Genomic DNA, 48,787 nt, shown 5'->3' with positions numbered 1-48,787 from the left:
CAGTATATCCTTCTTCAAAAAAAAAATAAAGTTAAAAGGGTTAGTTTTTTAATAAAATTATCATTTTATAAATCCTTGAAAACAAACTATTTAATAAATAAAAATTTTAAAAATATTTAATTAAAATTAAATTTTATTTTATATTAATGTAATAACACATTTATATGATTTAAATTTTTGTTATAATAAATAATAGGTGCATTTTAAATGTTAGCTGTAGTTATCAAATGAAAATAAAAATAATTATAATAAAAAAACTTGAATATTAGAAAAATTTAAATTATAAAATACCAATTCAGTACGCGGAGCTATTAAAATGCAAAAAACAAAAATATTGCTTATTGAAGATGAAGAGGATATAGCCTCTTTGATTAAACTCCAGGCAGAATTGGCTGGATATAAAGTCCATCTGGAAATGGATGGATTAAATGGTTTTTTGGCTATAGAAAGAGAAAAACCAGATGTTATTATCCTTGATATTATGCTACCTGGATTAAACGGACTAGATGTATGCCGTAAAATCAAAAGTAATCCTGATTTAGAAAATATTCCTATTATTATAATTTCAGCAAAAAGCGAAGAGCTCGATGTTGTTTTAGGACTTGAGCTAGGTGCGGATGATTATGTTGCTAAACCATTTTCTCTAAAGGTTTTATTTTCACGTATTAAAGCTGTTATGAGACGTGGAAAAGAAGGAGAAAAGGAAGCAAAAACATTAGTTTTTGGCGAATACACTATGGAAGTCGATCGGTATTTGTTGAGAAAGAAAGATAAATCTATTGCTTTAACTCTTTCTGAATTTGGAATTTTAAGACGCTTACTTCTTAATCGTGGAAAGGTATTGACTAGAAATCAATTATTAGATGATGTACAAAATGACGAAGCCTTTATCATCGATCGTAACATTGATGTGCATATTGCCTCTTTGAGAAAGAAATTAGGTCCTAATTTTGATGGTATTGAAACTGTTAGAGGGGTAGGTTATCGTTTTAAAGACGATGAATAAGATAAATTAAAACTGAATTAATCTTGCAGGATTAATTCAGTTTTCTCGGGTATGAGAATGTGTATTCTAAAACTCATTATTTTTAGCTTCTTTTTTTTATCCTTTACAACTTCCTCACAAATAACTTTTGAAGAATTACAAAGCGAAAATTATTTTTTCATACCTGAACAATCCGTTCAAATCAAAGGCTTTATTTATCAATCTCCTTGGAATACCTTTATACTGGCTTCTCAACCTAATTTAAAAAGTTGTTGTATTGACAATTCTCATCAAGCAGCACAACAAATTTTTTTGAAAGGAATTGATAAAATTTCTACTAATCAAATGGTGACAGTTCAGGGGATATTAAAGTTACAAGTGCAAGAGGAAGGGAAAAAATTAAGGCAATTTTATATTTTAGAAAATGCAGAAATCATTTCTCAGAAAGTCCTTCCTTTTTGGACGTTAATTTTTTGTTTCATTTTCATCATTTTTACTTTTTTCGTTTTTAAGAAGAAACAAAAAACATAACTTTTTCAGTCTAAATACCTTTGCCTCTTAGAAAAAATCTTGTTAAACTCACAATTTGGGTTAAAAAAGCCGCAACGAAAATTATTCAATTTAAAACGCTTCTTAGTTATCAAGGAGTATTTTGAACATTAAATAAATGATACTCGATTTTTAAAGGTGAATGAATTTACCTTTATCTTTAATGGTTGTGTGACTTAGGAATGAATTCATCACTAGCAGCACTGATATATTGCTTTTTCCGCATCAAGTATTCTGTTTGCTGAATATCCTTCAGGATTTCCCTTTTTTTAAAACTCTTAAAATAGTTTTCTCATCTTTTAGGTGAGCGTTAATTTGATTGACAAAACCTAAGCTGTTTACCATAGCTCATCGTTGCCACAAGGTTAAACTACAATTTTATATAATTAACTACTTGTAAACTATCTATTTAAAGCAACCAGTGAAATAACAAATGTTATTATTTTTGCAGGGAATATCCAATTAAATTTTCTAATAAAATGCGAGAAATTGATTTTTAATTGGCTGAACTCAAATGGATTACGAATGAATTAATTTGTGCAATTCTACTAAAGAAAGAGGAGATTGAAACAAATATTCACCAAGTTGGCGAAATTTCTCTGGATCATCTGTGACGAAATATTGGTGAATTGCGGGTGGATTCAAATTGACAAGTTGATGACTTTCTAAAAGTTTTTTGACGGTTTGGGCACAGGTCAAGGCTGAATCTATAATTGTAACAGATGAGCCCATTATTTCTTCAATGAGGGGTTTAAGTAAAGGATAATGGGTGCAACCAAGCAAAATAGTATCGACATCCGCCTTCTCTAAATTTTTTAAATATTCTTGAATAATGAGTTTTGAAGCAGAATGATAGAGAAAACCTTCTTCAACGAGAGAAACCAATAGAGGACATGCAATTGGAAAGATAATCGCATCAGGAATTAGTTGATGAATTGCAGACTGGTAAGCACCAGATTCAATGGTTCTTTTGGTTCCTAAAACGGCTATACGTTTGTTACGCGTTGTTGCAGCTGCTAATTTAGCCCCAGGTTCAATGACGCCTATGATTGGGAGGTGAAAGAGTTGTTTTAATTTTGGAAGCGCTAAAGCTGAGGCTGTATTACAAGCAACCACCAATACTTTAATTTGCTTTTCAAGTAGAAAAATAGCATTTTCAATGCTATAGCGAATAATTGTTTCTGCGCTCTTATTTCCATAGGGTACTCTTGCTGTATCCCCAAGATACAAGAGGTTTTCCTGGGGCAGTAAACGAATCATTTCTCGCATGACTGTTAACCCCCCTACTCCTGAGTCAAATAAACCAATAGCATGAGAAGAAGTAAGGTGATTGAATGCCATAGGTTAAGGAAGTTTAAGTACTTGTCCGACCACAATAAGATCAGAAGTTAACTGATTACAGTCTCTCAAAATTTTGACAGTCGTTTTATTAACCTTTGCAATTTTTTCTAAACTATCGCCGGGTTGGACCTTGTATGTTTTAGATGAATTTATCGCTTGTTTGTTTGCAATTTCTTGTGTTGCTGTTTCTCTTGCCTGCCAGACATCTATGAGAGAATGCAAAGCTGCCTCCAGGCTGCTAATATGCTGATCCTGTACTTCAAGGATTTTCTCAACCTCAACCAATTTCTGTTTATATTGAGCTAAAACATTTACCGAATCATTGGCATGATTTTTTAATTGTCTAAGGTCATTCATCAAACCGTTGACAGCTTTATCAAGAGTATCAATTTTCCCTTCTAAATTAATACTCATCGCTCGTGTATATTCTTTTTGTCTCTCTAAATCATCTACAATTTGTTGACGAATTTGATCGAGTGAACTTTCTTGATTATGCAACTTGTTTTCAAAAATGCGTATCTCTGCTTCATGATTACTTAATTCGTGTTTAAGATCGGCTAAACTATTCTTAAATCGGATTGTATTATTATCAATAACTGGACGGGTAGATTGTTGATTAGGCAGGTTAGAATTCGCCGAGTAATTTGGATAAGTTGCACTCATACAATTTAAAAGTGGGAACATGATTAGTGTTCCCATAAGAAAAAAAATTTTAACGTTCATAAATCTTGAACTCTACACGACGGTTTCTAGACCAGCCTTCTTCATGTTTTTCTAAGACGACGGGTCGTTCTTTCCCATAAGAAATGGTAAAGAGATTATCTGGATTAACATCTTCACTAATCAAAAGATTACGAACGGCATTGCTACGACGGGAACCTAGAGCCAAGTTATAAGCTTGAGGTCCTCTTTCATCGGTGTGTCCTTCAATAAAAATATAAACATTTGGATGGCGACGCATGAAATCAGCAATTTGATGAATTGTTTGTAAATTTGCCTGACCTTTAATCATACTGCTATCATAATCGAAATAAATTGTTTTAAAAATGGCTGCGAGTTGGGGAATCATGCAAGGATCTTGAAAAGATTCAATACTCGGAATGGAACTACCTATTTCACCAGGCGTTTCTTTAGGTTGGCGAGCAAGGATATCTACCATTGCAAACTCATTGTTGGCTTGATCTTGTAAGGGAATGAAGTCTGCGCGAGAATAATCACAGTCTTGAAAACCTCCTTCTTGATGACTATACTCATCATCTACGCATTCAAAATCGTTTTTTGAATGAATTTGGCGAGAGTCGCCATGTTTGCCGCCAAGAGCCCTTACACCACGGTTCATGTGCCGGCCAGCTGATTTTGTATCTTCCCAAACGTCGCTACCATTTCTTGCGCAACTTTGAAGTAGACAGGCAGACCCTAATAAGGCTACTAAATAAAAAGAATATATTCTCATAAGATTTTCTCCGGAAATTAGAGAGAGCTCATTGAAGATTTGTAAGTGAAAAAACAGTTTCTTTTTGAAATTTACTCTATTTGCAAAAAAAAATTTTGAATGAATTTGTAATTAAATTTTTGAGAAAAAATAAAATATAACGTTAAAAAAAATTGATCATAAAAGCTTCAAAAAAAACATTTTAGCAAAATTAATGAAATCTCGAAAAAAGTTGAACGTAGTTTAACAAAAATCATGTCAAATTAGCAAAAAAAAACACTAGCATTTACAATCTCTTATCTAATTAGATGATAAACAAGCGATTAGCGATCAAAACGTAACTCCCAATTGGGATAACGTTTTTCACCTTTTCCTGAAGTTATGCGAGTTGCCTCCGTTTGATTCAAATTAATCAAATAGAGCTGGCTATCATTGGTATCAGCTGAATTATAAACAAGATGAAGGCTATTGGGAGCCCACGAAGGATTTTCTTTGTTAACAGGTCCTTGCGTTAATTGTTTTTCCTGGTTGGTTGTAAAATCGTAAATCCAAATTTGCCTAATCCCATCAGTTCGGGAGCAATAAGCAATTTTTGTTCCGTCTGGTGACCATGCAGGAGCAGAACTTTCTCGATTGCGCTTAGTAATTAGAGTTGCCTTTATATTTTTTAAACTTGTTCCAGGCTCTGGAATGGCAATGACGTAAATTTTTGGAGAACCATCTTTATCAGATACAAAAGCTACTTTGGTTCCATCAGGATTAAATGAAGGAGTACTTTGGGTAGCTAATTTAGCAGAGAAAATTTGCTGCGGTTTTCCAACAACACCTGTTTCAGGATTGAAAAGTTGCAAAAATAAATCGGGATTGCCAGTTACGTCGCTAATAAAGGCAATTTTATCTCGTTGTTGAGAAAGTGTAGGCATCAGTTGATTACCTTTAAGCTTCAATAAACGCTGTCCTTTGCCATCTTTTAAATTCGCAATATAAATTTTTGATTGTCCGACTTGATAAGAAACATAAAGAAAATTGCCTGATAAAAAACCTTTTTTGGGTGGAATGTAAGTAGGATTCACACAAAAAGATTTTTCTTGAGTAATTTGTCGTGCATTTTCTCCATCGTAATCAGCTTCCCAAACTTCGGAAGAAAGTTTTTGTTTATTATCGACAAGGGGAGTTTTAACTGTATACAAAATTTTAGTGGAGGCAATTCCCTCCACTCCAAATAAGGCTTTATGAATAGTGTCTGCAATACGATGAATTAATCGGCGATCTTGGGATAAATCACCGGTTAGCATAACTGGATCACATTTTTTAAGATTTTGTGTATTCGTACTTAATATAAATACCTGAAGAAAGTTTTCTTTGATAATACCTTTGATCACATAAAAAATATTTTGTGCTTGCCAAGCTTGAGCAATACCTAAATCTTCTAGCTCACCTGCATTGGCTAACTGGTCATTGGAGGTATTTCTTTTTGATAAATAAGTAGATCCATTGTGATTAAGATCAAAGGTTAAGATATTTTCCAATTGTTTAAGATAGGATGGAGAAAAATTTGTCTGTTCTATAGTGAAAGGAGCTAAATAAAGAGGAACAAGAGAAGAATCTGTCGAGAGGCGAACAACAATAGGGTCTTCGTCTATCGAATGAGCAAAAAAGGGAGCTAAAGATAAACAAAAGCAGATAAGAAACTGTATCCAATGGTTAGATGTTTTAAAAAAAAATGCATACATAAAATTTCTTGGGTTTTTAATAATCTAATAGATTTTTTAGTGAATAAACTTGTAATCTAGGTTAATAATCGTTATTTAACGTAACTAAAAAAGTGTATTGGGAAAGCCCTTCAAATCGAGTTCCGAAAGCTGGAAAATAAATCGTGGGAAGGTTTTTTTCTATGTACTGCTGATTTTTTGAACTTTCACTTTTTACAATGCTAATTTGAGCAATCTTGCCTGTTCGGTCGATCGTCAATTTAACTTGTACAGATCCGTAATCGGGTAATTTTAGAAAAAGTTTTAATCGTTGAGCAATTTCGTCTCGATAACTGCTATCCCTTCCATTTAACTCTCCTTGAACACTATTTCCTTGAGGTAAAGTGTCAATTTGTAGATTTTGAATCTGTTTTAGAATAGAGGATTCTCCAATTTTAGTTGGCGTGGTAGAATTGGATTTTTGTTTTGCCTCTCCTATTTTGGCTAGATTTTCTTTAGCTTTAGCTAAGAGCTGTTGCTCTTTTTTTAGAGCAGCCTCCTGTGAGGCTGCTAATTCTTGCTGAAGTTGCTTGTCAACATCTTTGGCAAGAGTTTCCTTAGCAATATTTTCTTTTTTAACAGCCTCTTTTTTTTGTTTTTCTTTCTCAAATGTTATTGCTGGAGTCGCTTTTACTTTTTTCTTCTCTGCTTGTTTTTGTTCCGTAATTTTTTTTTGTGGGGGTTCAGTTTTTTTTATTTTTGATGAAGAGACTGTACTTTTTTTTGGTTCAGTTTTTGGAGAGAGTTTAGATTCTAACTTAAGTTCAGATTTTTTTTCAGTCACTTTATGTGGTTTAGAAGAGTTTTGTGGTTTTGGCTTAGCAGGTAAGGGATTTTCTGGTGTTAAAGGTAACGAAGTGGATGAGATTAAACTCTTATCAATCTCTTGTGTAAGCAAAGTTTTTATAGAAGAGGGAGGAGCGGAAGGTTGTAGGATAAGTGTCGAGACTACTAATTTCGTCGTTTGTTGTTTTTCTGATGAAATTGACCATGTAGAATTAACTAATAAAATCAGTAAATGAAAAAATATGACAGCAATAGCAATCAACCACCAAGCTTTTTGCTGGGTATAAGATTGAAAAAAGAGAGAAGTTGGATCATTGTGCATAAGCAATGGGTTGCTTTAAGCAGGTTTTAAAATAATGTCTACTTTTGAAAATCCTGCTTCTTCTGCAGCATTCTTGACTAGTTGGTATGTCCCGAAACAGGCTTTTTTATCATGAAAAATTTGAGGAGTAATTTTGGGATGTTTCAATTTAATTTGTTTAAGCTTTTCGGCTAACAGATGAGGAAGTATAAGTTCTTGATTTAACCAAATCGTGTTATCAGATCTTACATGAATAGTAATCGGACTACTTTCCTGAACAGACTGATGATTATTTAAATTGAATTTTGGCGCATCAGCAAGTTCGACATGATCTTGTTCTAATAAGGGGGCAATTACAATAAACATAATCAAAATAACAAACACAACGTCAATTAAAGGTGTCAAATTTACGGCAGGTTCATCGGGAATTGAAGAGTGAGAAAAAGAAAAACGGTTTCTAATCATTGCGCTCACCTTTTCTAAGCTTCTACTTTGCGATATTGTAATTCAACAGCAGCTAAAATGTCGTTTGAAAAACCTTCCATATCCATCGAAAAATCACGAATTTCATTTTTTAAATAATTATATCCAATTAAAGCGGGAATTGCATCAAGAAGTCCCAGTACTGTGGTAGCCAAGGCAAGGGATAGTCCACTGAGTACCATTTGATGAGTACTTCCGCCTGATTGATGAGATTGTAATTCCGCAAATGTTGTCAAAATCCCCCAAACAGTTCCCAATAACCCTAGAAATGGTGCCAAACTGACAGTTGTGGAAAGAATGTAAAGATTTTTTTCTAAATATTTTATTTGAGAAGCAACTTGAGTGGATAAATGAGAGGCAACGTAGTCTATATCACTCAACGAAAGAAATGTGGGTGATTGCGGAGTGTTAGATAGTTGAGTATGAAAATGGCGATTTTTAGCCAATACATCTAAAGTTTGTCGTTTTAAAACTTTATAGAGGTCTAAAAAAGGATTAAGGTGTGTTTTGTTATTTATTGTATCATAGTCGAGGCTAAGAGGATTCGCTTTTTGTAATTGAAAAGCTTCATGAAATCGGAAGGCATGTTTTTTGGCTTGAAAAGTCAACCATAATTTATGAATTAAAACAATCCAGCTACAAATAGAAAGAATATATAAAGCTAAAAAAATTAGTTTACCTAATACATCGGATTGAGAATAAGCTTCAAAAAAAGGATTGTTAGCTAATATATTAACATTTACATACATTTACAATACCTTTATTATTTATAATAATTTACTTGAATATAAATTTTCAAATTTATTATACTAATTATCTAATGTGATTAATATCAAATAACTGATTATACCCTATTTGTCAAGTTTTGTAAAAATAAAAACTAGATTTAAATAGGAAATTTTTGATGACTTCACCTCAGATTCGAACTTTGAATTATTCTCGCGAAGATTCAGTTTTTTGTTTTTGTTTTAAAAAGATCAACTTGTGAAAATAGGCTTGCCAATTTTCCTTCAGAAGATTTTTTGATACTGATCAAAGTTTTGACTTTCAAAGAATAAATAAAACTCACGCAAAGTGAAATTTCATCCCCCTTCATTTGAAAGGCTTCAATAAGCCGTATAAAGCCAGGAGATGTTTGAATGAACAATTATATTCGTTTCTTTTTATTATTAATTGGGTTTGTTTCCCCCCTACCGTCTTTTGCCACATTCGAAGGTCCTGCCCATGTACAAGTTCAGTTAATTCAAGAAGAAGAGACAATTCAGCCAGGCCATCCTTTTTGGGTTGCCCTTCATCTTAAAATCGAAGACGATTGGCACGTGTACTGGAAAAATCCGGGGGATGCGGGAATACCATTAAAAGTTGAGTGGACATTACCTCTCGGATTTGAAGTGGGGCCTTTACAATGGCCTTTTCCTGGAAAATTTAAGGTGGCTGACATGGTGGGATTTGGATATGAAGGAGAAGTTGTCCTACTAAGTTTGATTACCCCTCCTGCTAATCTCTCTATTGGACAAACTTTTCAATTGAATGCTAAACTCAAATGGCTTGTTTGTTCAGATCTTACGTGTCAGCCAGGATCAACAGCCACAGCTCTTCAAGTTGTCACCCAAAATGATGCGCCAAAATTAAAAACTGAAACAGCTACTCTTTTTTCCCAAGCACGTTTGAAAATTCCCAGTTTTCATGCAGAAGTGAAAACTGTGCGTAAATCAGGAATTGTCCAAATTGAAATGCCTCACGCGAATCAAATACCAAATGTTGACCCCGTTATTGGAGTTTATTTTTTTCCTGAAGAAAAGGATGTTATTGATTACAAAGTTGATCCTGTTCTTGCTGCTGCTTCTAAGCAAGATCAGCGATTTTTAGTCAATTTAAAAGGAAGTGATGAGATTGGGGCTAAAAGTCAGACTTTAAAAGGTGTTTTGGTTGTGCATACTCAGCAAGGGAATGAAGAAAGTGTCCAAGCTTTTGATATAGATACACCAATCCACGAAGTTGGCGAAAAAGAGTTAATCAGTCATTTGGACACTCAATCGATAAGACCTTCCACGCTGGAAATGAAAACTCAAAAAACCCAAGCATCATCTTTTGAGTTTGAAGGGGGAATTGCTCTTGCTCTTTTATTTGCTTTTTTAGGGGGGATGATTCTAAATTTAATGCCTTGCGTTTTACCTGTTATGTCATTCAAAGTGATGAGCTTTGTTAAAATGGCCGGTCAAAGTCGTTCTTTAACGATCAAACATGGTTTAATGTTTTCTTTAGGAGTCATTCTCTCATTTTGGCTATTAGCTTCCGCAATGCTAGCTCTACGTGCCTATGGTCAAGCTGTGGGTTGGGGATTTCAATTGCAAGAGCCTATTTTTGTGGTTATTTTAGCATCTGTTTTATTTATATTTGCGTTGAGTTTATTTGGACTTTTTGAGTGGGGAATGTTTTTTGCTTCTTGGGCGGGGCAGACGCAAGCTGAAAAAGCAACTCAATGGTCTGGTTACATGGGTTCTTTCTTAAGTGGAGTTTTAGCAACAGCTGTTGCTACACCTTGCACAGGGCCTTTTTTAGGCTCTGCTGTGGGATTTGCTGTCACATTACCTGTTTTTCAATCATTATTAATTTTTACATTGCTTGGATTAGGAATGTGCTTTCCTTATTTATTACTTGCTAGTTTTCCAGCTTTTTTGCGGTTTATGCCCAAACCTGGTCCATGGATGGAAACTTTTAAAGAACTTATGGGATTTGTTTTACTAATCACTGTCTTATGGTTAATGTGGGTATTTAGTGCACAGACAAATACTTTTTCTCTTATTTGCTTAATAGCTGGTTTCTTGAGCTTTGCTATAGGAGCTTGGATTTATGGAAAAGGGAGTCATCCTCTTATAAGTTCAAAAAAGCGAATAATCGCTTATGTCACTGCCTTATTCTTCATCTTAATGGGTATAGAAGCTATTATTTTACCAAAAGATTCGTGGAATGATAGTTCAACTTTTTCTCAGATTGGAAATGCAGAGTGGGCTGGATGGGAGGTATTTTCCCCGGAACGAGTTGTCGAATTAAGAAAACAAGGAAGACCTGTTCTGATTGATTTTACCGCTAAATGGTGTTTGATTTGTCAGGCCAATCATATCGTTTTAGGTTCTAAAGAAGTTGATAAAAAACTTTCGGAAGAAGGTGTTGTTAGAATGATAGCCGATTGGACCAAGAATGATCCAGTGATTACTGAGGCTTTGAGCCAATTTGGACGCAATAGTGTGCCCCTCTATGTTTTTTATGGGAGTGATCAGAAGCAAGAGCCTACTATTTTACCTCAAATACTGACCTCTGATATTGTCAAAGAACACATTAATTCAGTTTTGAATTCTAAAGAGGTAGCATGGATAGAATGAGCTATTCTCTTTCATTTATTGACTCTCACGCCCATTTAACAAATTCTCCTGTTTACGAACAAATTGATGTTCTTTTAGAAAGAGCGCAAAAAGAGCACGTTCATCAAATAGTCAATATTTGTACTGATCCCGAGTCGTTAAAAAAAGGGATAGAGCTTTCCAAAAAATATCCTTGGATTTACCAAACGGCTGCAACCCCTCCCAATGATGTACAAAAAGAAGGTGAAGCAGCATTTGAAACGATTGCAGATTATGCTCGTAAAGGTTACTTAAAAGCGATTGGAGAAACAGGATTAGATTATTATTATGATTATTCTTCAAAAGAGATTCAAAAAGACTTTTTCCATCGTTATTTGCATTTAGCTCTTGAATGTCGATTACCTGTAGTCATTCATTGTCGAGAAGCTTTTGCAGATTTTTTTGAAATTATTGACGCAGAATATCGAATTGGCTGTCGTCATGCTCCAGGTGTTTTACATTGTTTCACAGGAACAATTGCAGAAGCTGAAGAGGTCATTAAAAGAGGGTGGATGCTCTCTCTAAGTGGGATTGTCACTTTTAAAAAAAGTTTCGAGTTGCAGCAAGTTGCAAAAGAAGTTCCTCTGTCCCAACTATTGATCGAAACAGATACGCCATATCTAGCCCCTCAAAAATATCGAGGCCGCCCCAATGAGCCTTCTTATATTATAGAGACAGCTCGTTTGATTGCTACTTTAAAAGGTATTTCTCTAGAGGAAGTGGCACATACGACTTCTGAAAATGCACGTTATTTATTTCGAATTTAGTGATATAAATTTATTTATTGAAAGTGTTAAATATTTTTTTACGATCCATTTTTGAAATTATATTTAAATTTTTTGACATTTAATGATTGTAAAAATTAATTATTTCCTATTTTTATGAATAAATTTATTTTGATTTTATAATAAATGAAAATATCATTATATATGATCAATTTTAAATTGAATTGGATCCACTAGCTAGGTATATATAGACTCAAAACATTGGAAATCGTTTTTGAGTATCCCATGACTTATACTTATCAAGCTCCTCCTATTCCTAAAGCTTTTATTTGGCGAAGAGCTCATTCTTTAACAGGGCTTTGGTTAGTTTTATTTTTGATCGAACATTTACTAACTAATTCTCAAGCGGCGCTTTTTGTTGGAGATGATGGAAGTGGCTTTGTAGCGGCAGTCAACTGGATAAAAGGGTTACCTTATTTACCTTTGATTGAAATCATTTTATTAGGATTACCACTTTTAATTCATGGATTTTGGGGTATTCATTATTTATTACAGGCAAAATACAATACTCAGCCTTCTGATGGATCACAACCTTCTCTTCCAGGGCATTTTCGCAATCATGCCTATACATGGCAAAGAATTACTTCGTGGATTTTATTATTTGGAATTGTGGCTCATGTCATTCATATGCGTTTTTTAGAATATCCAGCAACTGCTCAATTGGACACTCAACATTATTATCTCGTTCGCTTGGAAAAAGATAATGGTTTGTACACCCTTTCTAAAAGGCTAGGATTTGATCTTTACTCTCAATCGCAAATTCAAGAGATAAAACAGACTATTTTCTCCCAGTTAGGTCCTTTAGTTGCTTTGGAAGAAACTCCTGAGCAATTAATTGCAGCTCAGAAAAATCGCGAAGAAAAAGCTTGGGTAGAGGCTTTTGAGAGTTTACATATAAACGCAAATCAGTTAGTGGCAGCATCAAAAACTTTTGGTATCGCTGAATTATTAATTGTAAGAGATACTTTTAAAAAACCAATCATGATTTTTTTGTATACTGGCCTTGTGATTGCTGCTTGTTTTCACGCTTTTAATGGACTTTGGACATTTATGATCACCTGGGGCATTTCTTTGACTGCTAGATCTCAAAAATTTATGAGGAAAATGGCTACTTTACTGATGATCATGATTGCTTTTTTGGGGTTTGCGGCGATTTGGGGCACATATTGGTTTAATCTCTCACATTAATAGGAATTGGTAAGATGTCTAAAGCTAAAGAAGTAATCGTGGTTGGAGGGGGATTATCAGGGCTTTCTACGGCTATGAAACTCGCAGAAAATGGTTGCAATGTCAAAATCGTCTCAGTCACAAAAGTGAAACGCTCTCATTCTGTATGTGCTCAAGGAGGAATTAACGCAGCGATGAATTTAAAAGGAGAAGATGATTCTCCTTTGATTCATGCATATGACACGATTAAAGGAGGTGACTTTTTAGCTAATCAACCTCCTGTTTTAGAAATGTGTTTAGCAGCTCCAGCAATTATTCAGATGATGGCACGGTTTGGGTGTCCTTTCAATCGAACTTCGGAAGGAAATTTAGATTTTAGACGCTTTGGAGGCACGCTTTATAATCGAACCGCTTTTTGTGGTGCTTCTACTGGACAGCAGCTGCTTTATGCTCTAGATGAGCAAGTTAGAAAATACGAAGTGATGGGGAGAGTTGAAAAATTTGAATCTCATGAATTTATGCGTCTGATCATAGATGAACAAGGACTCGCTAGAGGTATTGTCATGATGGATCTTTTTAACATGAAGTTAGATGTGCTAAAAGCCGATGCTGTTGTGATAGCAACGGGAGGAATTGGAATGATTTTTAAAAAATCGACAAATTCCACGTTTTGTACTGGAGCTGCTAATGGTCGTTTATTTAAACAAGGCATGATTTATGCGAATGGAGAGTTTATCCAAATTCATCCAACAGCTATTCCGGGGCATGATAAACTCCGATTAATGTCAGAATCTGCCCGTGGGGAAGGAGGACGCATTTGGGTTTATGGAGATTCTTCTAAACAGATAAAAAAAGCGGATGGAACTGAAATTCCATGTGGAAAAACAGGAGAGCCTTGGTATTTTCTTGAAGAGTTATATCCAGCATTTGGAAATTTGGTTCCCCGCGATATTGGTGCAAGAGAAGTTTTACGTATTTGCGAAATGGGGTTAGGAATCAATGGGGAAATGCAGGTTTATCTCGACGTATCCCATCTATCGGATGAGAAAAAGCAAAAGCTTAAAGCAATTTTGGAAATTTATCAAAAATTTACTGGTGATGATCCAAAAAAGGTTCCTATGCGAATTTTCCCTGCTATGCATTATACAATGGGGGGGGCGTGGGTTGATTGGCCTGCTGCGGATGATCACGATCGGTTTGATCGTTTTAGACAAATGACTAACTTACATGGATGTTTTAATGTTGGCGAATCAGATTACCAATATCATGGAGCTAATCGATTAGGAGCCAACGCGCTACTCTCTTGTATTTTCAGTGGGCTTGTTGCCGGGCAAGAAGTACCTAGATATTTAGATCAATTAACCTATTCTTATCGAGAAACTCCAACTTCAGTTTTTGAATCAGCTTTAAATGCCGAACAAGACATAAAAAAAGATTTATTATCGAGGAAAGGGATTGAAAATATTCATCGTTTACATGACGAATTATCTGATTGGATGCTTACAAATGTAACAGTTAAACGAAATAATGCCGACCTACTAAAAACTCTTAATAAATTGAAGGAACTGAGAGAGCGATATCAACACATTTCGCTAGATGATCGAACGCAATTTGCTAATCAAACATATGCTGTCGCCAATCAGTTTGGGCCTATGCTCGAGATTGCTATGGTAATTACTAAAGGTGCTCTTTTACGGAATGAATTTAGAGGAGCTCATTATAAACCAGAGTTTCCAGAGCGAAATGATAAAGAGTGGTTAAAAACAACTCTAGCCATTTATCAGGTAGATGAACCGCGCATTGAATATGCAGAAGTAGATTTACGCCATCTCAAACCTATACAAAGAGATTATACACACGCTAAAAAAATTAAACCCAAATTAGAAAATATCCCTGCCAATCTTATTTTACCTATTTAATACCTAGGAGATTTTTGATGGTTCGAACATACATTTTAAAAATATATCGGGGAGAACCGGGATCTCAATATTGGGAAGAATTTGAGCTTGCTTTAATTCCTTATGCGAATGTGATTTCTTCATTAATGGAAATCCAACGCAACCCTATCAATATTAAAGGGGAAAAAGTCAAACCTGTCGTATGGGAGTCAGGTTGTTTAGAAGAAGTTTGTGGGTCTTGTTCAATGCTTATCAATGCTTATCCTCGGCAAGCTTGCACAGCTCTTATTGAACCAATTTTGAATGAAACAAAAAATTTGATTATTACTTTAGCGCCTCTGACCAAATTTCCTTTAGTGAGAGATTTGATTGTAGATCGTAGTCGCATGTTTGAAAATTTAAAAAAAGTGCATGCATGGATTGATGTCGACGGAACTTACCAGCAAGGTCCAGGACCAAATATTGGTCCAGAAAAACAAAAAGTGATGTATTCTTTAGCGACCTGCATGACTTGCGGCTGTTGTTCTGAAGCCTGTCCTCAAGTTAACATGCATTCTCCGTTTATAGGCCCTGCGGCAATTTCACAAGTCCGCTTATTTAATGCAAACCCGATTGGAAAAACGCAAAAAGAAAAGCGTTTAAGGCCTTTGATGCAGGAAGGGGGAGTTAATGATTGTGGAAATAATCAAAACTGCGTGAGGGTTTGTCCAAAAGGCATTCCCTTAACAGATTCTATTGCAACAATTAGTCGCGATGTTACAAAACAAGCAATTGAAGATCTTTTTAGTTTTCCTGATAGACAAGACTAACCATTCATTTAATAATTATTAATTAAAGTTAAAATACTAATGACTGTCAATTAATAATTTGTTATTATATTAAATTTAATTTTTTTAATTCTATAGGATATAATGTCCCTTCATACCTATTATTTTAAACGCTTAATCTGGGTTTTAATTGCAAAAACCTGCTTCATCGTCGGATTTATTATTTGGGGTGGGGTGGGATTGGGACCTGACGAAGCTCAATATTGGACTTGGAGCCAAAAGCTTGATTGGGGATACTACAGTAAACCCCCTGGCGTTGCTTGGCAAATTTGGTTAGGAACACAGTTGTGGGGGCAAACAGAATTAGGAATTCGTTTTTTTTCTTTAATATGGTCATTTTTACAGTCTTATTTAGTATTTGTTTTAGCGTTAGAAGCTGGATTAAAGCCTAGAACAGCCTTTTGGAGTGGAATTGTCATGGCTTTTTCTCCTATCGGTTTGATAGGATCTTTTCTTGCCATTACGGATGGAGGGTGCTTAATTTTTTGGACATTAGCATGCATAATTGTTGTGAGAGCTTTGCGGAAAAATCTTAGCCCTTCTCCTTTTTTGGTTGGTTTATGTTTAATGGCTGGAGCTTTATTTAAATGGCCCATTTATTTTTTTTGGGTATTTTTTCTCATCAGTCAATATCTTTGGTTTCCTCAACTTTCTTTGGCAAGGCTTGTAAGTGGGATTTGTGTTTCTCTAATGGGTCTTTTACCAAGTTTTTGGTGGAATATTTCTCATGATTGGGCAACTTTCCGTCATGTTTTCTCTACCCTTCAAGGTGGGCATGGGGCAACAGGCGGGAATTTTTTTGAATTCTTAGGGATTCAAGCTCTATTAATCTCACCAATTTTGTTTGGATTGTTACTTTATAGTTGGTTTTATCAAGCAAAAAAAATGAAGCCTATGCCTCCTATCCACACAAGTTTTAAAAAAACTCTGTTATTTTGTGGAGGACTTTCTTTAATATGCTTAGCGTGTGCTTTAAGCCTGTCACTTTTTCAAAAAATTCAGGGAAATTGGATTGTTTTTGCGTATCCGACAGCAATTGTTTGGTTAGCAGGTTTTGCATGCGAAGGAAGTCGCCACGAGAAATGGTTGAAATTAGGAGTGGCTACTGCAGGATGCTTAATTTTGTCTCTTTTTTCTTTTCCACTGTTTTACCAATCTCAATGGCGGCCTGTTTTTATGACGTATAAGTGGAATCCTTTCAAACACAATATGGGTTGGGACCAGTTAGAACAATCATTATTAGAAGCCAAATATAACCCTTTAACCGACTTTTTAGTTAGCGATAAATATCAAACAACCAGCATCTTAAGTTTTTATGGCCCTCTGCAACAAAGAGCCTATTTTCTTAACCTTCATCATGCTCGTCAAAATCAGTTTTCGTATTGGCCAAGCATGGTGGATGACTATGCAGGAAAAACTGGTTACTTTATCTGGATGGAGAATCAACCTTATTTAGAGCGTGATTGGAAAAAAAAGTTAGACTTTTATCAAAATGAATTAAAAAACTATTTCAAGCATGTAGAACTTATGGGTCTTTTTCCCCTTCTTTACGAGCATCAAAAAGTTGTGAAAGGTGTTTTTATTTTTAGATGCACTGACTGTAAATCAAACCCTCTCCCCTCAACACAAATTTTTTAAACTGATAAGTTTATAGTCGAAAAAAGCAAAAATAAGTTATTATGAATTTATAAGTGATTTAGCTCAAAGTTTGAGATTTCAGCCATTTTTTTCACCGCTGATTGGGATATTTGAATATTAAGCCAATCAACGATATTTATTTTTTTTAAGGGACCATGACGCTAATGGTGCCGCTTGAATTGTACGCAATTTAAAGCAAAACCATTAGGAAACGGACCCACGTTAACACAACGTGTTGATCGAGCCAATTCAAGTCCCTCTCAGCGGTGTTTTCTTTTTTGACAATTCATTATGTTCCAGAATAACCTTAAATTACGTTTTTGAGCACTTTATATAAATTTGTTTCTATATGCTAAGTTTGAGAGAGAATGGTTTTAGAGGGTCATTATTAACTGCGGTCGTCGAAAAGGGGATGGTAGAGAAGATGCTTAATCTAGTGCGTTTCAATTAGACTTTTGTTTCAAATTCTTAATCTTTACATTTTATCCTCTTTTTTCTAAACTAGTTCCATGTTTACAAAGTTAAGCAAATGACAATCTCAGTTTTGAGTTTATTTAATTGGGAAACACTTTGATTGTTAATTAATTAAATAAACTCAGGACTTAGGGCTAATATGAATAAGCATTGGAGAAGATATGTCTTCTGTTAAAAAGAAGCGCAAATACAAAATTGCGAAACACAAGCGCAAGAAGCGTAGCCGGCGTGATCGGCACAAAGGAAGATAGATTTTTTTCTAATAGACTTCAGAGAAAAATTTAATCACCACTTGCAAGCTTAAATTTATCTTAAGCTTGCAAGTTCTACTAACTCCCTCCTAAGTTCTATAACTTCTTTTTATCTTATCTATAAGTCCAACTAATACAAATTTATTAAATTGATTAATTTATTTTGTAAAACTTGAGTTTTTATTTTAAAATTTCGGATTTAAATATTAATTAAATGAGTGTTTTGAATGATGCTTTGGAAATTTCCTGTTCGTTATGATGTAATTGTTATTGGTGGAGGGCATGCAGGCTGCGAAGCAGCATTGGCATCTGCACGAATGGGGTTGAGAACTTTATTACTCACAATGAATTTGGATACAATAGCCAAAATGAGTTGTAATCCTGCTGTAGGAGGAATCGCTAAAGGGCATATCGTTAGAGAAATCGATGCATTGGGTGGGGAAATGGGTAAAGTGATTGATGTCACTGGGATCCAATATCGCATGTTAAATGCGACTAAAGGCCCTGCCGTTTGGGCACCTCGCGCGCAAGCCGACAAACTTGCTTATCAAAGTGAGATGAAACACCGTATGGAGCGAGTCTCTAACTTGGATATCAAGCAAGGCACTATTGAAGATTTATTAATTGAAAACGATCATATTTGTGGCGTGATGACGAAAGAAGGAATTAGTTATGATTGCCAAGCGATTGTTCTTTCTTCTGGGACATTTTTAAGAGGCCTTTTACATATTGGTGAAACAAATTATTCAGGGGGTAGAGCTGGAGACCAGCCTTCAGTGGGTATGTCAGCTAGCTTAGAAAAATATGGTTTAAAATTAGGTCGATTAAAGACGGGAACTCCTCCTAGAATCAATAAACGATCCATTGACTTTAGTTGCACAGAAGAACAGCCGGGTGATCCGGGAGTCAAATTTTCTTACGATAATGAGGGAATCCCTCGTTTGCCGCAAGTGTCCTGCTACATTACTTATACGACAGAAGAAACAAAACAAATTATTTTATCCAACATTCATCGCTCTCCTATGTATTCAGGCAAAATCAAAGGAGTGGGGCCTCGTTATTGCCCCTCCATTGAAGATAAGGTTGTTCGTTTTTCGGATAAAGAACGCCATCAAATTTTTTTAGAGCCTGAAGGACTCCAAACCCAAGAAGTTTACGTCAATGGAGTCTCTTCTTCATTACCCTTTGATGTACAATTGGCATTTATCAAAAGTATCCCTGCACTTCGTCATGCTGAAATTATGAGACCCGCTTACGCAATTGAGTATGATTATGTTATAAGTGGTCAAATTGACTTTTCTCTCGAATGTAAAAAAATTGGAGGCCTTTTCTTAGCTGGCCAAATTAATGGAACGTCTGGTTACGAAGAAGCTGCTGGCCAGGGGTTAATGGCAGGAATTAACGCTGCGAATAAAGTGATGGGTAAAGCCCCCCTAATTTTAAAACGTTCGGAAGCATATATAGGAGTAATGATCGATGATCTAGTCACAAAAGGTTTGGATGAACCTTACCGGATGTTTACAAGTCGTGCAGAGCATCGTTTATTACTTCGGCAAGACAATGCTGATCTTCGTTTAAGACGCTATGGCTATGAAGTGGGATTAGTTGATCAAACGCGTTACGATCGTGTAAAAGAAAAGCAAAGAATTATGGAGGAAGAAAGTGAACGTTTAGCAAAAACATTTAAGCAAGTGTCTAATAAGGGATATACATTAACTCAATTATTATGCCGGCCCGAAAATACATATGCTTCCTTGCTAAAAGAATATCCAGATGTGATGCAAAATTTTGGAGAAGAAATTAATTTTCAAATTGAATTAAATTTAAAATATGCGGGTTATATCGATCGTCAAACAAGTGAAGTGGCTAAATTGGCGCATGTGGAGAAAATTCAAATTCCGATAGGGTTTGATTTTTTAACTGTAAACGGTTTGCGTAACGAAGCAAAGCAAAAATTGAACCAGGTCGCTCCACGCCATTTAGGCCAAGCTTTACGCATTTCAGGAGTTTCTCCTGCAGATATTTCGATTTTAATGATTGCTCTTACGCGGTATCAAGAGCCAATAAAAAAAGAACGGCTAACATCTGATTGTTCTGAGGCATAAGAGGTCATGCTTGAATGTAATGTTGTGCAGTTAAAAAGCGTTCCTATTTTAACTCAGTTAAAATGGGAAGAAGCTTTACTACGTACAAAACACGACAACTGGTGTTTAATTAATCACGGCTCACCGCCAGCCGTTGTTTTAGGGATTTCTGGGCGTGTTGATGAGTTGATTAATTTAGATTATTTCTATCAAAACCCAATTCCTTTGATTCGTCGCTTTAGTGGAGGAGGAACAGTGGTTGTGGATGAAAATACCATTTTTGTCACCTTTATTTGTCATGCTTCACAATTATCTATTTCTCCTTTCCCTCAACATATTATGCAATGGACAGAAGAATTTTACCGTCCTATTTTCCCAACTCACCCATTTCAGTTAAAAGAAAACGATTATGTTATGGGACTAAGGAAATTTGGAGGTAATGCGCAATCGATTACTAAAAATCGGTGGTTACATCATAGTTCGTTGCTTTGGGATTTTTGCTATGATAAAATGCAATATTTATCTCTTCCTAAAAAAAGACCTCATTATCGAAAAGATCGATCCCATTTAGATTTTCTTTGTTCGTTAAAAGATTTTTGTTCCGATCAATCAAAGTTTCAAGATCAACTCTTGAATAGACTCGAACAGAAGTTTTCTTTAAATCATTGCTCCATTAATGATTTAAAAGAAATATCTCAAATTCCTCATCGTCACATAACTCAAGAAATTTTTTTAGATTTTTTATAAATTTTTTTTCATAAAAAATGTTTCCCTTTTTACTATTAATCCTAAATAGTTTTCATTAAGGATTAAAAGTCTATTGACCTGCTTTTGCAATTAGATTAAATAAGAATTAAAGAAGCCGTCGCTTCTAAAGATTAATAACCTAAACTTTATAAATAATTAAAAAAATCTAATCAGGAGAAAAATATGTTTTTAGAAAATATTTCTATAAATTATACCACTATTTTTTTTGCGGCAATGGCCTATTTTATATTAGGAACTATTTGGTATTCTCCAGCTATGTTTGGGCACCGTTCTAAACGGTACGAAGGAGTTATTAATCCACCAATTAAACAAACATCGCTTGCATTAGCTTATATCGGAGAATTATTAATTTCTTTTTTTATAGCTTACACTTTGGCTGTCTTTATACAAATCACGCAAGCGAAAAATTTTTTAGAAAAGATTGTCGTTGTTATCTGGATTTGGTTTGGTTTTGTGGCAACAACGCATTTTTCACCGGTACTTTGGGATAGAAAAACCTTAAAAAGTTTTTTTGTTCATGCAGGTTTTATGTTATTTGGATTTTTATTAATAGGGTCGCTCATTTCAATTGTACATTGATTTAAAAATTGTTTGTTTAAAATGATTTTGGTTAGCTTATAATTGGGGCGTATTTTATCACCTTAAATAATGTAGATAGGTTGCTTAATACCTTCCAAAACTCAAGTAACAATTAGCCAAAATTCTAAACTTTGTATTTCTTTATATAAATGGGATTTAAAGTTCATCGAAAAATTAATTTAAAATGTTTTTTGCGAGAATCAATTTGCATGAATTTCTAAAAAATATTTTAATGACAATAGAATAACAAAACAAAGGAGTGATGTTATGGTTCAAGGTGATAAATCGAGTTATACGAATAAACAAAAAAGACAAGCAGAACATATTGAAGAAAGCTATGAAAAGCGTGGTGTGAGTAACAAAGAGGCGGAAAAACGTGCTTGGGCTACAGTTAACAAGTTAACTGGTGGCGGCTTAAAAGGTGGGGCGAAAAAATCAAGTTCATCAAAAGCAGCAACGGCTAAAAAAAGTGCCACAGCTAAAACAGCTACCAAAAAGGCAACAGCGACAACAGCAAAAGGAGCCACAGCAGCTAAAAAACCAGCTGTAAAGAAAGCAACAACTTCTGCAGCTAAAAAGCCTGCTCTTACAAAAAAAAGTCCGGCAGTTAAGAAAGCAGTACCCGCTAAAAAAAGTGCCCCTGTAAAAAAGGTATCTCCAGCAAAGAAAGCCACAACAGCTAAAAAATCGACAACAACTTCTCCTCGTACTAATACAATCAAGAAAACGACAGCGACTAAAAAAACGTCGGCAAAAACGGCTTCTAAAAAAGCACCGGCGAGAAAAGTTGTAACAGCAACAGCAAAAAAAAGCTCAGCCACTAAAAGTAGTACTAAAAAAACAACACCGAGCAAAAAATCTTCTAAGAAGGGTATTTTAAGCTCTATATTTTCTTTTTAAAAGATATTGTTTTCTTCTAAGTTTAGTCGCTTAAGAGATATCCTTTTAAGCGACTTTTTTATTTTTTTAATTTACTTTCCAATTGAAGATATTGCAACTTGCGTTCAATTCCCCACCGATATCCAGATAAGTTTCCGTCTTTTCTAATAACTCGATGACAAGGTGTTACAAGAGCTAAAGGATTAGCCGCACAAGCTCCTCCTACAGCACGAACAGCTTTTGGCGAGCTAATCTTTTTTGCAATTTCTGCATAGCTAGATGTTGTTCCAATTGGAATTTCTCTTAAGGCTTTCCAGACAGATCTTTGAAAGAGAGTTCCTCTTTCATCCAAAGTAAAGTCTATTTTTTTGAGAGGATTTTCCATTAACTCAATAATTTGAGAAAGTATGTTTTTTGTTTTGCAATCATCATGAATTAAATGAGCTTGAGGAAAACGAGCTTGAAGGAGTAATTGAAGTTCTGCAGGATTTTCCCCTAGAATAACTGCGCAAAGTCCTACTTGGCTTTGAGCAACAATGACTTGTCCAAAGCTAGAATTACCGATAGAAAAAAATATCTGCTCTACATGTTTGTTATGCATGTTTTATCCCTCTCTTTTATTCTCTAACAAGAATATCAAATCTTATACTTTAAAACTCGCCATTTTAGGTCATCAAATCTTTTAACCCTTTCCTAACTTTAATGTCCGAAAGTGGCTAGAAAATTTTCTGAAAACCTTTTATCATAAAAAAGATGAATATAGAACAAAAAATGTATTTTAAAGCTTATCTTTCCCGCGATGCACGTTTTGATGGGATTTTTTATGTGGGAGTCCTTTCTACTGGAATTTACTGTCGGTGTATTTGTCCTGCGAAAAGACCAAAAGAATCAAATTGTCGCTTTTTCAAAAGTACAGGGGAAGCTGAAAAAGAATTTTTCCGACCTTGTTTACGCTGTCGCCCAGAGCTAGCACCGGGTCAGTCCCCAGTGGATGATGCTCATCGTCTTGCCAATCTTTTGATTTCTTCTATGCAAGAAGGATTATTCGATGAATTAGGACTTGAAGATATTGCCTTAAAATTTAATTTAAGTTCTCGTCAAATTCGGCGTGTCATTCAGAAAGAATTTGGTGTTTCACCTATTCAATTATTATTAACTCGCCGGTTACTTTTAGCAAAGCAGTTATTGACGGATACCGATTTGAGTGTGATAGATATTGCTTTTGCTAGTGGATTTTCTAGCCTGCGTCGTTTCAATGATGCTTTTAAAAAGCATTATCGCATGCCTCCCAACAAATTAAAAAAAGAAGATCAACGAAAGAAATCTTTTTTTCCTTCCGCATACATTACACTGCAATTGAATTATCGTCCCCCCTATGATTGGATAGGTTTTTTAAATTTTTTATCTATTCGTTCTTTAAAGGGGATAGAGCTAGTTGAAAATAATTGTTATTTACGTACTGTACAGATTAGAGAGTATAAAGGCTGGATTCACGTTTCTCATGTGGAGGATAAACATTGCCTAAGAGTCAAAATTGCTTCCTCTTTAGTTCCTGTGCTAGCGATATTATTAGAGCGAATTCGCAATTTTTTTGATTTAAATGCTAGGCCTGATAAAATTTCTGTTCAACTTGGGCAAGATCCCTTTTTGGCAGAAGAAGTGGCAAAAAATCCAGGTTTGAGAGTTCCTGGAACATTTGATGGATTTGAATTAGCATTTAGAGCTATTTTAGGGCAACAAATTACTGTCAAAGCAGCCACTACACTCGCTAGTCGATTTGTAAAAGCATTTGGTGAGGAATTTGAAACTCCCTTTGCAGAGTTGCATTATTTATGTCCAAGTTCTCAACGCATTTCTACTTTAAAGTGGGAAGAAATCGCAACTTTTGGGATTATTCGTGCCAGAGCTCAAACAATAATTGAATTAGCCAAACAAATGTCATCAAATACTCTTAAATTAGAAGCAGGCGTTAATCTGATATTGACAATTAAACAATTAACATCGATAGCAGGGATTGGCCAATGGACGGCTCATTATATTGCTTTAAGAGCTCTCCAATGGCCTGATGCGTTTCCAAAAGAAGATGTGGCATTGCGCAAAAAACTTGGCAAAGTAACGGCGAAGCAAGCGGAGAAATTATCACAAGTGTGGCGTCCGTGGCGCAGCTATGCAACATTGTACCTGTGGCAAAAAAAGGACTAAAATAGCTGAATCAAATTTAACGAATTTTAATTAATCATTTAGTTGTTTGAGAATTTTTTCCAAATTTATTCCTTTACCAAGAATTGGTTTGAATAAATCACCTACTTTTTGAAATCTTTTTAAACAATTCTTTACAGTAAAATCTGTTGGGCGAAGACCAACTTTCACTTCTTCCCATGACAAAGGGGTAGAGACAGGGGCTTCAGGTTTGGGACGAACGGAATAAGGAGCAACGACAGTTTGCCCAAAATTGTTTTGTAAATAATCAAGGTAGACTTTGTTTTGTCTATTTTTAGGGTTTCTTTCTAAAGAAGTGAGATCTGGCATTTTTTTATGAACTAAGTGAGCGATCAATTTGCCAAATTGTGTGGTTTCTTCAAAAGTATAACGAGCCCCCATTGGAATATAAATATGGAGTCCGGTAGCCCCAGAGGTTTTGCACACGTGAGGGATGTCTAGTGGATCCAAGATGTGGTGAATTCCTTGAGCGACTTCAATGACATGATCAAATGAAATGCCTTCAGGATCCAAATCGAGGATTAAATAATCTGGATAGTGCAAAGATTGCCTTCGAACATTAAAGGGATTTAATTCAATACATCCTAAATTGATTACATAGAGTAAACTTTGCTCATTATTGATGATAATATAGTGTACCTCTCTTTCTTCGTGAGAGATGGTTTCTATTTGAACCCAATTGGGTGCATGAAGGAGATCTTTTTGATAAAAACCAGGTTGACCAATTCCATTTGGATAACGATGGAGCGTTTCTGGCCGATCTTTTAAATAGGGCAAAATTAAAGGAGATACCGACCGATAGTACTCAAGTAAATCTCTTTTTGTATACCCTTCTTGAGGCCAATAAACTTTATCTAAATGCGTAAAAGATAATTCCGTATGGATGCTAGGTTTTATGTTTTGTTGTTTAGAAATGGAAGAAGTTTCTTGTAAAATTTTTTTGACTTTTACTTCCTCTTCTAGCACAACTTCTTGTTTTTTTTTATCTTCGCGAAGATCGATAAAAATCGCTTGTCTCATGATTTTTTCTTTTGTCCATTCAGCAAATTGGATTTCGCAAACTAGCTCAGGTTTTACCCACGTGGCTGGTTGATGGAGTTTGGGAGGAAAAGAAAAAGGGCAGGTTTCTTGAGGTTTTAAGAGACCACGCACATAAGTTAACGATTTTTGATCGAATCCACTGCCTGTATGGCCCACATAAAGCAATTCATTATCTTTGTAGACCCCTAAAATTAGAGATCCGAAATGCTCTCTGGAACCTTTCGGAGTTGTGAAGCCACAAATAATTGCTTCTTGTCTTTGATGAGTTTTAATTTTTAGCCATTTTTTACTGCGCGTGGATTGATAGGTGCTATCAATTCTTTTAGCTACAATTCCTTCAAATCCAGCTTGAGAAGCCACTTTAAAAAAGGCTTTTCCTTCTTGAATTAAATGTTCACAAAAACGAATGCGGGAATTTTTTGGTAGAATTTGTTTGAGTAGCTCTTTCCGCTGTAAAAGGGTTAATTCTCGTAAGTCGTTATTTTTTAGATAGAGAAGATCGAATACGTAGTAAACTAAAAATCCTTCTTGATTTTTTAGGTAATTTTGAACAAGTTGAAAGCTTGGTTGTCCATTTTCATTTAAAACGACAATTTCTCCATCTAAATAAGCATCGACTGTCATTTCATTTAAGGCTTTTACAATTGGATCAAATCGTAAGTTAAATGAAAGATGGTTACGAGACCATAAAAAAACGGATTGGTTGTGAATTTGAGCTAGCGCTCTGTATCCATCCCACTTAATTTCAAATAGCCAGTCGGGATGGTCAAAAGGTTTATCGACCAAAGTGGCAAGCATGGGTTTGATTATTTGTGGCATGGTCGTTTTTTGGGTTTCTTTTTGAATAAGGATCGAATTACGCGTTTTTTTGGGATTTTTACCAGTTTTTTTTGGATCTAGAGAAATGATTCGTTGAGATAAAACAGATTCATTTTTTTCGAGAATGGATACTTGGGAAGCATATTCATCACTTTTCTTAATGAGTAACCATTGCTTGTCATCGCCTTGAAATTGAATAAGAGAAAATTCTCCTTTAAGTTTATGCCCATTTAAAACAAATTTTAAATGTCCTTTTTTTAAACCTTGTCTTATGGATTGTTCGGACTCTTTTTGAGACTTTGCTCCTACAGCTGAATAATTACCCTTATCCCAAACGATAACTTCTCCTGCCCCATAATTTCCTTTTGGAATAGTTCCCTCAAAATTATGATAAGAATAAGGATGATCTTCAACCTGAATGGCTAAACGTTTATCATTGGGATTGAGGGAAGGGCCTTTAGGAATAGCCCAACTTTTAAGCACTCCGTCTAATTCTAATCGGAAGTCATAATGTAAATGAGAGGCGTTGTGCATTTGCACGACAAACAAAAGATTTTGAGAGGAATGTTCTTTAGTCTTTTCGTGCGGTTCAGTTGTCTCGTTAAAGTTTCGTTTATTAAAATATTCTTTCAATCCCATATCACCTCCAAAATTATCTAAGCAATTTTTTTGTTGACGGTATCTATAATATTTCTTTCAATATAGCCCTAATATCTTTGACAGAAGTAAGTAACGTTTAGTTTTTTTATTTTTTTGTGATTTTTTCTTTCCTTTGAATTTATCTACAATAATGTCTCTAAATTCCTCTGTATACGTTATCCTAATAGTCTTCGAGATGAAAATGAGAAATGAGTTGATCAATCGATGAGTTTCGGGGCTATTGCGACCTCTTTATTCGTATTTATCCCGCTTTCTAGAATATGTAAAACTATAAGATTTCCATTTCATTCAAGTAGTGCAATGGTTTTAATACCAACAAATTCTCGTAAGGCTTAACGATAGCAATATATTCTCGATTATGTAAAACAAATTTTCCAATACATAATTTTTTAGATTTTTTTGCGTTTTCCTTAAAAGACTATAAGTTTTTGATTTTCTTTCTAAATGAGAAGAAGAAGATAGAAGCGAAAGCTAAGGCATTTTGTTGCATTTTTAGAAAAATATAACCTCGATTACTTCTTAAAGAAGGAAAATAGAAAGGTGGTATTACAAGCATTTAAAACTCGTAGACAGCTGTTTTTAGTCTAGCAAAATAGGAATTCAATTTGCTCATTACGATTACATGTTTTACTCATTGCTTAGTACTAGAAATTCTAGAATATTATTTGCTTTGGAAAAGCGAACAATATTCTTGTATCTAGCATCATTGAGAGGTTACCAACGCAGATCCAAATGTGTTGTAGCTACTAAAAATTTAAAATGCGCTAAACCTGTATTGGTAAGTTTCCAGCATTGCATTAAATCTAGATGTTTTAAAGCGACTAAGGGTGTCAAATGTGTTAATCCAGCATTCGTGATATTTTTACAATTTGTCAGTTTTAAATGCTGTAAAGTCACTAAGGGGGCCAAATGCGTTAATCCATCGTCCGTGAGCTTACCACATCTACTAAGATTTAAATATTGCAAAGCGACTAAGGGTGTCAAATGGGCTAATCCAGCGTCCGTGAGTTTATAACCTTCACTCAGATTTAAATGTTGTAAAGCGACTAAGGGTGTCAAATGGGCTAATCCTGCATCCGTAAGATTATGGCATCCATTCAGATTTAAATATTGCAAAGCGACTAAGGGTGTCAAATGCGCTAATCCAGCGTCCGTAAGATTATGGTACCTAGCCAGATTTAAATATTGTAAAGCGACTAAGGGTGTCAAATGCACTAACCCAGCATCCGTAAGATTATGGCATTCACTCAACTCTAAATATTGCAGAGCCACTAAGGGCTTCAAATGCGCTAATCCAGCGTCCGTAAGGTTATAGCATTCACTCAGATTTAAATATTGTAAAGCGACTAAGGGCCTCAAATGCGCTAATCCAGCGTGCGTGAGCTTACCACATCTACTTAGATTTAAATGTTGCAAAGCGACTAAGGGTGTCAAATGGGCTAACCCAGTGTCCATGAGGTTACGGCACCTAGTTAGATTTAAATGTTGTAAAGCGACTAAGGGCCTCAAATGCGCTAATCCAACGTCCGTGAGCCCATCACAATAGCTCAGATCTAAATGCTGTAGAGCCACTAAGGGCTTCAAATGCGCTAATCCAGCGTCCGTGAGGTTATAGCATTCACTCAGATTTAAATATTGTAAAGCCACTAAGGGCTTCAAATGCGCTAATCCAGCGTCCGTGAGGTTATAGCCTCCACGCAGATTTAAATGTTGTAAAGCCACTAAGGGTCTCAAATGGGCTAATCCAACGTCCGTGAGGTTATAGCCTCCACACAGATTTAAATGTTGTAAAGCCACTAAGGGTCTCAAATGCGCTAATCCAGCGTCTGTGAACTTACCACATCCACTCAGATTTAAATGTTGCAAAGCGACTAAGGGTGCCAAATGGGCTAACCCAGTGTCCGTGAGGTTATAGCATTCACTCAAATCTAAATACTGCAAAGCCATTAAAGGAGTCAAATGCGCTAATCCAGCGTCCGTGAGCTTACCACATCTACTCAGATTTAAATGTTGCAAAGCGACTAAGGGTGTCAAATGGGTTAATCCTGCATCAGTAAGATTTTTGCAAGATTTGAGTTGGAGCACTTTTAAATTTTTACAATCTTTTAACGCTAAAAGATAGTCATCATTCAAATGAACATTGTCTGAAAAATGGATTGCTTCTATCTCATTTGAAAAGTAATTTATAATTCTTTGAAATTCCATCAACTGAGTAGTCTGGTTTAACAAGGTGCTCACAACGGTGGATTCTAAATAGTTTTTCAAATTGTTTAATCGACATTGCTGCACAAAATTTAAAAGCTCTTTTAATTCAAATAAACTTTCTTTAGTGGAACTAAAGGGTTCAAGACTTTGTGATTTGTACCCATCAATTAGCTGCTCTTCTAAGCTTTTTACCACTTCTGTTAGTTCATAATAATCGGCTAGTTGAATGGAAGAAGTGATCTCTTCCAAAGGAACTTTAAAGTTAGCATCTATGACCCAATTAAGCAGACGCGTAAAATCCTTTTGTGTCAACATCAGAGGATGTTGAAGGGTTTCTTGAAAATTTCCTGACCAAAGAGTCTTAAAATAAAGGGATTTTTCCCTTAACATAGTTAACTGAGAATGAGAAATAGTCAAAGAAGTTCCCTCTTGAAAGCTTAGTTGAAGTTCTTCAGATGATGGTGAAAGTTCGGAAGGTTGAGTTGTTGATGGATTAATTTCTTCTATAGCAGCTAAAGGATTGACTAAGGAGTTATCTCCATCTCCAGGAGGATCGCTAATTTCATTAGAGCAATTGTAAGAAGAAGTCGTTGTATTGACAAGAAGATAACTATAATTTGAAGTAGGAATATTCAAAGTAACCATCCATATTAGTTAAATAAATTTTAATTTATGGATATTTTAACAAATTTACATATGATTAAAAATCATTGCAATAAGAATCTAAATTTTGGCTTTTCAGCTTAACTTTGGAAATGCTGCTAATATCTCTATTGCTGAAACCTTACCAAAAAAGATTTTTGGAAAGTTATTTGGTGATAAGGGAGTTATTTTGAAAGCGCTTTCACAGTAAATAATCCATTAAAAAAATATCTATTAGATTAAATAGACACACCACAGAAATGCCGAACCAACTTAAAAAGCCATCTATTAACTTAGCAGGACAACATCGCCTATTATGAAAGGCTGCCTAAAAATCCAACATTCAGGTTAATTTTATTAAATAGCACGCCAAAGAAGAAATGTAATTATTAAATGTTTAGGATTTTTTGACACGAGCAAGAGCCAGACCGTCTAATCTTCCTTCTCTTACAAGAGTGGGAATGAGGACTGTTTCAAGTTTTGGATGAACAGCCAAATAATCATTAAAAGCATAAATGGTTTGAGCTTCTTCGTGATTTGGGTAACCGACATGCTTACCTTTCGGGATGAGATTATCAATTAAAATCAATGAACCAGGTTGAGATAAATGAATAGCCCAATCTAAATAAAGGACATTGTTTTCTTTATCTGCATCAATAAATACAAAGTCGAAAGAGGCTAAATTCTCCGTTGCAATTTGAGCTAATAAATCTACCGCATAGCCTTGCCGAATTTTAACGAGGTGACTTAACCCAGCTTGAAGAAGATGTTCTTGAGCAATTTGGCAATACTGGGGGTTGGCTTCGAGTGAAATCATATATCCTGTTTCTGGTAATGCTCGAGCTAACCAAACTGTACTATATCCACCCAATGTGCCAATCTCTAAAATATGTTTAGCTTGCAGAGTCGAGGCTAAAAAATGAAGGAGCTTACCTAGATAAATAGGAATTTGAATGGAAGGAAGGCCTTTAATAACCGAGCTTTGACGTATGTGATGTAAGACCGCATCTTCTTGTCCAAACCGTCTGTCTAAATACTCTCTTAACTCTTCAGGATTTGGATGGTTTTTATTCATGGAATAGTCTCAAATTTAACTTCATATAAGTAAGGCCATAATTTTCCAGTTAAGTAAAATGTGTGGGTTAACTCATTGTAAGCAATGCCATTTAAAACGGATTCGTATCCTAGACTTTGTTTGATTTTTTTAGGTAATAATTGCGAGGCATTAACGATACCATTGACGATGCCTGTCTCTTTATTTAAGCGGATGATATAATCTGCATTCCAGACATTTGCATAAATATACTTTTCCACACAGATGAGATCATTCAAAAACTTCACGGGTTGTCCATTCCATGTAACTGGGATCGTTTTTTCAATGGTAAAATCCCGGGGATGACGTTTCAAGAGTTCAGAAGATCCATTACTCATATAAAAAAAATCATCTACTTTATCATAGCAAAGACCCCAACCCTCTCCTTCATAATTGATTTGCCGTATTAAACGAATAGGATTTATTTGATAAACAAGAGCAATTCCTTCTTTCCAAGTCAATTGGATAAGGTCTTGATGATTTAAAGTAATACCTTCTGCAAACAGGTGACGAGGAAGCGAATACTTTTGAGTTGTTTTTCCTGTTGAAGGATTAATTTCTTTTAAACAAGATTGTCCGTAAAGCCCAATGCTTTCATATAGTTTATTTTGATAGAATACTAACCCTTGGGTAAACGCATTTGTGTCGTGTGGGTAGGTTTGAACAATGACTAGATTTAATGTTTCAACTTTTTGATTATCAAAGCTGTATAGAGAAAATTTCCATGATAGAACTAAAATAATTAAAAATCCTTTAATATAAAAGTTTATTTGTTTCGTTTTGTATCCCTCTTTATTTTTAGGATGTGGAATGGTAATTTCATCTGTTTTCATATCGTTTTTAATAGAGCCGCCTGTTTAGTGAATGCCATTTAACAAAAACTTCTTCACATTGTTTTGAAGAACCTGGATCAAATGTAGCTAGAACCTCTCTTTTTTCTAGGGGTAGCAATAATTGTTCGTAAAAAAAAGCGTCGTCAAATCCATAACGGGCAGCACACTCTTTTTTTATACCTATGTACACTTTTTCAATTCGAGCCCAATAAATAGCTGCCAAGCACATGGGGCATGGCTCTGCGGTCGTAAATAATGTACATTCTGATAAAATGTGAGTCTTTAAACGACGAGCAGCTTCGCGAATACAATTCATTTCTGCATGGCAAGTTGGATCCTGTTCTTTCAACACAGTATTATGTGTGACAGCAAGTATTTGGCCTTGTTTGTCGACAATACAGGCCCCAAATGGACCGCCCTCATCTTTATCAATTCCTTCATACGCACTTTCAATAGCACGCCTCATATAGTCAGACATATCTTCATTCTCGAATTAAAAAAAATTAATGATCAAAACCCTTAGTTTAACTAAGGTTCGCTCTATTCCTCTATATTTAGAAATTTTCTTAATGATATTTTAACATATTTTTAATCAATATTTGATTAACAGCTGTTAATTTACAATAGTATTTGATTAAGTTTAAAATATTGGTTTTTCTTATATCTAAAAGTAAAAATAGAGATTAAACAAAAGTTACATAATGAAAAATATATATATTTTGCTCTTTCTATTTAGCTTAGGGGTAGTAGCGCAGTCATTTCTCTATCAACACCAACCAACTTTATTTCCCATTGTTGACGCCCCTTTAAATTCTGAAAATCACTTACCAAAAAAATGGAGAAGCACAAAGCAAATTTCTCAATTGGTTGGAAATTATGCTAATTTAAAAGGTTTGACTCAACTTCATTTATCTGGTAGTGGGCAATTTTCTCAAGAAGATTTAGAAAACATGTCTCAAGAAATCAAGGGGAAAGCGTTTGTTCTTGATTTAAGAGAAGAATCACATGGTTTTATTGATGGAACACCTATCAGTTGGACTGATGGCTTGAACTATGGCAATGTGGGTAAAACTCTTCGTCAAATCGAACTAGATGAGCAAAAACGATTGAAATTAACAGCTCAAAAAGGATCTATTATTGTTGATTTATCAAAAGATTTAGGCGAGAATTTCCAAAAATTTTTTGTTAGAGAAGTGAAGACAGAGAAAGAATTAGTAGAATCTTTTGGCTATACATATATTCGTTTGCCAATCACGGACCATCATCGACCGGTTGATTCTGTTGTCGATCAATTTATTGAAATTGTTTTAAGCCTTCCTGCCGATTCTTGGATTCATTTACATTGTAAAGGAGGAAAAGGGCGTACAACAACCTTTATGACTTTATATGATATAATGCATAATGCTCAAACTGTCGGATTGAATGATATTTTGTCTAGACAAACATTGTTAGGTGGAGCAGATCTTGTTCAAGCCGAAAAAAATGAAACTTATAAACAAAAACCTGCCAAAGATCGTATCGAGTTTATTCGAGCTTTTTATACTTATTGCCAACAGGTTCCTAATTTTGAAATGACTTGGTCTGATTGGGTTCATCAAAAACAATTAGTTGCCTATCAGAACTCTTCTTCTAACTAATTACTTCTAAGTCAAAATATCGAAACATCTCAAAAAAAATTAAAGTTATTCAATTTTCCAATTCGTCTAAAAATTTTTGTGTAAATATCTTTAAAAAATATTAACTATAAATGAGAGAAATATTTAAATTTTTTTAATTTTAATTTTTTATAATATATATAATAACAATTAATTATTAATAGAGTTTAGTTTATGGATTATTATGATTTATTAGCTATAGCTACATCGGCAGAAAAAAATAGCTTTGTGGTTAAATTCGCTGCATTATGTGACAAAATAGGATTATTACAATTTCGACAGATCCGGCATTTTTTTTCTATCAGCTTTACTAATATTCAGAAAATCAATGAGTATTTTATTCAAAAACATCAAGATTTGCACCGAATTAAAATAAGTAAAATTGCTGGAGAGGACGAATGGAATAGAATGTGTAAAAGGTGGAAGGTGTCTATTTACAAACACGATCACCTTATTATCATGCTTGACCAATTATTTAAGCACCGGATGGAAGGCTCTCCCCATGTTGCTTCACCAAATAATGCAGACTTGCAAAGGAAACTTGCGTCGATTAATCCCGATTTATTTCAATGGGGTGTAGAAACATTAAATAAACGTACCCATCTAATGCAAGATCATTTAGCTCATATTCCTGGCTATAAACAAACTGAAAATCAGCTTCAAATCGATGGAGTGACTTATCAAGTTGTGACTTCAGAAGTTACTCAATTTGCAGAACCTGAAAAACCTCTTGTTTCCTGTGGTTCATCTGCAAGCAGAGAAATGATTTTATTAGATCCTCAAAATTCTCCTGCACTCAATGACAAATACAATCAATTTGAACAATTGATTATGAAGTTTATGCGAGCTAAAGGTAAGCCTAATCTTTCTCCTAAAGAGTTTTTGATACTCACAAATTATTTTATGTCTACTATTGTCTTTCCTAAGGATTCATTGGCGAATGAAAGAATTAACAAGCTAGTAGCCAATTCTCAAAATGATGCTGCTATATATAAAATCAACTCCCAACCTTGTATTCCTATTGATGTATTTATTGTTAATCAAGTAGGAGTCTGTCGGCATCATTCGCTAGTGGCTGCTTTCTTTTTAGATAAATTTATTCAAACTCATCCTGATATTGGTTTCACTGGCAAGGTTCAAATTATGCGTGACGAGATTGTCAAAGATAATCAAGTAATCGGAGCTCATGCTTGGATAACTTTGGGCTTTAACAATGATCAGATTTTGTTGCTAGACTCTTTAAATGGATTTTTAGGGGATTTAAATGAGGAGGATTTTCAGAAAAAAATCCGAAAAGTATTTGGAGACAAAGCGATTCGTCACCAATTAGAAAAAGCAAAACGAATGTTGCAAAAAGGCAATGGTGAAAGAGTGGTTAATTAATTCAATACGGCCACAGTCTAGAAAAGTTTTCTAATTACCAATAAATTCGCCAAGTTCCATCTGCCCGGATCGCATGTCCTTGTAAAGTGATGCGACAATCAGACTCATTAAATCCTTTGGCTGGAGCAATTTGGTGAATAAGCAAACCGTTATGTAAGACCATTTTTCCAACTTCATACTCTATATAATGGCTTGGAATGTCTTTAACAGCTTGCGCTGGATTTAAAAGATCTTGCGGATCGTAGGGTTTATCCCAATAATTTAGTCCACCTCCTTGTTGAGGTAAGGCAAGAGCTAAAGTAAAACTTAATGGGTTAGACCAATCTACTTCTTTGTAATGGCTCCAATTTGCTTGTTTAAATTGAAGATCGAAATGGATTTTGCCACCTTGTTTAACAAATTCTGGGCAAGATAAAAAAATATGAAAACCAGGGAGGGCAAGAGAAGACTCGTACATCACGTCGCTTTTTAATTCTTTTTTTAAGGTGTCTAAGATTCGATCATATAAGTCTGAAAAATGAAGCATGAGAAAAAGATTATTAGATTCAATTTTTTTATCGTAAACTGTAAGTTCGATGTTTTTATCTAAATAAAGAGCAGCACCCAAGGTGTAAAAACGTTCTTGCCTTTTGTTCCAAAAAAAACGCAATTTTTCAATTTTATGTAATATAGCTTCTGTTTCTGTTGAATTTAAAACAGGGATAGGTAACAGCATAAAGTTTCCTTTGTAGAATTAATCTAAATATCTAGAGACCATTCTGAATAAATTTTTACGACTAATAAGAAGATTTTAGAGAGACACGAATTGTTTGTTTTTTCCAATATCTGGTATAAGGATTACCTTTCTTCTTTAGGTCTTTTTTATGTTTACTATCATTTCAAAAAAGTTTCCATTCATTTACAAAAAAAATTTATTATTATTATTTTTTTTGTTTGTTTCATTAAAAGCAGAAAATACTGTTCCTAAGCTTGAAGATTTAACTTTAGAAGAAAAAATTGGTCAATTATTAATCGTTCATTTTCGAGGGGAAGATTGTAATAAAGAAGCTCTTCAAATGATATATGAAGCCCATGTAGGAGGAATTATTTATTATCCATGGTCAAATGGTTTAAACTCTCCTCTTCAAATACAACATTTAAGCGCCCATTTACAAGCTGCGGCATTTCAAAAAAAAAATAAAATCCCTTTATTAATTTCAGTGGATCAAGAAGGGGGAGTTGTCAATCGTTTAACCAAAGAGATGACTCTCTTTCCTGGTAACTATGCTTTAGGTCAAACGAAGGATCCTCAATTAGCCTTTGAGTATGCGAGTGCGTCAGCAAATGAACTTCTAGCGATGGGAATCAATATGAATTTGGCTCCTGTTATAGATGTCAACACTCAACCTTGTAATCCAGTCATTGGGATTCGCTCTTTTAGTACTTGTCCAGATGAAGTTGTTCGATTTGGTTCAAAAGTAGTTGAAGGATTTAATAAGGCTGGATTGATTGCAACTCTAAAGCATTTTCCTGGCCATGGTGATACAAACTCTGATTCGCATCATACTTTGCCTATCGTTAACAAAACGCTTGTTGAATTAGAAAAAGTTGAACTTGTTCCCTTTAGAGCCCTCGCTTCTCAAGCACCTGTTGTCATGACTGCTCATTTGCTTGTTCCTGCACTTGATGCTTTGAATTGCGTAACATTTTCGAAATCTGCGATTGATGTTCTAAGAAAAGAAGTCGGGGAAAAAGGAATCATTTTAACAGATTCGCTTGTAATGCAAGGGGTATTGCAAGATGGCAAAACTGTAGAACAAGCTGCTTTAAAAAGCTTACAAGCAGGGCATGATCTTTTACTACTAGGAGGTAAACGACTTTTAAATGAATCTAGCGAGTTTGAGTTGGAAGCTAAAGATATTTTAAAAATTCACCAATTTCTTGTTAATGCAGTTAGACAAAATCTTATTTCTGAAGCGAGAATTGATATCTCGGTAAAAAGGATTCTTACTCTTAAGGAATCCTATCACCTTTTTCAATCAAAAGAAGATGATTTACAATTGAGGAGGAGAGAACTTTCTCTTCAAAAGAATCAAGCTTTGGCAAAAAAAATTGCAGAAAAAGCCTTGAATAATCTAAATGAAGATTTAAAAATTTCATTTCAGAATCCAAGGATTACTTTAATTGCACCTGACATTTTAAAAGAAGAATTAGAAAAAACAGATTGGTTAACACCTAATCAAAATGTGCAAGTCATTTTGTTTGACGCCAATTTAAAAGAATTTCAAACCGTTTTGGAAAAGTGTCAAGAAATTAATGTTTGTGTATTCTTTTTTTATAATCATAAAAAATATCCGAATCATTTAGATTTCTTCAACTTTATTAAAGCTCATAAAAATAGCGAAATGATCGCTGTCGTTGTTGCCGATTCCAATATTCAACATGATTTGGCAGATGTGACCCTATATACTTACAGTCCTTGCGCGGTTTCACTTCAATGTGCTAAAGAATATTTAATGACAATTTTTGAAGAATAAAAGGAGAAAATGAAAGAAGCATTGTTACGTCTATTACTTTTAATGTTTTTCATCTCTTTTAACTGTTCTGGTTTGGCAGTAGTCATCAATCCTGCTTTTTCAATTAATTCTGATGAAGCCCAAAAAATGGGAATGCTAATTTGGAAAAACGAATGTGGGGCTAAGCAAGAAGGTCTTACAAGTTGGAATAAAGGAGAGGAATTTGCATCAGTTGGAATAGGTCATTTCATTTGGTATCCACCTGGGAAACAAGGTCCTTTTAAAGAAATGTTTCCTTCTTTATTAATTTACTTACAAAAGCACGGAATCCTTTTACCCGAATGGTTAAAGATAGCGCAAGGATGTCCTTGGCAAACACGTCAAGTCTTTTTGGATGCCCAAGAAAGCACTAAAATGAAAGAATTTCGTCAATTATTAGTCGAACACATTGATTTGCAAATTTGTTTTATGGTTGAAAGGCTTTCTTATGCTCTTCCTGTTTTACTTAAACATGCAAAACTTGAAAAACAAGATCAAATCTCTAAACAATTTCATCGTTTAGCTCAAACTTCTAATGGATTGTTTGTCCTTCTTGATTATCTCAACTTTAAAGGAGAGGGAATTTCTTTTCAGGAATGCTACCAAGGACAAGGGTGGGGATTATTGCAAGTATTGGAAAGAATGCAAGGAAGCGAACAGGGAAAAGTTGCTATTGAAGAATTTGTATGTGTTGCAAAAGAGATACTCAAATTAAGAGTTCAAAATGCTCCCATTGCAAGAGGTGAGCAGCGCTGGTTAAAAGGTTGGTGTAATCGAATTGATTCTTATTTACAAGTTTCGCTAAAATAAATTTTTTTTCTAAACTAGAATCGCATAAAAAAATGTTTTTTTAAAAAGTCTATTGACGACTATCCTGGAGTCTGTTTATAGTAGAAGTACTTAATATGTAATCTCAGAAATAAAGTGATAAATTCAAACATTAATTGAGAATTTATTTTTTATCATGGGTTATCTCTAGTTTAAATTTTGAACCCTCATAGGTATAAAATGGCCAACTCTGTAGATCTTAGCCACGTTGATGAATCAACTAATTCCCTAATTAAAAATTGGAGTGTTGCTTTTCAAGTGTTAGCAGCTTCTTTTTTTCTTGCTCTCTGTGCTCAAATAAAAATTACACTTCCATTTACGCCGATTCCATTAACAATGCAAACGCTAGCAGTGATGATAATTGGAGTCACACTAGGAAAGAGAAATGGGGTGTGGGCGATTTTAGCTTACTTTGCTGAAATAGCGGTTGGTATGCCAGTTTTATCTAATTTTGAAATGAATCCTCTGGTTTTCTTTGGTCCTAAAGCTGGGTATATTTTTGGATTTCTTGCCCAAGTTTATTTAATGGGATGGGCTGTAGAAAAAATGAAAAAACATCACATTCAGTTTCTCGCTTTAATGGGTTTTGTGGCTTGTATTACGCAACTTGCGATTGGAGTATTAGGCTTAGCTCCTTTTGTGGGTTGGAAAAATGTGATAATGATGGGATTTTATCCTTTTATCGGGGGTGAAATTTTAAAAATTTTCTTACTTTGTATATTTTTTAAAACTTTAAGAAAGTCTATTTGATAATAAAATTGGGACCCTTTCAAGTCTTTCTTGTTCAGTTAAAATAAAAAAGGCTGTGGATCATTTATTTCCTAAAAATCGAGCAATGTAACGTTGACTCTAAATATTATGCTATTATAAAATAAATTTATTCACCGTTTTTGTTTTAGCGTCTATTATGGATAATAAAAAAGAAAAATTTTAAATTAAGGATGTTATATGCAACGAAATAATCTATTCCGTTTTAGGCCGTTAATTAATTCCTCTTCTTTAATTTTTCTTCATCATTCCCACCCTTGTTTTCATTAAAATTCTTGTGAATCTCATTTATTTTGTTAATTAAAATTTCCCATTCAAATTTTAAATGTTTTTGTAAGCGTAAAAATTTAAAAATAGATTTAAAAAATCTACTTGTAAATTTTTAAAGTTCTTATTCCATACAAGTTTTTTTATGACAGGCAACAAATGAATACGTCTATTTTTCTTAGTCTTGTGGTGATTATCCAAATTATCTGTTTCTTAGCAGGGAAAAAAGCCACACAAAATTTAAAAAATCAACAAGATTATTTTTTAGCAGGAAAAGATGTTTATTTTTTTCCTTTATTGATGACTTTTATTGCCACCCAAATTGGAGGAGGTTTGATTTTAGGGTCGGCAGAAGAAGCATATCGTTACGGTTGGGGAGTGTTATTATATCCTCTCGGATCATGCTTAGGGTTTGTTTTATTGGCAATGGGAATTGGAAAAAAAATGGCTCAGTTTCAAGTTTCTACTGTTGCTCAACTATTTGAGATTGTCTATCAATCGAAATTTTTAAAACAAATAGCTTCTCTTCTTTCCATAGTTTCCCTCTTTATGATTTTAGTTGCACAAGTCATTGCTTCTAAAAAATTCATGGTCAGTATGGGGGTCGACCAACCTGTGTTTTTTATGGCTTTTTGGGGGTTAATTATTATTTATACCGTGATGGGTGGTTTGAAAGCGGTTGTTTCGATTGATATTATTCAAGCATTATTTTTTATTTGTGTGTTTGTTGGAGGTTTTTTCTTTGTTTTGATCAGTCAAGAATCTACATGGGCTCTCTCTTGGAAAAATGGTTTTGATGCTTTTGCGGGAGACCCTTATGCATCTAAACTCAGTGGATGGCTGTTAATGCCTCTACTTTTTATGGTCATAGAACAAGATATGGCACAACGATGTTTTGCAGCAAAATCTCCAAGCATTGTCACAAAAGCTGCGGCTTGTGCGGCTATTTGTACATTTGGAATTAGTATTATCCCTATTTTTTTTGGGGTATTAGGAAAGCAAATGGGTCTTTCTATTCCCAGCCATTCTAGTGTTTTTATAGAAGTTTCTAAAACAATCACCAATCCCACCTTTGCTGCTTTTTTAGGATGTACTGTGCTGATGGCTATTATTTCAACAGCCATTTCTCTTCTCAATGCAATCAGCTCAAATTTAAGCCAAGATTTTGACTTTGTCACTTTTGACAAGGTGGATGGGGTTAGAATTTCGAGATTATTAACAACGGCTATAGGGGTGGCCGCATTTCTTGCCTCATTTGGCTTTGGCGAAATTGTTGATTTGTTGATACAAAGCTACGAACTATCTGTTTATTGCTTATTTGTACCTGTTTTTGCGGCTATGTTTAATAAAAAAGGATCTTCCTCTGCAGCTTTTTTAGCGATGGGGTTTGGTGCGATTGGATTTTTTCTTTTTCGTGATTTACAAATGAATTTTCTTAAAGAAATGTCAAGTATTGGCTTGTCTGCAATTGGAATGGGTCTCGGTTTTTTTTGGGATAAAAGGCAGGTAAAATCTCAAGTTTTTTAATCGTGGGAGGCTTTTTCTCCCTGCTTGTTAAGGTTAGAAGCTAGTTTTATTTCTTAGATAATAATATACCTTAACCACCTGACAAATTTGTGAGACGGTTAAATTTTCCCTATACAAGTGATTAGATATCTTGTAAAAGAAGGTAGGGATAAGCTGAATTGGAAATTTTCCTGCTAAAAGTTAAAATTTTTGCTTTTGTAAATCCAAAGAGAAGCTCTTAATTGAAGGTAGGATATTCTAGGAGGAACGTATGATATTTTTACAAAGATTAGGAACGTTTATTTTTTGCTTTAGCTGTTGCTTTTTTTTCTCTTTATCTGCAGAAACGCAATCGCAAAAAATTGATAATGAAAAATGGGAAGAAAAAAGAGAAGAATGGTGGCAGCAACAAAAACGAGATCAAGAAAAAAAAGAAGAGGTTAAACGCGTGCAAAAACAAGTTGATAAAGCACGGCAGGAAGATCAAAGAATTCAAGAAAAGATAGATGAGTTACATCGTGAAGAGTTAAAAGTACAAGCCAACGTGGATGCTTCTCAACGTCAACAAAAACGCGTTCAACAAAGAATAGATGCTGCAAATCAACAACAACAACGAGTCGTCAATCAAATGCTTCAAAATAAGCGATTAGACGATCGTCTTTATGAGCAAAGACGAGAAGATAGAAGGCGTGCAGATTCTAAAAGATAAGAAAAAAACAACTTTTTTAACGCTTTAGCAAAGCTAAAAAACGAGTTTTCTATTTTCAAAGTCTATCGATAGATAATTTGCTTTCTGTTACCTTCTATATGTTGCCGTTATCCCTGAGTAATAAGTGGTAAAATATTCAGATTAAACTTCTTAGCAATTTATTATTCTTTTATTTATGACACTTCGAAAAATCATTCACCTAGATATGGATGCTTTTTATGCTTCTGTTGAAATGCGAGATGATCCTTCATTAGTTTTAAAGCCAATTGCGGTAGGGGGTGATCCAGATAAACGAGGAGTTATTGCAACAGCCAATTATTTAGCTCGTAAATTTGGGGTGCGTTCTGCTATGCCCTCTTGGAAAGCTAAACAGCTTTGTCCAGATCTAATTATTTTATTTCCTGATTTTGATAAATATAAACGAGAAAGTAAAGCTATTCATGAGATTTTTCATCTATTTACAGATTTGATAGAACCTCTTTCTTTAGACGAAGCTTTTTTAGATGTAACAGATGTAGATGCCTTAAGAGGGAGTGCAACGTGGATCGCGCAAGAGATTCGGCAATTAATTTGGAAGGAAAGAGGGTTAACCGCGTCTGCTGGAGTAGCTCCTAATAAATTTTTAGCTAAAGTGGCAAGTGATTGGCATAAACCAAATGGGCAGTTTGTGTTAACACCTAAAGAAGTTGATGCTTTTATGGTCCATCTTCCTGTTGAGAAGATTTTTGGAATAGGCCATATTATGGCAAAAAAATTACACAGTTTAGGATTAATGAATTGCGGGGATTTACAGACACTTGACATTACAACTTTGCAAAAACTTTTTGGAAGCCGTGCTTGGAATCTTTATGAGCTATGCCGAGGAATTGATCATCGTTTTGTCATATCAGATCGTATTCGAAAGTCATTAAGTGTAGAGTCCACATTTTTGGAAGATTTAAATAATTTAGAGCTTTGTTATCAAGAGATTCCAAATTTGATAGAGAGGTTGATGATTCGATATGAGAAAATTTCTAACCAATATTATAAAAAAAAGCCTTTTATCAAGATCAAATTTGCAGATTTTACAACTACCACGGTCGAAAATACTTTTTTTAAAGCATTTGATTTAGAAACTTATCAAACGTTAATTCGAATAGGATGGGAAAGAAAAAAAGCGCCTGTTCGACTTCTGGGACTCGGCATGAGTTTAAGTCTTGAAGAAACGATTCAATTAACACTTTTTTAATGGCTATTTTAAAAAGTTATCATATAGGTCATTCCTTTCTTTAATTTAAAAATTTGCCTTAAAAGCCATCAAAGAGGATAAAAAGGGGGAGAGGAGTATTTTTATCCTGAAAACTTTAAATTAAAAAAAATGAAAAATCAGACAATTAAAAACCCGTAGGCAAAGGTTTAGTCATGCCTCACTTTTTTTACTTCTGAATCCGTTGTGGTTGAACGTTCTGAAAGTGGCAGATCAAATTTCAGTTGCCATTTAGATGCTTGTTTAATGATCGATCAGAATGCTTGAGTGGCCTGTTTAATACTTGTTTGCCGAGGGATGATTTTTATTGCGGGGAGATCACCATTCACGCAACGATTGATTATCAAGAAATTGCTCGACAGACTCAGACAATCAAAGAAATTGGTTATAAAAATCCTAGGATTCGATTATCAAACTTGTGACGTAATAACCTCTCTCGGTAAGCAATCCCAAGATATTGCCCAGAGGGGTCGTTAATGAAGCATTTGGTTCTTACAAGGAACAAGGGGCCGGGAAATCAGAGGATTGTGTATGGTTATGCTCTTGTAAGTAAACTGTGCAGGAAGAGACAAAAGAGAGAACTAAAATATTTATGGCCCGATGCCAAATCTCAAGTGACTATTAAATATAATCAAAATCATTAACCAATTTGAATTCATACCATTGTTATTTCAATTCGACATTCTGAGGAAGTTAAACAAGAAGTGCTAAATTTAGATATACAGCCTGGCCGTTTTGTGATAGGAGGGGCCGGCAGGTAGTAGTTGGTTTAACAGGTCGAAAAATTGTTGTAGACACTTATAAAAGAATGAGAAGGTATGGTGGTGGCGCATTTTCGGGAAAAGTTTCCTCTAAAGCCGATCGTTCCGCTTGCTATGCTGCGCCGCCTTATATAGAATAAAATTATTGTGGCTGCTAAATTGCCTCGGCGTTGTGAAGAGCAGTTATCCTATGCCATTGGAATTCCTCACCCTATCTCGATAAAAGTAGATACTTTTGGTACGGGAACTGTCAGTGAAGCAGAGTTGAGTCGCATTATTTCTCTAATTTTCGACTTGACTACAAAAGGAGTTATTCAAATGCTTAATTTGAAGCGTTTCATTTATCGTCAAACAACTTACGAAGGTCAATTTGATCGTGAAAGATCTGACTTTACCTGGGAAAATAGATTGAGTTGATTCCTTATTAAATAAAATTAATTAAAATAATTAATTTTATTTTTAAATTTAAATGTAATAATTTTTTTAATTTAATTAGAAAAGGGAAAAATTATGTGTTCAGTGACTTCAATCTCTGAGTATGCTCAGGAAATTCATCTTGCTCTTCCTTATAATCAACCACGAATTCAAGAGCTATTAGAAACTAGTTATCCTGAAATTTTAGCTAAATTTTATGAAATTTTTACTCGATTCCCTAAAAAGTTTTCCGAATTAACCGATTTGTACGAAGAAAATAATGGACGTGTTATCTTAATTAAAAAAAGACAAGTTTTGTCTGTTCCTGAAGAAAAATTATATCGCGCGCTCAAAAAGCTAGTTTCAATCTCAATAAGGACAACTATCCCGTTGGGGGAAATTTCTCAACCTAGTCTGTTTAATTCTCTAAAAACTATAAAAGACAGTGAATCACAAAATGAAGGAGAACTTAAGCTAAATGTTTTGCCAGTAGAGATTTTAGAACAAATTTTTTCTTATGAAAAAACCTGGAATAAACTCGGTCAAATTGGCTTAGTTTGTAAAAAATTTCATAGTATAGTCACAGAGCCCTTATTTTTAAAAAAATTTTTTAATCAGCACCCTCATCAATTTTCAACGATTCGAACCAATAGCTTGAGCCACCGTTTACTTGATTGGACAAATTACCTTCCTTCCTCTTTTTTTCCTCGACAAAATAATCTTTCTGATGGCGATTTGCAAAGTCTAGCAAGACATACGGTAAAGCTTGAAAATTTAGCGTTGAATGGGGGAACTTATACTCCAGAAGGACTTGCAAATTTACTTCAACAGTCACCCAATTTGCAAACATTAGAATTTTATCATCATCCCTCACCGTCCTTTGATGATTATATTGCTATTATTTGTTTATATGCCCCACAAATCAAAAATTTGAAAATCATCGATTGTCACATTTCCGACTTGTCTTTACTTGAGCTTGCACTGTCAGAAATTAAATTAACTCATTTTGAATGTTGGGATAGCTCAGGGAAAGGGTCTTTGACTGATTACGGCCTATATCCTTTAATGAAAAAAAAAACTTATCTAGAAAAATTATCTCTCACAGGTTTTCCTCTGGTTACTCAAGAGTCTCTTTTTACCCTTACAAGTCACATCAAAACTTTAAATTTTACTAATTGCGGTGCTGTTAATCATCGTTTACTAGATGCTATTGCTAGTCGCTTAACCCAATTAGAAGAATTGGAGTTAGGATTTCTTCCTTGTTCTAACCGCTCTAGCGATACCCAACGCATGCAACAAGCTTTCTCGAATGTTGCTCAAAACTGTCAACAATTAAAAAAAATTAAAATTAGCGATTGTTTTTTTTTAAATGATGAAACAATAAAAGAAACCTTAAACAAATGGCTTAATCTTCAGCATCTTGAACTTTATCGAAGCATTCCTATGACAAAAACTTTTTTGGCGCAATTAAAGTCTTTAAAAAATTTAAAGGTTTTTAAATTTGAAAATCCCTATCATTCGCCAGGCGAATTTTCAATTGAACCCCATGATTTTAAATGTTTAGAAACATTAAAATTAACAAATTGCCTAATCGATGAAAAAGAGTTAATTGCTTTTCTAAAAGCAAAAAGCTCTTCAGAAGCATCATCTTTAAAACGTTTATGCTTATTTAATACAGGATATACTAGTCAGAAATTATTAGAAGCCTTAGGAGACTATTGCCCAAAATTAAAAGTCGTCGAGCTTGAACAGGACAAATTAATGGCTAAACATGCCATAATTAATGATGAGGGGATTCAAAAATTAACCAAACGATGTCGTTTCCTTAAAACCTTACATATCAAATCTCCTGATCCTTCTTGGAATTTTACGGATCAATCTTTGATGTATCTCAGCGCTTGCTCAAAGTTAGAACAATTAACTCTCAGTCACTTGCGTTCAATATCTAATAATAACGATAATATCCGGATTTTTCATCTCCAGTGTCTGCATTTGAATCATTTAGGAATTCCTTTTCATCAACTGGAAGAGCCTCATCTTACAAATTTATTAGAAAGATATAGTGAGCAGTTACTTTCATTAGATATTCAAGCAATGCCAAATCTGAGAAAAAAATTAAAATGGAAGTTTTCCCATCTCCGCTCACTCACAACAGACTATCAAAATTTAACCATAGCGACCATCTCTTTTCTTCAATTATCAGCTCCCTCATTACAACTGATTAATATCAAAAATCAAGAAGGTTTTAGGCAACATCACCCATTTTCTGCGTATTTGAATCAACTAAGTAATTAACGTTCATTTATACGCGTTGACGAAAACTTAATATTTCTTGGATAATAAGAGTATGAATCTACTTGTTTTTAGTGCGCTGCAGATCACTGCTTTACTTTCTGAGATACGCCAACAATTGATTGGACTTTCTTATTTTATTTGTCATTCCCATAAAACAACCCAATTTTTTCTTCAATTTAAAAAGGAAAAAAACGTCAAAACACTTTTTTTAAGTTTTCAGACCCCTTTGATTTGCTTTTATTTAACAGAACAAAAAATTTTTCCTCTTGCAAACTTGCTGGAAAATTCTTGGCAACATTATTTATCAGAGGCAATTCTGGTAGAGATTGAACAATTAAATCAAGATCGTATTTTGAAATTTGACTTTAGAAAAAATCAAAGCCAATTTTCCCTTATATGCGAGTTTTTTACGAAACACCCTAATTATTACCTTTTAGATGAACAGGGAAAAATTTTATACTCTCTTTATCCTGTACCAAAAAATTTTTATCAATTACCCTTTCTTTCTCCTTTACAGGTACAGCCTTCTGTCGTTTTAAAAGATTCTAAACAGCTAGAAGAAATTTATAAAAGAGCTGAACAGGAATGGTTTTTTCAACGAGAAAAGTTGGCGTTAGAAAAAGTTTTAAGAAAGGGCATAAAAAAACTTCAAAAAAAACGAGAAAATTTATTAAAAGCAGAAAGAGAGTGTCTTGATTGGGAAACCATTCAACATGAAGGAGAACTTTTAAAGTCTTTTTTCTCTCAACTTAAAAAAGGAATGTCTCAATTAACGCTTTGGGACTGGTTAAAAAACCAAGAAGTATGTTTAAAGCTTGATCCAGAGCTCCTTCCTAGTGAACAACTCAAATATCGCTTTAAAAAAGCTAAAAAACTTCGAATAAGTTTACCACATTTAGAAAAACAACTTCTTTATGCCAATCAAGATTTACTTACGCAAGTCGATCAATTAAATAGGCTACAAAAAACGACCAGAATTGAAGAATTAAGTTCTTTCAAATCTAAAAAATTAATTCTTCGAAAAGCTGCAGAACAATTACAAAAAAAACAACTACCTTATAGAGAATTTTTATCAAGCACTAATACCCCAATTTGGGTGGGAAAAAATGATAAGGGCAATGATCGGATGACATTTGCCCTGGCTAAAGGTTCTGATTGGTGGTTACATACACAAGATGTTCCTGGATCACATATTGTGATTCGGACTAAAAAAGATCAAGATCCAGATGAAGAAACTTTAGCCGATGCCATGCAACTAGCACTTTATAATAGTAAAGCCAAAGTTAGGCAAGAAGCAGAAATTTGCATGACTCAACGAAAGTTTCTTTCAAGAATGGGAAAAAATCAGCTTGGAAAAGTACAAATCTCAAAACATCGATCGGTTTGGATTCGCTTTGATTTAGAGCGTTACCAAGCCATTCTAAAAAGACAAAAGTTGCCAAATGGGTGATTTTTTAACTTTTGAATAACTTAATTTTGCAGGATATTATGAAGGATTGTTTTTTTCTCAATCGTTAAAAAAACACGAATCCATGATAATTGTTTTTCTTGAGAGATAAAAACCCGATTTAAATAATCTAACGACTCATAAGAACTTCCTGGATAAAACTGATAGCGGTAACCTTTATCAATAAGAACTAATGAGCTTGCGCATTGTGCTAAAATATCCTCTCTTGTGTTTTTGATAAATAGATTTTTATCGGGAAATAAGTGTATAAAAGTGTTGGAATAAGCAGATTCCGCGTCTTTTAATAAAAGCTCATGAAAAGTTGAGTCATTTTCAGCTAAAGATTCTATTATTTTTAAGAAAGAAACAAAATTTTTATTTTGGGAAATATAAGAATGCCCATAAACGACATTGCAGTTTTCGAAATAAGATTGATATCGATTGCGAAGCGCGTGAGCTTTGATTAAACACTCCTCCTGGGCTTTCTGTAGATCGTTTTGAAATCGGAGGCTCATGGTATTAATATGTGCGCAATCGGAAATTAAAACAGTAATTTTGCCTTTTACGTGATTTCTGATAGTGGAGACAAAGGCATTCATTTTTAAGTCGCCACTAATTTTTTCATGAAATGAAGAATGGGTGCTAACGAGAATAATTACCGGTTTTTCGGTTTCCAACCAATGAGTCTCTATAGTCTTAAAAGCTAACTTTCCTTTAATAATTTCTTTTTGATTTGAAAAAATAGCTGTAAAATTCTTTCTCCATGTATATTTATTCATCTGGCAATTTTCATTAATTAATAATTCGCTAATTTTCTGCTGAAAATTAATTTTTTAAAAGAGCGTTAAATACTCTAAAATAAAGTAAAAAATACTATTTGGCCTATCTCCGCGAAAACTGAAAAATGACGTTTCATAAGTGCCCGAACTATAAAATTAAAATTATTAGTAACCTGAATTTTGAATTTATCTCTTTGATAATAAATAAGAAGAATAAAATTTAAATGACAAAGGACCTCTGCATCATTTAAAACATTTGTTTTCCCAAGCTAATGTTTAATATGACATGAGAGGTCAAAATGG

The 48,787-nt window shown here is 34.4% G+C and carries 42 protein-coding genes and 1 pseudogene; 28 read left to right on the top strand and 15 right to left on the bottom strand.

The features are described from left to right. The first annotated feature begins 316 nt into the window (after positions 1-316). Positions 317-1,006 carry a response regulator transcription factor gene (locus BU804_RS00490; RefSeq protein ID WP_011176400.1) on the top strand — a complete coding sequence of 230 codons (690 nt, stop codon included), beginning with the start codon at positions 317-319 and terminating at the stop codon, positions 1,004-1,006. 57 nt (positions 1,007-1,063) lie between these two features. After that, positions 1,064-1,516 (top strand): hypothetical protein, encoded by a 453-nt coding sequence (locus BU804_RS00485; protein ID WP_075882550.1) that lies wholly within the window; start codon positions 1,064-1,066, stop codon positions 1,514-1,516. A gap of 537 nt (positions 1,517-2,053) precedes the next feature. Here BU804_RS00485 and murI read toward each other — a convergent pair. The 7 genes from murI to BU804_RS00450 all read right to left on the bottom strand — a co-directional run bounded on the left by murI (position 2,054) and on the right by BU804_RS00450 (position 8,377). Continuing rightward, complete coding sequence (gene murI / locus BU804_RS00480) at positions 2,054-2,875, bottom strand: glutamate racemase (protein WP_075882549.1); 822 nt, start codon at positions 2,873-2,875, stop codon at positions 2,054-2,056. 3 nt (positions 2,876-2,878) lie between these two features. Next, positions 2,879-3,559: a LysM peptidoglycan-binding domain-containing protein gene (locus tag BU804_RS14355; RefSeq protein WP_226996076.1), complete on the bottom strand. Its 681-nt coding sequence runs from the start codon at positions 3,557-3,559 to the stop codon at positions 2,879-2,881. A gap of 28 nt (positions 3,560-3,587) precedes the next feature. After that, positions 3,588-4,328, bottom strand: coding sequence for an OmpA family protein (locus tag BU804_RS00470; RefSeq protein ID WP_075882547.1), 741 nt, complete (start codon positions 4,326-4,328; stop codon positions 3,588-3,590). Positions 4,329-4,630: 302 nt separating this feature from the next. After that, on the bottom strand, positions 4,631-6,040 hold the full coding sequence (gene tolB / locus BU804_RS00465) for a Tol-Pal system protein TolB (RefSeq protein ID WP_075882546.1): 1,410 nt from the start codon (positions 6,038-6,040) through the stop codon (positions 4,631-4,633). Positions 6,041-6,101: 61 nt separating this feature from the next. Then, the gene (locus BU804_RS12440) at positions 6,102-7,166 is read right to left on the bottom strand and encodes an energy transducer TonB (protein ID WP_075882545.1); all 1,065 of its coding nucleotides are present in this window, start codon (positions 7,164-7,166) and stop codon (positions 6,102-6,104) included. Positions 7,167-7,181: 15 nt separating this feature from the next. After that, entirely contained in the window at positions 7,182-7,610 is a 429-nt protein-coding gene (locus BU804_RS00455) for an ExbD/TolR family protein (RefSeq protein ID WP_039360493.1), read from the bottom strand. Between the two features lie 14 nt (positions 7,611-7,624). Next, positions 7,625-8,377 (bottom strand): MotA/TolQ/ExbB proton channel family protein, encoded by a 753-nt coding sequence (locus tag BU804_RS00450; RefSeq protein ID WP_075882544.1) that lies wholly within the window; start codon positions 8,375-8,377, stop codon positions 7,625-7,627. 390 nt (positions 8,378-8,767) lie between these two features. Here BU804_RS00450 and BU804_RS00445 point away from each other — a divergent pair, with 390 nt between their 5' ends. The 11 genes from BU804_RS00445 (at position 8,768) to BU804_RS00395 (ending at position 22,400) form a co-directional block, all read left to right on the top strand. Next, on the top strand, positions 8,768-11,011 hold the full coding sequence (locus tag BU804_RS00445; protein ID WP_079988536.1) for a protein-disulfide reductase DsbD family protein: 2,244 nt from the start codon (positions 8,768-8,770) through the stop codon (positions 11,009-11,011). Then, entirely contained in the window at positions 10,999-11,796 is a 798-nt protein-coding gene (locus tag BU804_RS00440) for a TatD family hydrolase (RefSeq protein WP_075882543.1), read from the top strand. Before BU804_RS00445 ends, BU804_RS00440 begins: the two co-directional genes overlap by 13 nt. 243 nt (positions 11,797-12,039) lie before the next feature. After that, positions 12,040-13,002 (top strand): succinate dehydrogenase, encoded by a 963-nt coding sequence (locus tag BU804_RS00435; protein ID WP_075882553.1) that lies wholly within the window; start codon positions 12,040-12,042, stop codon positions 13,000-13,002. A gap of 14 nt (positions 13,003-13,016) precedes the next feature. Further along, positions 13,017-14,900, top strand: a complete 1,884-nt coding sequence (sdhA, locus tag BU804_RS00430; RefSeq protein WP_075882542.1) for a succinate dehydrogenase flavoprotein subunit — start codon at positions 13,017-13,019, stop codon at positions 14,898-14,900. 17 nt (positions 14,901-14,917) lie between these two features. Continuing rightward, positions 14,918-15,688: a succinate dehydrogenase iron-sulfur subunit gene (gene sdhB, locus BU804_RS00425; protein ID WP_075882541.1), complete on the top strand. Its 771-nt coding sequence runs from the start codon at positions 14,918-14,920 to the stop codon at positions 15,686-15,688. Between the two features lie 102 nt (positions 15,689-15,790). After that, complete coding sequence (locus BU804_RS00420) at positions 15,791-17,344, top strand: ArnT family glycosyltransferase (RefSeq protein ID WP_075882540.1); 1,554 nt, start codon at positions 15,791-15,793, stop codon at positions 17,342-17,344. 635 nt (positions 17,345-17,979) lie between these two features. After that, positions 17,980-18,069 (top strand): AURKAIP1/COX24 domain-containing protein, encoded by a 90-nt coding sequence (locus BU804_RS17230; RefSeq protein WP_075882539.1) that lies wholly within the window; start codon positions 17,980-17,982, stop codon positions 18,067-18,069. A gap of 227 nt (positions 18,070-18,296) precedes the next feature. Beyond that, a complete protein-coding gene (gene mnmG, locus BU804_RS00410) occupies positions 18,297-20,174 on the top strand; it encodes a tRNA uridine-5-carboxymethylaminomethyl(34) synthesis enzyme MnmG (protein WP_075882538.1) in 1,878 nt (625 codons plus the stop codon). A 6-nt stretch (positions 20,175-20,180) separates the two neighbouring features. After that, entirely contained in the window at positions 20,181-20,900 is a 720-nt protein-coding gene (locus BU804_RS00405) for a lipoate--protein ligase family protein (protein ID WP_075882537.1), read from the top strand. A gap of 183 nt (positions 20,901-21,083) precedes the next feature. Further along, a complete protein-coding gene (locus BU804_RS00400) occupies positions 21,084-21,500 on the top strand; it encodes a DUF1761 domain-containing protein (RefSeq protein WP_075882536.1) in 417 nt (138 codons plus the stop codon). Between the two features lie 267 nt (positions 21,501-21,767). Beyond that, positions 21,768-22,400 (top strand): hypothetical protein, encoded by a 633-nt coding sequence (locus tag BU804_RS00395; RefSeq protein ID WP_075882535.1) that lies wholly within the window; start codon positions 21,768-21,770, stop codon positions 22,398-22,400. Positions 22,401-22,458: 58 nt separating this feature from the next. On the opposite strand, the gene BU804_RS00390 is transcribed toward BU804_RS00395, so the two are convergent. Continuing rightward, positions 22,459-22,980 carry a methylated-DNA--[protein]-cysteine S-methyltransferase gene (locus BU804_RS00390; RefSeq protein WP_075882534.1) on the bottom strand — a complete coding sequence of 174 codons (522 nt, stop codon included), beginning with the start codon at positions 22,978-22,980 and terminating at the stop codon, positions 22,459-22,461. Between the two features lie 152 nt (positions 22,981-23,132). Here BU804_RS00390 and BU804_RS00385 point away from each other — a divergent pair, with 152 nt between their 5' ends. Further along, positions 23,133-24,581, top strand: a complete 1,449-nt coding sequence (locus BU804_RS00385) for a DNA-3-methyladenine glycosylase 2 family protein (protein WP_075882533.1) — start codon at positions 23,133-23,135, stop codon at positions 24,579-24,581. Between the two features lie 30 nt (positions 24,582-24,611). On the opposite strand, the gene ligD is transcribed toward BU804_RS00385, so the two are convergent. Then, on the bottom strand, positions 24,612-27,098 hold the full coding sequence (gene ligD, locus BU804_RS00380) for a DNA ligase D (RefSeq protein ID WP_075882532.1): 2,487 nt from the start codon (positions 27,096-27,098) through the stop codon (positions 24,612-24,614). Between the two features lie 735 nt (positions 27,099-27,833). Next, a complete protein-coding gene (locus BU804_RS00375) occupies positions 27,834-29,960 on the bottom strand; it encodes a BTB/POZ domain-containing protein (protein ID WP_226996075.1) in 2,127 nt (708 codons plus the stop codon). Between the two features lie 91 nt (positions 29,961-30,051). Between BU804_RS00375 and BU804_RS17225 the strand changes: the two are divergent. Next, positions 30,052-30,174: pseudogene (locus tag BU804_RS17225) on the top strand (transposase); the annotation flags it as partial. A gap of 189 nt (positions 30,175-30,363) precedes the next feature. On the opposite strand, the gene BU804_RS00370 reads toward BU804_RS17225, so the two are convergent. Genes BU804_RS00370 through BU804_RS00360 form a run of 3 tightly spaced genes read right to left on the bottom strand, consistent with a single transcriptional unit; the run spans position 30,364 to position 32,370 of the window. Beyond that, positions 30,364-31,041 (bottom strand): O-methyltransferase, encoded by a 678-nt coding sequence (locus BU804_RS00370; RefSeq protein ID WP_075882531.1) that lies wholly within the window; start codon positions 31,039-31,041, stop codon positions 30,364-30,366. Then, positions 31,038-31,892, bottom strand: coding sequence for a glutaminyl-peptide cyclotransferase (locus BU804_RS00365; protein WP_079988534.1), 855 nt, complete (start codon positions 31,890-31,892; stop codon positions 31,038-31,040). The genes BU804_RS00370 and BU804_RS00365 overlap by 4 nt, the downstream gene beginning before the upstream one ends. Before the next feature lie 7 nt (positions 31,893-31,899). After that, entirely contained in the window at positions 31,900-32,370 is a 471-nt protein-coding gene (locus tag BU804_RS00360) for a nucleoside deaminase (protein ID WP_075882530.1), read from the bottom strand. Between the two features lie 223 nt (positions 32,371-32,593). Here BU804_RS00360 and BU804_RS00355 point away from each other — a divergent pair, with 223 nt between their 5' ends. Continuing rightward, a complete protein-coding gene (locus tag BU804_RS00355; RefSeq protein ID WP_075882529.1) occupies positions 32,594-33,529 on the top strand; it encodes a phosphatase domain-containing putative toxin in 936 nt (311 codons plus the stop codon). A 192-nt stretch (positions 33,530-33,721) separates the two neighbouring features. Beyond that, positions 33,722-34,930 carry a hypothetical protein gene (locus tag BU804_RS00350; RefSeq protein ID WP_075882528.1) on the top strand — a complete coding sequence of 403 codons (1,209 nt, stop codon included), beginning with the start codon at positions 33,722-33,724 and terminating at the stop codon, positions 34,928-34,930. A gap of 34 nt (positions 34,931-34,964) precedes the next feature. On the opposite strand, the gene BU804_RS00345 is transcribed toward BU804_RS00350, so the two are convergent. Beyond that, complete coding sequence (locus BU804_RS00345; RefSeq protein WP_075882527.1) at positions 34,965-35,645, bottom strand: hypothetical protein; 681 nt, start codon at positions 35,643-35,645, stop codon at positions 34,965-34,967. Between the two features lie 148 nt (positions 35,646-35,793). Between BU804_RS00345 and BU804_RS00340 the strand changes: the two genes are divergently transcribed. The 11 genes from BU804_RS00340 (at position 35,794) to BU804_RS00295 (ending at position 47,708) form a co-directional block, all read left to right on the top strand. Further along, a complete protein-coding gene (locus BU804_RS00340; protein WP_075882526.1) occupies positions 35,794-37,446 on the top strand; it encodes a glycoside hydrolase family 3 protein in 1,653 nt (550 codons plus the stop codon). A gap of 9 nt (positions 37,447-37,455) precedes the next feature. After that, positions 37,456-38,274 (top strand): hypothetical protein, encoded by an 819-nt coding sequence (locus tag BU804_RS00335; RefSeq protein ID WP_075882525.1) that lies wholly within the window; start codon positions 37,456-37,458, stop codon positions 38,272-38,274. A gap of 198 nt (positions 38,275-38,472) precedes the next feature. Beyond that, on the top strand, positions 38,473-39,042 hold the full coding sequence (locus tag BU804_RS00330) for a biotin transporter BioY (RefSeq protein WP_075882524.1): 570 nt from the start codon (positions 38,473-38,475) through the stop codon (positions 39,040-39,042). Positions 39,043-39,486: 444 nt separating this feature from the next. After that, entirely contained in the window at positions 39,487-40,854 is a 1,368-nt protein-coding gene (locus BU804_RS00325) for a sodium:solute symporter family protein (protein ID WP_075882523.1), read from the top strand. Between the two features lie 250 nt (positions 40,855-41,104). Further along, the gene (locus BU804_RS00320) at positions 41,105-41,542 is read left to right on the top strand and encodes a hypothetical protein (RefSeq protein WP_075882522.1); all 438 of its coding nucleotides are present in this window, start codon (positions 41,105-41,107) and stop codon (positions 41,540-41,542) included. A gap of 175 nt (positions 41,543-41,717) precedes the next feature. After that, complete coding sequence (gene dinB, locus BU804_RS00315; protein WP_075882521.1) at positions 41,718-42,770, top strand: DNA polymerase IV; 1,053 nt, start codon at positions 41,718-41,720, stop codon at positions 42,768-42,770. Positions 42,771-43,264: 494 nt separating this feature from the next. Further along, positions 43,265-43,432, top strand: a complete 168-nt coding sequence (locus BU804_RS17220) for a hypothetical protein (RefSeq protein WP_445082289.1) — start codon at positions 43,265-43,267, stop codon at positions 43,430-43,432. A 164-nt stretch (positions 43,433-43,596) separates the two neighbouring features. Then, complete coding sequence (locus tag BU804_RS17215) at positions 43,597-43,689, top strand: methionine adenosyltransferase domain-containing protein (RefSeq protein WP_445082288.1); 93 nt, start codon at positions 43,597-43,599, stop codon at positions 43,687-43,689. A gap of 19 nt (positions 43,690-43,708) precedes the next feature. Next, the gene (locus tag BU804_RS00305) at positions 43,709-43,966 is read left to right on the top strand and encodes a methionine adenosyltransferase domain-containing protein (RefSeq protein WP_158024971.1); all 258 of its coding nucleotides are present in this window, start codon (positions 43,709-43,711) and stop codon (positions 43,964-43,966) included. Between the two features lie 93 nt (positions 43,967-44,059). Further along, positions 44,060-46,258 (top strand): F-box-like domain-containing protein, encoded by a 2,199-nt coding sequence (locus tag BU804_RS00300; protein ID WP_075882519.1) that lies wholly within the window; start codon positions 44,060-44,062, stop codon positions 46,256-46,258. A gap of 52 nt (positions 46,259-46,310) precedes the next feature. Next, on the top strand, positions 46,311-47,708 hold the full coding sequence (locus BU804_RS00295) for an NFACT RNA binding domain-containing protein (protein WP_075882518.1): 1,398 nt from the start codon (positions 46,311-46,313) through the stop codon (positions 47,706-47,708). Positions 47,709-47,728: 20 nt separating this feature from the next. On the opposite strand, the gene BU804_RS00290 is transcribed toward BU804_RS00295, so the two are convergent. Further along, on the bottom strand, positions 47,729-48,484 hold the full coding sequence (locus BU804_RS00290; protein ID WP_075882517.1) for a hypothetical protein: 756 nt from the start codon (positions 48,482-48,484) through the stop codon (positions 47,729-47,731). Positions 48,485-48,787 lie beyond the last annotated feature (303 nt).

The sequence above is a fragment of the Candidatus Protochlamydia sp. W-9 genome (assembly GCF_001950615.1).
Lineage (GTDB): Bacteria > Chlamydiota > Chlamydiia > Chlamydiales > Parachlamydiaceae > Protochlamydia > Protochlamydia amoebophila.
The sequence above is the reverse complement of the archived record's forward strand: the minus strand, read 5'-3'. Positions and strand labels throughout refer to the sequence as shown.

What these genes read in the sequence shown, in the direction of transcription:
- BU804_RS00490 (WP_011176400.1), top strand. Translation starts at nt 317, where the DNA reads ATGCAAAAAACAAAAATATTGCTTATTGAAGATGAAGAGGATATAGCC.
- BU804_RS00485 (WP_075882550.1), top strand. Translation starts at nt 1,064, where the DNA reads ATGTGTATTCTAAAACTCATTATTTTTAGCTTCTTTTTTTTATCCTTT.
- murI (WP_075882549.1), bottom strand. Translation starts at nt 2,875, where the DNA reads ATGGCATTCAATCACCTTACTTCTTCTCATGCTATTGGTTTATTTGAC.
- BU804_RS14355 (WP_226996076.1), bottom strand. Translation starts at nt 3,559, where the DNA reads ATGTTCCCACTTTTAAATTGTATGAGTGCAACTTATCCAAATTACTCG.
- BU804_RS00470 (WP_075882547.1), bottom strand. Translation starts at nt 4,328, where the DNA reads ATGAGAATATATTCTTTTTATTTAGTAGCCTTATTAGGGTCTGCCTGT.
- tolB (WP_075882546.1), bottom strand. Translation starts at nt 6,040, where the DNA reads ATGTATGCATTTTTTTTTAAAACATCTAACCATTGGATACAGTTTCTT.
- BU804_RS12440 (WP_075882545.1), bottom strand. Translation starts at nt 7,166, where the DNA reads ATGCACAATGATCCAACTTCTCTCTTTTTTCAATCTTATACCCAGCAA.
- BU804_RS00455 (WP_039360493.1), bottom strand. Translation starts at nt 7,610, where the DNA reads ATGATTAGAAACCGTTTTTCTTTTTCTCACTCTTCAATTCCCGATGAA.
- BU804_RS00450 (WP_075882544.1), bottom strand. Translation starts at nt 8,377, where the DNA reads ATGTATGTAAATGTTAATATATTAGCTAACAATCCTTTTTTTGAAGCT.
- BU804_RS00445 (WP_079988536.1), top strand. Translation starts at nt 8,768, where the DNA reads ATGAACAATTATATTCGTTTCTTTTTATTATTAATTGGGTTTGTTTCC.
- BU804_RS00440 (WP_075882543.1), top strand. Translation starts at nt 10,999, where the DNA reads ATGGATAGAATGAGCTATTCTCTTTCATTTATTGACTCTCACGCCCAT.
- BU804_RS00435 (WP_075882553.1), top strand. Translation starts at nt 12,040, where the DNA reads ATGACTTATACTTATCAAGCTCCTCCTATTCCTAAAGCTTTTATTTGG.
- sdhA (WP_075882542.1), top strand. Translation starts at nt 13,017, where the DNA reads ATGTCTAAAGCTAAAGAAGTAATCGTGGTTGGAGGGGGATTATCAGGG.
- sdhB (WP_075882541.1), top strand. Translation starts at nt 14,918, where the DNA reads ATGGTTCGAACATACATTTTAAAAATATATCGGGGAGAACCGGGATCT.
- BU804_RS00420 (WP_075882540.1), top strand. Translation starts at nt 15,791, where the DNA reads ATGTCCCTTCATACCTATTATTTTAAACGCTTAATCTGGGTTTTAATT.
- BU804_RS17230 (WP_075882539.1), top strand. Translation starts at nt 17,980, where the DNA reads ATGTCTTCTGTTAAAAAGAAGCGCAAATACAAAATTGCGAAACACAAG.
- mnmG (WP_075882538.1), top strand. Translation starts at nt 18,297, where the DNA reads ATGATGCTTTGGAAATTTCCTGTTCGTTATGATGTAATTGTTATTGGT.
- BU804_RS00405 (WP_075882537.1), top strand. Translation starts at nt 20,181, where the DNA reads ATGCTTGAATGTAATGTTGTGCAGTTAAAAAGCGTTCCTATTTTAACT.
- BU804_RS00400 (WP_075882536.1), top strand. Translation starts at nt 21,084, where the DNA reads ATGTTTTTAGAAAATATTTCTATAAATTATACCACTATTTTTTTTGCG.
- BU804_RS00395 (WP_075882535.1), top strand. Translation starts at nt 21,768, where the DNA reads ATGGTTCAAGGTGATAAATCGAGTTATACGAATAAACAAAAAAGACAA.
- BU804_RS00390 (WP_075882534.1), bottom strand. Translation starts at nt 22,980, where the DNA reads ATGCATAACAAACATGTAGAGCAGATATTTTTTTCTATCGGTAATTCT.
- BU804_RS00385 (WP_075882533.1), top strand. Translation starts at nt 23,133, where the DNA reads ATGAATATAGAACAAAAAATGTATTTTAAAGCTTATCTTTCCCGCGAT.
- ligD (WP_075882532.1), bottom strand. Translation starts at nt 27,098, where the DNA reads ATGGGATTGAAAGAATATTTTAATAAACGAAACTTTAACGAGACAACT.
- BU804_RS00370 (WP_075882531.1), bottom strand. Translation starts at nt 31,041, where the DNA reads ATGAATAAAAACCATCCAAATCCTGAAGAGTTAAGAGAGTATTTAGAC.
- BU804_RS00365 (WP_079988534.1), bottom strand. Translation starts at nt 31,892, where the DNA reads ATGAAAACAGATGAAATTACCATTCCACATCCTAAAAATAAAGAGGGA.
- BU804_RS00360 (WP_075882530.1), bottom strand. Translation starts at nt 32,370, where the DNA reads ATGTCTGACTATATGAGGCGTGCTATTGAAAGTGCGTATGAAGGAATT.
- BU804_RS00355 (WP_075882529.1), top strand. Translation starts at nt 32,594, where the DNA reads ATGAAAAATATATATATTTTGCTCTTTCTATTTAGCTTAGGGGTAGTA.
- BU804_RS00350 (WP_075882528.1), top strand. Translation starts at nt 33,722, where the DNA reads ATGGATTATTATGATTTATTAGCTATAGCTACATCGGCAGAAAAAAAT.
- BU804_RS00345 (WP_075882527.1), bottom strand. Translation starts at nt 35,645, where the DNA reads ATGCTGTTACCTATCCCTGTTTTAAATTCAACAGAAACAGAAGCTATA.
- BU804_RS00340 (WP_075882526.1), top strand. Translation starts at nt 35,794, where the DNA reads ATGTTTACTATCATTTCAAAAAAGTTTCCATTCATTTACAAAAAAAAT.
- BU804_RS00335 (WP_075882525.1), top strand. Translation starts at nt 37,456, where the DNA reads ATGAAAGAAGCATTGTTACGTCTATTACTTTTAATGTTTTTCATCTCT.
- BU804_RS00330 (WP_075882524.1), top strand. Translation starts at nt 38,473, where the DNA reads ATGGCCAACTCTGTAGATCTTAGCCACGTTGATGAATCAACTAATTCC.
- BU804_RS00325 (WP_075882523.1), top strand. Translation starts at nt 39,487, where the DNA reads ATGAATACGTCTATTTTTCTTAGTCTTGTGGTGATTATCCAAATTATC.
- BU804_RS00320 (WP_075882522.1), top strand. Translation starts at nt 41,105, where the DNA reads ATGATATTTTTACAAAGATTAGGAACGTTTATTTTTTGCTTTAGCTGT.
- dinB (WP_075882521.1), top strand. Translation starts at nt 41,718, where the DNA reads ATGACACTTCGAAAAATCATTCACCTAGATATGGATGCTTTTTATGCT.
- BU804_RS17220 (WP_445082289.1), top strand. Translation starts at nt 43,265, where the DNA reads ATGAAGCATTTGGTTCTTACAAGGAACAAGGGGCCGGGAAATCAGAGG.
- BU804_RS17215 (WP_445082288.1), top strand. Translation starts at nt 43,597, where the DNA reads ATGAGAAGGTATGGTGGTGGCGCATTTTCGGGAAAAGTTTCCTCTAAA.
- BU804_RS00300 (WP_075882519.1), top strand. Translation starts at nt 44,060, where the DNA reads ATGTGTTCAGTGACTTCAATCTCTGAGTATGCTCAGGAAATTCATCTT.
- BU804_RS00295 (WP_075882518.1), top strand. Translation starts at nt 46,311, where the DNA reads ATGAATCTACTTGTTTTTAGTGCGCTGCAGATCACTGCTTTACTTTCT.
- BU804_RS00290 (WP_075882517.1), bottom strand. Translation starts at nt 48,484, where the DNA reads ATGAATAAATATACATGGAGAAAGAATTTTACAGCTATTTTTTCAAAT.